Raw genomic sequence first — 41,545 nt, 5'->3', positions numbered from 1 at the left:
TACCTTGATCATAATCCTCTGAACATTTATCTAAATCAAATAAATCAGGATTAACTCCAAGGTGTTTAATGGAATCAAATTCCATAAAAAATATCCTCCTCTTAAATTAATGACTAGACATCAATATTATAAGGGGAGGATTCTTTTTATATATTAATATTTTTACTACAAATTGTTTATAGGTATGTACTACTTGAAATTTAGAATTAATTTTACTACTTTCGTTTATAGGTAGTATAGCTACTATTCGAAATTTAGATTATCACTTTTTGGTATTTTGAGCCTTTTTTTATTGTCTTAAAAATGAACTAGTCACTGCCAAAGTCTTGAAGAAATGTATGGGGATATAGGGGTAAATGACTAGATGAATGGCCCTAACCATGTCTTAGTGACTAGATCTGGACTAGATAGTGGCATCTAGTCATTAAATTCAAACACCTCTTGTGATGTCTCCATCACAGTATTAGATATAAATTTATTCACCTTTTGTTTTGCACTTTAAGATATAGGAATAAATACATATAAAGATTGATTATGTATTAAAAACATATTATAATTTATATGCTAGATAATTATTTTTAATTTACTATATGAGGAGAAATATAAATAATATGGATGGAAAAAAGCTAAAGAGTGAGAAAGTTATTATAAATAATAATCCTAGATTTATCATAGTTGATTCTGAAACTGGTGAAGTTTTAGATGATGCCCAAGGTTATGGATATAAAACGATTAAAGGTGCTTTTAAAGCTTATAAATTTAAAAGATTAACTAAAGACGAAAGGAAAGAAAGAGAAAACAAAATAGCTTTAGTTAAAAAATGGGTGAAACATAATAAAAAAATCATGAATTTTTTTGAGGAAATATCCTTTGAAATATGGAAAGGGTCATGGGGGCCTGATGATCGCTTCGATGAAAAATTAGTAAAAAAAATACTAATTGAAAATGGATATGATATAGATGAATTAGGTTTTACGATTAAAGATTTACTAAAATATGGTTTTAATTAAATATAAAATAATAAAGCAAAACGCTATTTAAAGTTGTTGCTAATGCTTTAGTTCACTGAACATGCTTTGGGTTAAATTGAAGTAGAGTAGTAAGAGAAATGATGGGATTATAATACATCAGAAAATAGTAATATTACGATTGGTAAGCCAATGGAAAAAATAATAAGTTCTATGATATAATTCATATGAAAGAAACAGATAAATAGTAATGTGTAGGTGAGATAAATGAGAAAGAATTTATCAGAAATGACATTGGAGGAATTGTGGCAGTTGTTTCCTATTGTTTTGGTAGAACACCAAGAATGTTGGAAAAACTGGTATTTGGAGGAAGAAACTCTTTTAAAAAATGCTCTTTCGAAAATGTGTAGAATCAGTCATATTGGAAGTACGGCAATACCTACTATATGGGCAAAACCAATTATTGATATTCTTGTAGAAATCCCAAGGGAAGGCAATTTGTTTGATTATAAAGATTTGGTTATAAAAAACGGCTATATTTGTATGTCACAAAGTGAGAATAGATTATCTTTCAATAAAGGATATACCGAAAACGGTTTTGCAGAACGTACATTTCATTTGCATTTAAGATATGCAGGCGATAATAATGAATTGTATTTTAGAGATTATCTTATCGAGTTTCCTGATGTTGCAAAAGAATATGAGAAATTAAAACTTTCGTTATGGAAAGAATACGAACATAATCGAGATGCTTATACAAATGCAAAAACTGAGTTCGTGAAGAAATATACAGAGCAAGCTAAACTGATATACGGCAATAGATATTGAAAAATTACCTATGAATCATTTGCAAAGCTTTTAAAAGATGAACTTGTAATGGATGATTATTGGATTTTGAATTGTATTTATGTAAAAAAACAATAGAAATAAATGAAAATAGAGGTTACTATATGACAAAGTTTTATTTTATCCGTCATGGAGAAACTGATTTTACTTTAGCAGATACAAAGATATATAAGAATTGGGGTTTTAATATGCTTCCACTTTCAAATAAGGGAGTAGAACAAATTAAAGCTACAGCAAAAGATAAAAGGTTAAAAAGTGCTAAAATCATTGTTACATCACCATATGGAAGGGCTATGCACTCAGCTGCGATTATATCTAAAGAATTAGGGATTGATTTAGTTGTTGAAACGAACCTTCATGAGTGGGTAGCGAATATAGATTATAATTATATACCTGATGATGAGGCTAAAGAAAACCTTAAAGAATTCTTTAAAAATGATGGAGAAAAATCAAATGATCCAAAATATAATTATGAGACAGCGAATTCTATGAAAGATAGAGTATATTTAGTTTTAGAAAAATATAAGAATTATGGTGAGGTTATTATTGTTTGTCATGGCTTGCTAATGGAACGTTTCTTAGACGTTTGTGAAGTATCTAATGGAGAAATAGTAGAATATATTTTAGAATAATTTTTATCCTTTGGTGGTTAAGAATAAGCTACATCTAATGAATATTTAACAACTATTGGTGATGTTGTTATGTTATTATTTGTTATTTATATTTCTTAACGTGTATTAAGGGTTGATGACGCATCCGACCGTCGAAGCGGTATGTTTGCTTGTAAAAAAATAGAAAAAAGGTCAGGAAGAAAATAATATGAGTAAAATTGCAATTCTAACTGGTGCAACCGGTGGTTTAGGTAAAGCTTTTATACAGGAATTATTAAAAGAAGATATAGATATAATCTGGGCAATTGGCAGAAATAGCGAAAAGCTTCAAGAATTATCTAATAAGTATTTAGATAAGATATTTCCAATACAATGTGATTTAGCTAGTGAAGAAGAAGCTAAAAAAATACGTAATTTATTAGAAGAACACAAGCCAGATGTTAAATATTTAATTAATAATGCAGGCATATCCAAAATGGATAAAATAGTAAATTTCACTCAAGAGGAAATATCTAAAACAATTGAAATTAACTGTAAGGTTCCAGCTATAATTTGTAATTATGCTATTCCTTATATGAATAAAGGTGCAAAAATATTAAATATATCTTCGGCATCATCATTTCAGCCTAATCCATATATTGCACTATATTCTGCAACCAAGGTTTTTTTAAGATCTTATACAAGAAGTTTAAATTATGAGCTAAAAGAAAAAGGTATAAGCGCTACTGCAGTATGCCCTGGATGGATTGACACAGATATGCTTAAAAAAGAACATAATGGTAAGAAAGTTAAGTACTATGGAATTGTACCCACAGAAAAAGTAGCACGTAAGGCTATGAAAGATTCAAAAAGAGGAAAGGATATGTCTGTTTGTTCCCTTTTTGTGAAGTATGAACATCTTTGGAGTAAATTATTACCTCAAAAATGGATTATGCATATTTGGGGGAAATCAGTAAAAAAATATGTTGATTAATTTTGATTAAAAACATGTGGATCATTTCCGAATCCGCATATCTATGAGTGAATCGCTGAATGTGTTGCTCATTTGTAAAAAAATACGTTGCACTTTCAATCTTTTGAAATCGACAAAAAGGTAGAATTCTACCAAAAAATCGAAAATATACTTTGCGTATTGTCAGTGAAATGTATTTAAATTACATTGCGTCTTATTATAAAAATCGAAAAAAGTGTGTATCCATACAAAAAAAGAGAAAGATTGTTTTGCATATCGTGCAAAAAGGTGCAATTTATGATGAAATGCTATCCTCTTAGTTGGATAATCCTATTGCCTATGGATACTTTGAAAAAGATTCCCTAAAAGGCTTTGTTGAGGGATTCTATGAGAAGTGGAATAGAAGGTTTAGAATATCGAATATTATAATATTTGATAATGATTTAAGAGGTAAAGGTATTGGTAAAATGCTTCTTGATCAAATTAAGATAGACGCTAAAAAAAGCGGTGCTAGAATGGTTGTTTTAGAAACTCAAAGTTATAATTATAAAGCTATTTCTTTTTATGAAAAGAATGGCTTTGAAATTATTGGATTTGATTTATTTGCTTATTCAAATAGTGATATAAAGAATCATAACATTCGAATTGAAATGGGATTAAGGATAGATGAATATGGAAAAAGATTATGTTAAATATATAAGAAGTAAAGTAGGTCATGATAAAATAATTATGAATGCTTCTGGTGCTATTATTGAAAGAGATAATAAAATATTATTACAAAGAAGAAGCGATAATGGAAAATGGGGACTTCCTGGTGGAATTATGGAAATGGGAGAGACATACCATGAAGGTGCTATAAGAGAAGTTAAAGAAGAAACTGGCTTAGATATAGAATTAGATTATTTAATAGGTATATATCATAATAAAGATATGGAATGGCCTAGTGGAGATATGGCACATGTGATATGTGCTGTATTTAAGGCACATATTACCTCTGGTACTTTATCTATAGATTCTGAATCTTTAGAATTGAAATTCTTTTCTAAAGAAGAATTACCCATTATAGCATCTTTGAATCATAAAAAAGCAATTGAAGATTATTATAATGGAATAAAGAATAATGTTTTATAGGAGGCTAATATGGGGATTTATGAAAAATTAATTCCTCTTGCTGATTTAAAATATAAGGATTTTCAAGCAAAGCTTGTACCAAATATTGCAAGTGATAAAATTTTAGGTGTAAGAAGCCCAAATTTAAGAAAATTAGCAAAAGAATTGAAAGATACAAAAGAAGGCTTAGGTTTTTTGAATGAGCTTCCTCATGAATATTATGAAGAGAATTTAGTTCATTTTTTTCTGATTTCTTTCATCAAAGATTTTGATACATGTATTAAAGAGATTAATAGATTTTTACCATATGTGGATTGTTGGCCTGTATCGGATCAATCAAGCCCAAAGGTATTTGCTAAGAATCATGATAAACTATTACCATATATTAAAGAATGGATTTCTTCTAGTCATGTTTATACTGCAAGATTTGGTATAAGGATTTTAATGAATGAATTTTTAGGGGATGATTTTAAAGAAGAATACTTAAATATAGTAGCAAATAAAAAAGGAGAAGACTATTATTTAAAAATGATGGTTGCTTGGTATTTTGCGACATCTCTTGCAAAACAATATGAAAAGACTATTCCTTATTTTGAGAAGCATATATTAGAGGATTGGGTACATAATAAAGCAATTCAAAAGGCCCTTGAATCCTTTAGAGTTTCTAAAGAGCATAAAGAATATTTAAAAACATTAAGATAAAGTTAGAGCTTTGAACTTCGGTTTAAAGCTCTTTTTTTAAACATTATTTTTAATTTTTGTCTTATCTTTTTTGAAATATCATATATTACTTTTATTCATATCATAACCTTGTTATAATTTATAGTATAGAGATAGCTATGAATGAATTCTATAAGAAGGAGGTATGTATGATTACTTTTTTTATTTCTTTATTTGTTTTAGTTGGAGGATATTTAATCTATAGTAGAGTTAGTGAAAAGATATTTAAGATAGATGATAGAAAAACTCCAGCAATTAAAAACCCTGATGGTGTAGATATAACACCTCTTCCAAAATGGAAGTCATTCTTAATTGAACTTTTGAATATAGCTGGTACAGGACCTATTTTTGGTGCAATTAGTGGAGCACTTTTTGGGCCAATTGTATTTATATGGATTGTTTTAGGCTGTATATTAGGTGGAGCAGTACATGATTATTTTTCTGGTATGATTTCATCTAGAAATAATGGAGAATCTATTGTTAAGCTTGCTGGAAAGTATTCAGGGAAAGCGATAGAAATTATTATGAGAGTGTTTTCCATTATATTATTAATTTTAGTTACTGCAGTATTTGTAGTATCTCCATCTACATTACTTGAATCCTTAACTAGCGGAAATGTTAAAGCCTGGATATGGATGATTATTATTCTAATATATTATTTTGTTAGTACAATAGTACCAATAGATAAGGTGATTGGTAAGCTATATCCTATTTTTGGTATTGTTCTTATTTCTATGGCTATTGCTGTAATTATTGGTATAATGTCAAATTCAAATGAATATCCAATGTTAGAATTATTTAATAATTTTAAAGATTTTTCTAAGGCAAATAATTCACTTCCTTGGTGGCCATTTATGATGACAACTGTGGCTTGTGGAGCTGTGAGTGGATTTCATGCAACCCAATCTCCAATGATAGCCAAATGTATTAAAAGTGAAAAGGAAGGAAGACAAATATTTTATGGTGCCATGGTAGCTGAAGGTATTATTGCATTAATTTGGGCTGCCGCTGCAATGGCATTCTTTAGAGTTAATACAGAAGAAGGATGGAATCTATTAAATACTATTGGTGGAAGCTCATCCTCTGTAAATGATATTTCTAAGGGAGTGCTTGGTACATTTGGAACAATCTTAGCTATAGTTGGTGTTGTTATATGCCCAATAACTAGTGGGGATACAGCCTTAAGAAGCTTAAGATTAATTGTTGGTGAGGCAATAAACGCAGATCCTAAAAAATTGAAAAATAGGTTATTATTAACCATTCCATTATTCGCTTGTGTAATAGGTATTAGTATATGGAATTTTACTAATCCATCGAATTTTAATATACTTTGGAGGTGGTTTGCTTGGTCAAACCAAGTGTTAGCCGCAATTTGCTTATGGGTAAGTAGTGGATACTTATATAAGACTAGGAAGAAAAAATACATATCCCTATTTACTGCTATACCTGCAATGTTTATGACCGCTGTCGTTACAACCTATATTTTGGCAGAGCCTAATTTGGCTTTAGGCAAGTGGATTTCTTATGTTACGGCAATTTATATTGGAATTGGATTAACCATAGTTATTTCTGGATTTTATTTATTTAAACTAATAACCAAAAAGGATTCGGATTTAATTTTAGAAGATGAAGAATAAAGACTAGGAAGTGCCTAAAAAATGGCACTTTCTTCTTTTTTATCTTTTTTCATTTTATAATTGATTTGGTAAAAAGCGATATAGATGTATCAAGCTATATTAATGAGGTAAGAAATATGGCAATGTTGGCCAAAAATAGTAATCTAAATATAGATTATTTCCCAACCAATTTTGTAGTTTCCAATGGATTATTATATTATGTAGATTATGAATGTAATTCATATATGGAAGAATGGAATTTTGAAAATTGGGGAATTAAATATTGGTCTAAAACAAAGGAATTCATAGATTATTTAAATAATCATAAGGAATAATCTTGTTATTTGAAAATATTATAAAATCTTTATACTTGAATTCTTTATCGTAAAGATATATACTTTAGAGGTAATTGAATAAGATAGTTCGTAATCCATCCTATCTTTAAATAAAACTAGGGAACAAAAGAGTGTTTTTTAGTTGCACTCTTTTTATTTTTTGTGAGGAGTGATAGTATGAATCCCTTAAAAAAGATTAAAATATGGTTTATAGATACACTTGAATGGTTCTTTGATTTTCATGATTGGAAGATGCTACTTAGAAGCATTCCTGGTGTAGTTACAATGCTATTTATAATGGCGACAATCACTATGAATTTAGCTGCAAATAAAATTGTTTGGAGTGGAATATATATTAATGACATTCCATTTGTGTCCATTACAGGAGGAATATTCCTATCATGGGCAGTTTTCTTAGTAATGGATATTGTAACAAAGACATATGGAACAAAGGCTGCAATTAAGCTAACGGTTTTAGGCGCTTTAGTGAATGCTATTGCGGTTATATTTTTAGCACTTATTGCTTTATTTCCAGCAAAATATCCATTTGAAGGTGCAAGTAATATTTTTGATACATTATTTGGCTTTGAGGCTAATGCTGCCCCACAGCCATGGCAAATACTAATATCATCTACAATTGCATATATTATATCTGGTATTATAAATGCGATTATTAATGGTCTATTTGGTAAAATCTTTAAGAAGAATCCAGATGGTAAGCTTGCTTTTTATTGCAGAAGCTATGTAAGTACCATATTTGGTCAGTTTGTTGATAATTTTATTTTTGGCGCTTTAGCATTCGCGGTTTTTGCAAAATTTTATACTTTCCCAACATTAATTGGTATTGCGCTTGTAGGTGCATTAATCGAACTATTCTTTGAGGTGTTCTTTAGTCCAATTGGCTATAGAATTTGTAAAAAATGGCAATCCGAAGGAGTAGGAAAGGATTATTTTGATTATTGTAAGGAAATGGAATTACGTAAGGATCCATCAAGATTTGAGTTTGATAAAGAGGTAAATCTATGAGTGAAATAAAATTAGAATATTTATCTGCACTTGAAATAGGTGAATTAGTGAATTCAAGGATAATCACACCAACAGAGGTGCTAAAGTATTTTGAAAAAAGAATAAAGAAAAGAAATAAATCCATTAACGCATTTACCTATACAAGATTTGATTTAGCCTATATAGAAGCAAAAAAATTAGAAGAAAGATTAGAACATGGGGAAAACTTAGGTGTTTTTGCGGGTGTTCCCTTTGGCTTAAAGGACTTCTTGCCAAGCAAAAAGGGCTGGACACGTTCCTATGGTGGAGTTAAATGCTTAGTAAGCATGGATGAATATGATAGCTTATTTTGTGAAGTGATGGAGCAAGAGGGTGGTATTGCCGTTGGTAAAACGAATGCCCCATCCTATGGCTTTAGTGGAACGACGGACAATAAGATGTATGGTGTAACATCTACACCATTTAATCCGTTATATAATGCTGGTGGATCCTCTGGTGGTAGTGCAGCTGCAGTAGCGGATGGCTTACTACCTATTTCAGAGGGTGGAGATGCCGGAGGGTCTATTCGAGTGCCTGCTTCTTGCTGTAATTTGGTAGGCTTTAAGGCAGGCTTTGGCTCTATTCCATTATTCAGTAGACCAGATGCATATTCTGCATCCCATCCCTATTGTGTTAGTGGTGGATTAGTCAAAACAGTAAGTGATGCGATTGCCTTATATAAGCTTATGGCAAAGGTAGAGCCTAAGGATCCATATAACAATATGGTATTAAGACAAAATGAAGATATCGATGGCTATATAAATAGTAATCAAGCCTTAAGAATTGGTTTTACCTATGATTTTGATTTATTTGAGGTAGATGAAGAAGTAAAGAAAATCGTTTATGATGCAGCAAAGCGCTTTATAGATAAGGGCTATATCGTTGAAGAGGTTCATTTTAATTTTAAGCATACAGCAAATGAATTTTCCTCTCTTTGGAGCAAGGGAATTACAATTGATTGTGCCTTAGATATTAATCACCAAAAGGAAAAGGGAATTGATTATTTTAAAGATCATTTAGAGGATTTCCCAGAGGAATTCATTTATTATAAGAATGTTTGCGATCATCTAGGAATTGAGGATTTATATGAGTTCAATTTAGCTCGAACGGATATTTTAGATAATTTTGAGGATGTATTTAAGAGATATGATTTAATTCTTTCACCGGTTACCTGCTGTCTTCCTGTAAAAAATAATCCAAAGGGCTTTACAAAGGGACCAGAAGAAATCAATGGTAAAAGTGTGGATTCCTTAATTGGCTGGTGCCAAACTTATTTGGTTAATTTTGTAAGCTATCCAGCGATTTCTATTCCTGCAGGATTGGCATCTCATAATTTACCTGTAGGTATGCAAATTATTGGTAAGAGATTTGAAGAAAAAATGGTCTTAAAGGCAGCTAAGGATTTTGAAGAAATTAAGCCTTGGAGAGATAATTATTCGATTCCATTCAATAGAGAGATAAAATAAGTAGTAAATTATGAAATAGAGTCCTTTTAAAAAGATGAAAACACTTTTAATACTTGATTTAATAAATACATAGTATTTAATGCTTTTTATCTTTGAAATTAAGTGTTATAATACATTTGGTTAAAAATTACATTTATTAAAGGAGAAATAAAATGAAGAATTTATCACCACTTCAAAAGGCAAGATACCAGTACACTCCAAAGCTACCTGGAATGTTAAGAAATGGTATTGCTGAAATTTGTGTTAAGGAAGGCTTACCTACTGAGTCTGTTGCAGATCAGGAAAAGATTAAGGCTTTATTCCCTAATACATATGGCGAAAAGGAAATTACATTTGAAAAGGGCAAGAATACATCTTTAGCTAAAAAGCAAGTTGTAGGTGTAATTCTATCTGGTGGACAGGCACCTGGTGGACACAATGTAATTTGTGGTTTATATGATGCACTTAAGGCTACAGATAAGAATAATGTTCTTTTAGGATTTAAGAATGGTCCTTCTGGACTTTTAGATGATGATTATATTGAATTCACTGATGAATATATAAATGAATACAGAAATACTGGTGGATTTGATATTATTGGTTCTGGTAGAACTAAGCTTGAAACTAAGGAGCAATTTAAGGTTGCAGCTGAAGTTGCAAAGAAGCATGGTATTACTGCAATTGTAATCATTGGTGGAGATGACTCCAATACTAATGCTGCAGTATTAGCTGAATATTTTGCTGCTAATAATACTGGCGTACAGGTTATTGGTTGTCCTAAGACTATCGATGGCGACTTAAAGAATGAGGATATCGAATGCTCCTTCGGCTTCGATACAGCTACTAAGACTTATTCTGAGGTTATCGGTAATATTGAAAGAGATGCTAACTCTGCAAAGAAGTATTGGCATTTCGTTAAGGTAATGGGCCGTAGTGCTTCTCACGTTGCACTTGAGTGTGCTCTTGAGACTCAGCCTAATATCTGCTTAATTTCTGAAGAGGTTGCTGCAAAGAAGATGAGCTTATCTCAAATTGCTGATTACATCGCTGATTCTGTTGCTGCAAGAGCTGCAAAGGGTATGAACTTCGGTGTTGCTATTATCCCAGAAGGTGTTGTTGAATTCGTTCCTGAATTCTCTGTATTAATTGCAGAAATTAATGAATTACTTGCTGGTGCTAAGGCTGATGCTTTCAATGCTTTAGCTACTTGGAAGGAAAAGTATGAATTCATTAAGAAGGGCTTAACAGCTGCTTCATTTGCTGTATTTGATATTTTACCTGAAACTATTCAGCAGCAGTTATTCTTAGAGCGTGACCCTCATGGTAACGTTCAGGTATCCTTAATTGAGTCTGAAAAGTTATTCAGTGCTTTAGTTAAGGCTAAGTTAGCTGAAAGAAAGAAGGCTGGTACTTACAATGGTAAGTTCAATGCCTTACATCATTTCTTTGGTTATGAAGGAAGATGTGCATTCCCATCTAACTTTGATGCAGATTACTGCTATTCTTTAGGTTACAATGCATTCATGCTAATTCAGTATGGCTTCAATGGTTACCTATCTAAGGTATCTAACCTATCTAGACCAGCTGAGGAATGGGTTGCAGGTGGTATGCCTATCACAAAGATGATGAATATGGAAAGACGTCATGGTGAAGACAAGCCAGTTATTAAGAAGGCTTTAGTTGAGCTTGATGGTGCTCCATTCAAGTATTTTGAGGCTCGTAGAGCTACTTGGGCTGTTGAAACAGCATATACTTATCCAGGTGCTATTCAGTACTTTGGACCAAGTGAGGTTTGCGACCGTACAACAGTTACTCTTGCTTTAGAAAAGGGTATGTTAAAGTAATAAGAAATTGCTCCTAAGTATATCTTAGGAGCTTTTTTATGTATTCGTATATAACCTTGTTATTGTAATTGTTATTTAAATAAATTATAATTTATTTAGGCGGTTCAAAAATAAAAATGGTAAATAGGAGGGTTATATTATTTATGAAACGATGGAAAGTAGTACTTTCTTTACCTATAGCTTGTTTCGCATTTAGTTCTATAGCAATTAGTGCTAATGCTCAATCAAGCTATTATTCTAGTATAACTAATACAACTAGTGGAACAACTCTAGCATCAAACTTACATAGCTTGATTAGTTCTAACACTAAAGCGATTAGTTATTCAAATCTTTACACCCAGGCATATCCTACAACAGATGTCTTACCAGGTACAAATGTGGTATGGGACATTTATTCAAATCAGATTTATGATTTAAAGAAGGATACTGGTTCATCTGCATCTAGTGAAGGAGCAGGATTTAATCGTGAGCATACCATTCCACAATCTTGGTTTGCCAAAGCAACTCCAATGGTTTCAGATATTTATCATATCTATCCTACAGATGTATATGTAAATAATCAAAGATCAAGCTATATGTATGATGATGTATCTAGTGCATCAAAAACATTTAGTAATGGCTCTAAGCTTGGCAATGGTACTATATATAGCTCTAAAACTACTTTTGAAATTGCGGATGAATATAAAGGAGATATCGCAAGAGGATATTTCTATATGGCAATTCGTTATTCTGATAAGATTTCTTCTTGGTCAGCAGGAGAAGTAAAGAATGTCTTTTCTTCAAGCTATCCTTATTTAACTCAAAATGCAATTAAGGTATTTACAAAGTGGGCTCATGAGGACCCAGTTTCTGATAAGGAAATGCTTAGAAATGAAGCAACCTATGCATTACAAAACAATCGTAATCCATTTATTGACCACCCAGAATGGGTAGATACAATATGGACAAATAATTATACAAATTCTAAAACAAAAACAGAATATTCCTTAAGCGATGTTAAATCTTCTATATCCAATTTATCATCATCTTCTAGTGAGGATACGGTATATAGTGCATACAATAAATATTGTAGATTAACTGTTGCAGATAAAGCTTTAGTTTCTAATGACACTACATTATTTAATTATGTAAAGGCAAAATCTGGAACCTCTACAAATTTAAAAACTTATTGGGATAATGTAATATCTACCTATAATTCTACTTATGGAGCATCTAGTGTAACTCCAACACCAGAAGAGAATAATTATAGCTTAGTTACAAGCACATCTAATTTAAAAGCAGGAGATAAAGTAATCTTATCCTATAAGGATGGAAATGTAGCATTAAGTAAAACTCAAAATACTTCCAATAGAGGATATACTAGTGTATCTATTTCAAATAATCAGATTTCATCTCCATCAAGTAGTGTAGAAGTAGTTACATTAGAAAATGGTTCAACTTCTGGCTCCTTTAGATTTAAAACATCTAGTGGAAGCTATTTAACTATTCCATCCGATGCTAATAAGCTTACATCAACAACATCTTTGTCAAATAAATGTGATTGGGTAATAAGTATTTCTTCTGGTAAAACAACAATTAAGAATGTATGTTATAGCCAAAGATATTTGGAATATAATACGACAAACAAGGTTTTTGCAGGCTATAAGGCTACGCAAAAGGATGTATCCTTATTTAGATTAGGTGGTACAGAAGCAACAGTAGATTTATCTACTTATACAAATCAGTTTAAGAATAATGATACAAAGGCTATTTTGAATTTGAGTTACAACAAAGAAGTAACACAAAATACATCCAATACAACATCTAAAACAGTATCCAAATCAAGCTTTACTTCTATATCAGGTTCTTTAGATAGTAATATTTCATATCTAGCAGCTAAGGGTAGTGCATCAACAAATCCAGGTGTATATTCTAATATTATCAGAGTATATCAAAATGGTGGTGTATTTACTGTATCTAGTAAAAATAATGCAACAATTACTAGTGTAACTATAGGCTCATCTATGGCAACCAAGGTTACTTATTCTATAGATAATGGTTCAGCAAGTCAAAATCAATCCATTACAGCTGGTGGAAAGCTTACAGTTAATAACATTCAAGCAAAGAATAAGGTATTATTTACATGTAAGGGTACATCCTCTAGTCAAAGATTATATGTAAATTATATTTCTGTTACATACTCTATCGGAGAGGTTCAAGAAGTAACTACATATACATATAGTAATGCTTCAATGGATTTTAAAGGCACAATCTCTAAAGATTTATATAACTCTTTAGGTAATAGTGCTTCATATGGAGTAAGAATTAAAAAGGGAAGTGGTTCTTATAGCTACTATAATATCACTCCAACATTGTCCAATAATTCTTATGTGATTTCTAAAAATATATCCGTAGGAAGTGATTATTCTACAGTTTATACTGCAGAAGTATATGTACTTATTAATGGTACTTATTATTATATGAATGCATCTTCCTATAGTTTTAAAGCATTAGTTACTTATTACATTAATAATGCTTCTGCATTAGGTGTTTCAAGTGATATGTTAGAGGCTTTAAAGGCATTTAAATAATCTATGGTGCATAGGCTTAACGCTTATGCATCTTTTTTTCTATTTTTTCTTGTGTTATAATGGGTTGAAATTAGTTAAATAAATTGGTGAGCTTATGGAAGAAAATGAAATTAAAGAAGAAAAAAAGAAGTCCTGGCTAGAAAAAATAGATGATAAGGCGGAAGCGAAGGGAAGCACAGTAAAAACATTATGGCAAATTGCAAAATTTACGATTATTTGTACTTTTACAACAGGTATTCAGCTTTTATTAGTAAATTTATTGTTACTATGGATGAAGGAATGGAAAGCCCCTCTTCCTAGCTTTTTAGAAGCTATATTTGATCCTAGATATGTAGGAGAGGGTAATGATAACTGGGGATATGTATTACCATTCTTTATTTCTAATGCTGTATCAAATACAATAGCCTACTTTTTAAATAAAAAGAAAACATTCAGAAGTGATGCCCCACTATGGCATTTTATAGTATATATTTCTGTAATTGCAGTTTTAGTTTTAGTGATGACTTGGTTCCAAGGTGTTATGGTATCTTGGATGGTAGGAAGCGCAATTGAGGCACTTGCCCCAACTATCGCATCTCTAACTGCAGGCTTTATACAAGCTTGTGTATTATTTCCACTACAGAAATTTGTATTATCTAAAGAAAGAAAAAAGATTGAAGAATAGAAAGAAGGGATATTATGCCTCATGTTGGTGGAGGGTCTTCTAGTCATGGTGGATTCCATTCTGGAGGAAGTCACTCTAGTGCTCCTAGAGCGCCAAGAAGGGATATATATGGAAAAGAGCACCATTCCTATTATATAAGACCGGGCTTTTATTTTAGTGGTATTTATGTACCATATTCTAGAGTACATAGAGGATATTATGCGATTCGTGGTATTATCGCATTAATATGTGTAGGTATATTTATTGTTGGCTTAGGAATTGGTACTCTTCATTTAAGAGGATCAGAAGATGCTTTAGAAAGCTATTCTTTAAATCGCTATAGTGAAGTTTATCAACAGGATTCCAATTATGAATATAATGTTTTAGTTGAAATAGTAGCTTATGATAATTTAAAGGAATTAGATTATATGCCTATTGTAGGTGATAATTTGGATTATTCTATAGATCAAATGTTTGGTAATCAAAATTCTTTCTTTGGAAATAAGCTATATAATAATCTAAATAAGTATGAATATCAGGTTTCATCCTTAGCAGAAGCCTTAAATACTTCCTTAATGGAATTAAATGAGCGTATTGATTTACTTTATTTCAATCCTTTATATAGTAATAATGTAAAAGATATCAAAATCATTAATAATACAACATATTCTATAGGTGATGATACTTCATTAAAGGAAGCTATGAATCATTTTTATGAATTAACTGGTTATAATATTTGTATTGATATTTCTACATATGATACTGCCTACCCTCAAGCCTATTATATGCTAATTGTATTATCTATTATTGGTGGTGGAGTTATCATATTTGGTTTTTATCGTTTGATTAAAACAATCATCGCTGTAGAAAAAATAAATGAAGCAGATAAAAATGATGATTTAGGTAAGTATTTTGAAGGCGATATAAAATACGATGAGTATAGAAAAAAGCATTCTATGGATGAACCATATACCTATAATCCAAATGAATATGAAGAACTTAAAAAAGAATTTGAAACAAATCCAAAGGATTTTGAAGTAAATAATGAGGATTTTAAAGAAGAGGATATAGAAAAATAATGGAAGCCATTCAAATGGCTTCTTTTTTTTACTTTCTTTTGTTATAATTACTAATAATTGAAGTATAGGAGGAGCACTATGAAGTTTTTAAAATCCTTATTTTTAAAAATAAAAGCGAAAAGTACGATGCAAACTTACCAAAAGCCTCTTTTGGTTACTTTGTTATCCCTTTTAATCATAAATTTTATTATTTTATTTATTGTGTCATTAATTGCGTTTGGAATAGATAATAATAAATATGAGGCTTATTTTTTTGAGGGCAGATTTGCGGCAGCATTTGTTACTGCAGTAAAATGGATGATTGCCCCAAACTCTATTTTGGAATATGATACAAATCATTTATCTATGATGGTTTTAGCTGCAGTTACCATTGTAGTTGAAATGGTATTATTTAGTGGTGCTATTGTAGCTATGGTTACAACAAGCCTAAGGAGCTATATTGATAAAAAGAGTAAGGCTAAGGGTAAAATTGTATTATCCAATCATTTTGTAATTCTAAATTGGAATTCTAAGGTTCCTGATATTATTTTTAATCTAATGCAAAAAGGCTTTAAAAATAATATTGTCATTTTATCCAATCAAACAAAGGAATATATTGAATCTGAAATTAAATCTTTATTTCTTGCGAATGACGTAACTCAAAAATATAAAGCAAATTTAATTATAAAAGAAGGAGATTCCCTTCTTAGAGGAAATCTAGATGATATATCTATTGAAAAGGCATCTGAAATTGTAGTTATGGCAAGAGAAGATATGGTAGATTATGATGACGATGATATATTAAATTCTGATTTATTAAATCTTAAGATTATTTTAAGATTAGGTTCCTTTGGTATTAAGAGTAATACTCAAATTGTTGTTGAAACAAATTCAGATGAAACTAGAAAGCAAATTGAAAATATTAGCTTTACAGTTAATTCATTAAAAAATAAAAGTATTATTCCAGTATCCTTTAATAAAAAGATTGGACAAATTATTGCCCAGTCCATTGTAGATCCAGAAATGGCTTTGGTTTATTTAGAATTATTCTCCTTTGAAGGTGCAGAATTCTATTCCTTAAATTCAAAAGAGAGTGTATCTGATTTTATGAAGATACATGACAATTCAATTCCTGTTGTTACATTAAATAAATTATTTGTTTTAGCAAATGATGAAAAGGAAATTCAAAAAAGAAGAAATGCTCCATATGAATCAAACGTTGTTTTAAAGCCAAGGGGTCCTGTAAGACATGATCCATGTAGTATCTTTGTAATTGGAGATAATCAAAAAAGAGAATTCATTTTAGATAATTTAAATAGAAGTGCTGAATCTCCTGAATTTAAATATACAATTAAGCATTATCATAAGGATGAAAATGATAAATTAATTCAAGATATTAAAGAAGCTACTGGAGAAAAGAAGGTTTTAATACTATCTGATGATTCTGTTGCAGAAGAATCCTATGATGCAAATGTCTTTGTTACATTGATTGCTTTATCTAAGGCATTCCCAAAAAGAGAAAACTTGACATATATTACAGAAATCCTAGATTCTAGAAATTTATCTTCTATAAGAGATTTTGATATTCATAATACAATTATTTCTAATAAGATGATGAGCTTGCTTATTACACAGCTTGCGATGAACCAGGATTCCAAGAAATTCTTTGATAAGCTACTTACAACAGACCATGCCTTTGATGCAAATGATTTTGATATCGCAGTAAATCCTGCATCATCTGTCATTGAAATGGATAAAGACTTAATCTTTAAATCTAAAGCAGAATTATTATCCTCTTTCTATAAATGCTTTAAGGGTGAAAATATCCTTTTAGGTATATGCAGAGGCGATAATGTAATATTCTTCCATGAGAATCAGGATGAGAAGAAGGATGTAGTTATTCATCCTACGGATTCATTAGTTTATGTTAAATTTTAGAGGTACTATATGGAAAATTTAAGTGAAATCATTAAAGAGGATGATTGTGTCTATATCAAGGATAAAGATGGCAATATGATTGCATATGTAACATTTCCTAAAGATTTAGATGGTGTTGTAAATATTAATAGAACCTTTGTAGATGGCACATTAAGAGGAATGGGTATTGCAAAAAAACTTATGGATGCTACATATGAGGTAATAAAAGAAAAAGGCTATAAGGTTAGAATTACTTGTAGCTATGCTGTGAAATACTTTAGTGAGAATCCAGAAAAAAAGGATGTTTTCTACGATGAAAAAATATAATGTCTATATTGAAGTAATCTACATTATTTTAGCTATTCCACTAATATTATTAGCAATTTCATTTTTATTGATGTCCATATTCAATGGTGGATATTATATATATGTTGTATTATTTGTATTATTCATAACTTTATCTATTGGACCTATATTTTTAGGACTACCTTCTACAATTAATTATTTAAATTGTAAAAAATCAAAGGATGTAATTAAGGCTACATTGGTAGATAAATTTCAAAAAAGCTCTAAGTTTGGTTTTAATAAAGATAAATATATAGCAGTCATTGAATACAAAGTAGAATCTATGACATTTAGAAGTGCAAATGTAGTATCAAAGGATTTCATAGAAAAAATCCAAATAAAATCAAAAGTAGAAGCGAAGCATTATAATGGGAAAGCTTTAATCATTCAAAAATGAGAAATGGCAATTTGTCATTTCTTTTATTTTTTATTAAAATGCTGTTGACATCTTATTTAAAATGAATATAATAATAAATGGTTAGTTAAGACTAACTATGGATTTAATCCAGTATACATCCCCTTTTTTAAAACGTTCTGGTGCTGCTCAGCCAGAACGTTTTTATATACTTTGAAATAAAGGTAGAATATGCTATAATATAAGATACTAATATTCGATTTTGAGGTGGAACAATGGTAGAAAAGTTTAACGTTTATATTACTCCTTTTGGACTATCTAGAAGAGTAGAGGTATATTTACCTCCAAACTATTATGAGTCAAATGAAAGGTATCCAGTAATATATATGTATGATGGACACAATCTATTCTTTAATCAGGATGCAACATATGGAAAGTCCTGGGGCTTACAAGAGTTTATGGATTTCTATAAAAAGAAAATGATTATTATAGGTGTGGATTGTAATCATGTTGGTAATGAGAGATACTATGAATATTTTCCTTATCATATGAAGCCCATGTATTTAATTGAAGAATATATAGATGGAAGAGGTAAGACCTATATGGATTGGCTTACTGGTGAGTTTAAAGAAGAAATGGATAAAAAATATAGAACCCTACCAGATAGAGCAAATACAATGATTGCAGGAGCATCTATGGGTGGCCTTATGAGTTTATATAGTATAGTTAAATATAATCATATCTTCAAATATGCTGCATGTCTATCTAGCGCAATAATGCTATGTCCTAATGAATTAAAAGAAGATATTAGAAATAGTAATATAAGTAAAGATACAAGAGTATATATGGATTATGGTGGAAGAGAATGGAATAGAGATTTAATTCAAAAATATCATTATGAGATTCAAGATGAGTTTGTAAAAAAGGATATTCCATTTATGTTTTATTTTGAGCCTAATGGTGAGCATTGCGAGGCCGATTGGGAGAAAAGAATTCCAATTTATATGAAATTTTTGTTTGAAAACTAATTTTTTTCAAAAAAAGAAAAATATAACTTTACAAAAAAAATACTATTTGATATAATGAAACACGGAGTTTTTCCCTGGAAGGAGGCTAGAGTTAACATGCCAAAAATTGTAGTTCGTGAAAAAGAAAGCATTGAAGATGCATTACGTAGATTTAAGCGCGATGTTTCAAGATCTGGTAACCTTCAGGAAGCTAAGAAGCGTCAGTACTATTTAAAGCCATCTGATGTTCGTAAGCAGAAGAGACAGGAAGCTCGTAAGAAATATAAGTAAGAATTAAGGGCAAAAGCCCTTTTTTTCTTTGTTAAAATTTTATATAATTCTTTAAAAGGGGATGATTTTATGACATTAGATTTCTTTTTAAAGAATTATGATTTTAATGAATATGAGGTTAAGAAAATCTATATAAAAAATAATAAGCTTTATTTTGATATTTTAATGCCAATTCATTTGGATTTAATAGCCAATGGATATCGTCCGGAATTAGATATGATTCAAGAGAAAACTTTTGTTTTTGCTTGTCTAGAAAAAAATCAGGTATTTCCTAAAAATACTAAGATTGAATTTAGTGAAAATTCCATTTTCTTAAATGAAAAAGAAATTAGGATTACGCTTTCACTTGTGGATATTTTAGAACAAAACTAATAATTCTTGTTTTTTCGTTATTATAATAATATAATAAACTCGCTTATGGGACCCGTATGGGCCTAAAAAGAAAGGAAATTTATATAATGAAAAACAGTTTATTAATTAAGAAGCTTGTAGGTTTAGCAACACTTACAGCTTTAGTAGTTGCTTTACAATTTTTAAGCAACTATGTTAAGTTTGGCGAGGTAGAAATTACTCTTGCTTTAATTCCTATTGTAGTGGGAGCCATTTTATATGGACCTCTAGCAGGCGGATTCTTAGGATTAGTTATGGGTGCAATTGTAATCACTGCACCTGGAACACAGGGTTTATTTATGCCAGTTAATCCAGCAGCAACTATTATCTTATGTTTATTAAAGACAGGAATTGCTGGTTTAGTTGCTGGTTTAGTATTCAATTTATTTAGCTTTATTGCTAGAAAGAATGAGAATAAGAAGACAAAGATTACATTATTTGGTGTTGGTGTGGTTTTAGCAACATTATTAGTTCCAGTTATTAACACTGGCTTATTCATGGTTGGTGCAGTATTATTCTTTAATTCATTACCATATTTTGCAGATTTTGCAGTAACATGGGCAACAGTTGTAACTGTTAACTTCGCAATTGAATTCACAGTTAGTGCAGTTGCATCTCCAGCATTAGTAGTATTAATTAAGGTATTAGCAAGAAATTATAATCTTGGCTTTGCACATAATTTTGACGAATTCCTTGAAGAAGAAGAGAATTCAGTATTAGAAGAAGAAATCATAGCAAGCATTTAAAAGGAGAATTATATGGTTTTATTAGTAGATATTGGTAATTCAAATATCGTGTTTGGTTTTTCAGATAAAAAATCCATAAGCAATACATTCAGATTAAAAACCTTCACAGATAAAACAAGTGATGAATATTATCTTTTAATTAGAACCATGCTTAATTCATATGAAATTGAGGATGTTATTATTTCCTCAGTAGTTCCTATTGTTACGAGTGCCTTAAAGAAGGTATTCCAATCTTACTATAATATAGAGGCTAAAATTATTGGTCCAGGAATTAAAACTGGAGTTTCTCTTAAGGTAGATGATCCAAAAACTGTAGGTGCCGACATGATTTGTGATTGTGCCGGTGCCTTAGAGGATTATCCTGAAGTAATATTGGTGGATTTAGGAACTGCAACAAAATATATTTATATGAAGAATGCAACCTTCTTGGGCTGTAGTATTGCCCCTGGAGTTTCCATTTCATTAAAATCCTTAGTATCTTCTGCAGCATTATTACCTAATGTTGAATTAGTTACTCCAAAGAAGGCAATTGGTACAAATACTATTGCGTGTATTCAATCTGGAGTAGTACTTGGAGCTGCTGCACAAGTGGATGGAATGATTGATAGAATCATGGAAGAAATCCATAATCCAAATATTCCAGTTATCGCAACTGGTGGATTATCTAGATTAATTGTTCCTTTATGTAAGCATAGTATTACACAAAAGGATAATTTAACCCTAGATGGTTTATTAGAGATTTATAAAAGAAATATGGCAGCATAACAGCTGCCATTTTTTAAAAAGGAGGATAAATATGCTTTGGTTATATATTATTTTGGGGATTTTGGCGTTTTTACTTATTTTTGCAATAGTTGCTTATGCCATTGCAAAAAAGCTTCATAAAGCCTTTTTTATTGGGCATTATTATGATGATACTAGAATAAATTATTATACTAAAGAAGAGTTCGGCCTTGATTTTTCACCTGTTGAAATTAATATGGAAGATTCTATATTAAAGGGTGGCTTATATAGTTATCCTAATTATGATAAAACAAAAATCTTTGTTGTGTTTCATGGCATGTGGAGTGGAGTAGCTGCATATGTACAGGATATTGAATATATTTGCCATAAGGGCTATCAGGTTTTAGCTATGAATTATGAAGGAACAAATGATTCTACCGGTAATTTAAGAGGCTTAGCAAATTCTTTAAGATGTGCAGATGCAATTATTAAATACGTAAAAGAGAATCCATTACTTAAAGAAAGAGAAATCTATGTATATGGACACTCTTGGGGTGGTTTTGCTGCAACAAATATTCCTTATTATCATAAAGATATTAAGGGTGTATTGGCACTTGCACCATTTATTAGTATATCCTCTTGTATGAAAGGAATGCTTCCTAAGGGATTATGGTTTATTATTCCTTTTTATAAAATCATTGAATACGGTAAAACAAAGAAGTATTCCAAAGCAAATGCTATTACCTCTTTAGCTGATTTTAAGGGAAATGTTGTGATTATTCATTCAACGAATGACAAAGTGGTTAAATTCAAGTATAATACTAATATGTTAAAAAAGAAGCTATCTAATTTAAACTACATCATAGTAGATGATAAGGACCATTGTCCTCAGTATTCTATTAATGCAGTAGCCGTTGGAAGAAAATTTATGGAAGAAACATCAAAGATGGGTGAAAAAGAAAAGACAGAATATATGAAGGGCTTTGATTTCCATTCTATGGGTGCTTTAGATAATAGCTTATTAGATAAGGCATTTGGGCTTCTTTTAAAGTAGGAGGATTACGATGGAAGATAATAAGGAAAAGGACCTTGAGGAAGAAAGTGTAGAAGAGACTACTCAAATTCCAGAAATGGCACAGCGCCAGATGGAAAACTATATCTATCTTAAGGAAATGGATCGAAAGACTAAAGAAGAGACTCATAGGGAAAATATGAAGGATCTTAACTATCGTAGATGGTATTATCAGGATAAAATTCAAAAGCATATGGATATGATTCCAAGAGAATACTATTATCAAGCAGAGTATGAGGAAATGGAAACTCTATCTGAAAAGTATATTAAAAAGATTGATTCCTTAGAGGATGAAAAGGATATGGAAGCATTACTTAAGGAGTTTAGAAGAAAAACAGGTAAAAAGCTAGATGCCAATAAGATTATTTCTATTTTATTGATTATATTCTTTACTGCATTTATTGGTTTAATAATTTATTTATTTAATCAATAATTCTATTCTTTATTGTATTGGTTTTAAATGAGGCTTATACTATATAGGTCTCATTTTTGAATTTAAGGGGATTTATATGACAGCACAAATAATATTACAGGTAATTCTTTTAGGCATAGCTTTATCTATGGATGCCTTTGCTGTATCGATAACCTTAGGGTTAACTGTTACAGATATTAATAAAAAAAGAATATTTTTTACTGCATTTCTCTTTGGCTTTATGCAGGCATTAATGCCTTTAATTGGATATTTCCTAGTAGAAGGAATTAGCACAATTGTAGGCGAAGCCGGAGGTAATAGTGCAGGAGATGTAATGGCTACTATCGTATCCTGGATGGCTTTTGCCTTACTTGTATTCATTGGTGGGAAGATGTTTATTGAAGGAATACTTAAGTTAAAAGGTAAAAGGGATGCCGAAGAGGAAAAGCTATTTTCCTATAAGGAGGTATTCTATTTAGGATTTGCAACCGCAATTGATGCGCTTGGTACAGGTGTTGCGATGCATGCAGGAATTTCATCCAATCAAACCATTTGGTTACATGTAGTTATCATTATGTGCATTACATTTATGCTATCCTTAGTAGGATTATTCTTGGGTAAGCAAATTCTAAAGCTTTTAAGAGGCAAGGTAATGATTTCAGAAATTATTGGCGGAATCATTTTAGTTGGCTTAGGTATTTGGATTATTGTTAGTCATTATTGTGCAATTTAACAGGTATTTGAAATTAGGCTTAAAATAAGCCTTTTTTTCTTGTTAAAGATGAATATTTAGTATAAAATTAAATAAAGGATGTGATATCTATGAAAAAGACATTAATGCTAGTATTTATGGGACTTGCATCCCTTATGGGGCTAGCTTCATGTAGCTTTGATACACCAGCTCCTACAATTAAGCCGCCTTGTACTCATAGCTATGAAGAAACAATAGTAGAGGCAACCTGTACTACAGATGGATATACAATATACAAATGTAAAAAATGTGGTGAAGAAAAATATGGCAATTCCGTTCAAAAACTAGGACATAAGGTAGCAAAACTTTTAGGTAAGGCTAAAACTTGTACCACGGATGGATTAACGGAAGGGTCATACTGCGAAAGATGTGGTGAAATCCTAGTTAAACAAGAGGTTATCCCTGCATCACATGAATGGATATATAATACAGAAGGAGATTCAACTCCTGCAACCTGTACCACTCCTGGTGTTGCCAATGGTATGTTTTGTAGAGTATGTAGAGAAAAGACAGAGGGTGCAGTAGTTATTCCTGCACTAGGTCATGATTATAAACATACCAAGATAACAAATTCTTATGGTGGATCATATACATTGCATAAATGCTCTAGATGTGATGACACTTTGGCAGATACGGTAGTTTTGGATTATCATAAGAATTATGATTATGTTCAATTTACAGAAAATCCTATATATGAAGAGCATAGAGCTACATATAAGGCTTTATATGAAACATTATATGAAGGCTGTATGTCATTCTTTGACTCAACTGAAAATTATGTTGCCGATAAGACTAAGGATTATGCATTAGTTTATAATGGAAATCAAATATCAGTAAGAGTTACATCTTATGAATTTAATGATGGTGATATTTCTTCTGATGAAGCATATGCAATTACAAATTCCTTCTTAGGTAATAATCCACAATTCTATTTCTTATCATCCTCTATGATTATATCCACTTCACAAACATTACTTGGAAAAAAGCATACCATTTCAGTAACCTTAGCAGAAGAATATTTTAATTATTCTCAAAGACAAGAAGCAATGGAAAATATAAAGAAGATGGAGCATGAAGTATATGATTTATACCTAGCTGATACTACAATCAAGGAAAAACAAAAAGCTCTATTAATCCATGATTATATTATTGAAAAAATAGATTATGCATGGGAGAATAAGAGTGAACAAATTGCTTCTAAAGAGCATTATGCCCACAGCATAATGGGCGTTGCAGATCAAAACCCATTAACTGGTGGAGTTTGTGAATGCTATGCAAAAACATATTTATATTTATGTAAGTTCTTAGGTGTAAATACAATTATGGTATCTGGTATTGGTAATGGTGGTCCTCATGGTTGGAATTATACTAATATAGATGGCAAATGGTATGGTGTAGATGTAACATGGGATGACCAAGAAAGTGGAAAGATTACTAAATTCTTCTTAGCGTCCAAGAGTGTTATGGCTGAAGATCATACTCCAGGAAATTCCTCACCTTATGTGAATATTAGTATGGATAGCTTCCAAGTGGAATTGCCAGAATTATCTACAGAAGCAGACTATTAAAATAATAATTAAAAAAATAGAAATAAAAAAATTGCTGGGAGCCAAATTCCAGCAATTTTTATTATAGGGCAATTTTTTTAGAATACACCTTCAGCAATCATAGCGTTACATACTTTTTCGAAACCAGCAATATTAGCACCAGTTAATAGGTCATTTTCCTTAACACCATATTTTACTGCAGTATCATGTGCATTGTGGAAGATTCCTTCCATAATACCTTTAAGCTTTGCATCAACCTCTTCGAATGTCCAAGAAAGTCTAGCAGAGTTTTGGCACATTTCAAGACCAGAAGTAGCAACACCACCAGCATTAGCTGCCTTACCAGGACCATAGATAATACCATTGTCGATGAAGTAGTGTGCAGCTTCAAGAGTAGTAGGCATGTTTGCACCTTCACAAACGATTTGTACACCATTCTTAACTAAAGCCTTAGCGTCATCAAGATTTAATTCATTCTGAGTAGCACAAGGTAATGCGATATCTACCTTGTAGTTCCATACGCCGTGCTCACCATTTTTCTTTTCATGGTATTCAGCACTCTTGCGTTCTTTTGCATATTCAGTTAAACGAGCACGCTTAACTTCCTTAACTTCCTTAAGTAATTCAACATCGATTCCTTCAGGATCATAAATCCAACCATTAGAATCAGAGCATGTAACAACCTTTGCACCTAGCTGCTGTGCCTTTTCAATTGCATAAATTGCAACATTACCAGCACCAGAAACTGCAACAGTCTTACCCTGGAAAGTTTCACCCTTCATTGTCTTTAATGCTTCCTGAGTGAAGTAGCATACACCATAACCTGTAGCCTGAGTACGAGCTAAGGAACCACCAAATGCTAATCCCTTACCAGTTAATGTACCAGTGAATTCATCACGGATTCTCTTATACTGACCAAATAGGTAACCAACCTCACGTCCACCAACACCAATATCACCAGCAGGAACATCAGTATCAGGACCAATATGACGATATAACTCAGTCATGAAAGCTTGGCAGAATCTCATAATTTCTGCATCACTCTTTCCCTTAGGGTCGAAGTTTGATCCACCCTTACCACCACCCATAGGTAATGTTGTAAGAGAATTCTTTAAAATCTGTTCAAGTCCTAAGAACTTGATAATTGAAGCATTTACAGATGGATGGAAACGAATACCACCCTTGTAAGGTCCAATTGCACTATTGTACTGTACACGGTAACCACGGTTAACCTGTACTTCGTTTTTGTCATTTAACCAAGCAACTCTGAACTGAATGAATCTTTCAGGCTCTAAGAAACGCTCTAAGATACGATTCTGTTCAATATCAGGTCTCTTTTCAACGATTAATTCTAGAGATTCAAGAATCTCCTGTGCTGCCTGTAGGAACTCTGGCTCGTTCGCATTGTTCTTTTGTAAGTCAGCATAAACTTTCTTTACATATTCTGTTCTAAACATATATTTATACCTTCCTTTTTTATAATCCCTTCCGTTAGGACTTATTTGTATTCTAGCACAATTATTTATTAAATCAACTCTATTTCTGTATTTTATTCAATGAAAGCCTTTTTAATAAGTATTTTATTTATAAGTGAATTTTGTCACTGAATATTATTCAAAAAAGACACTTGTACGCAGTGAAAAAATGCATAAAATTTATGTGGAAATTCTTTATTCTTAGTTTTATAATAGGCTTGCATATAAACGAGGTATATTTAATCATTAGATATTTATATATTTAATAAGGATGAAATATGTGGTGTTTGTTTTAGGTTAAAGGAGAAGAAAAATGGATATTACTACCTTAGATATGGAGCTTTTAAATACCATTTTATTAATAATAGCAGTAATAGGTACAGTAGCTTATGCCATTTCTGGTGCTTTAACCGGAATAGAGAATAAGCTTGATGCGTTTGGCGTTGTTGTTTTATCTGTAATTACAGCAACAGGAGGAGGCTTCTTAAGAGACTTGATTATGGGAGAAAAGAAATTTGTCATTTTTGATGAATGGTGGTACCCATTAATCGCGTTTGCTGTTGCATGTTTAGTTTTTGCAGTTATGTGGTTTATAAGAGATCTTTCTTGGGAAGATTCTAAAGCATATAGATTAACTTTCTTAATTATTGATTCAATTGGTCTTGGTGCATTCGTAATCGTAGGTGTCCTAAGAGCACAGGGGTGTGGAGTTACAAATGAGGGACAGTTAATTTTCTATTCCCTATTAACCTGTGTTGGTGGATCTATGCTAAGAGATATATTGGTTATGAGAATTCCTGCAATTTTTAGAAAGCATATTTATGCGGTAGCTGCAATTATTGGTGCTGTATATTTTGTGTTCTTATCTAAATTTGTGGATAATATTTGGCTTACATCTATCACTACAGTTTTGATTGTAGTTACAATAAGATTCTTTGCCGCAAGATATAAATGGAATTTCCCTAAGATTCATTTAAAAAATGAAGAGGAGAAAAAGTAGTCTAGCAAGTTTTATGCTAGGCTTTTTCTTTACATTGATTTTTTAATTTGGTATAATGCTAAAGGTGATAAAATTATGCAGGAAGTAAAAATGGACAACCTGGAGCTTTTTTATGACATATTGGATGAATCCAATAATTTCTTATACGAAGCATTCCATAAGCCTTATTTTGAATTACTAGAAATGACTGTAAAGAATTTACTTGCAGGTGAGGTTTTATGCGAATTTGAGGATGAAGAAAAAGAAGAAGAGCTTCAAAAAATTTATGACAAAATTAAAGATGTGGATTTTTCTGTTGAAGATGTCCGCAAGGCTATGCAATCCATTGTACTAAGAGGCTTTAAGGAGATGAGAATTCCTAATGGAAATACTACTCCGGATACCTTAGGTATTTTAGCTGCATATTTAATTACAAAGGTTCATAAGGAAAAAGAAATATCTATTTTGGATCCTTTATGTGGTACTGGTAATTTATTATTTACAGTTGCCAATTATTTAGAAAAGGACACAAAGCTTTATGCAGTAGATGATAATGAGTGGATGACAAAAATCACTGCATTAACTGCGGATTTATTAGATTATCCTGTTGAAGTATTCTATCAAGATACGATGAGCTTATCCTTAAGCAATATGGATTCTATTATCTTTGATATGCCTCATCAGGAATATCAAAATGAAAAGTATTTCCCTTATGATGCTATCTTGCATTTTGCAGATGAATTAAAGATGGATGGTTCTATGATTGCGATTGTAGAAAATGATTTCTTTGATTATGATTCTAAGCAAGAATTTAAAAAGGAATTGTTTAAAACAATGTCTATTTTAGGAATTATTGAACTTCCAGATTCAATGTTTAATGCAGGAAGACCAAAGCTTGTTCTTGTTTTACAGAAGAGGCTATTAAAGGATGCCAAGTGCTTCATGGTAAAGCTACCTAATTTTGATGATGTAGAAGACTTTAATAATGCATTAAGGGATATTGAAGCTTGGTTTGAAAAAAATAATTATAATAAAAAGAGAAATTAAGGAGAAAAAAGAAAATGGCTAAGATTATGGCAGTAAATGCTGGCTCATCCTCTATTAAGTTCCAGTTATTAGAGATGCCAGAGGAAAAGGTTATCGCATCAGGAACTGTTGAAAAGATTGGTTCTGTTGATGGTAGTGGTAAGCCTCTAAACGGTATTGTTACTTTAAAGTATAATGGAAAGAAGGAAGAAACTACACCAGTTATTCCTACTCATGCTGAGGGTGTACAGTTAGTATTAGATGCATTAATTGATAAACAGATTTTAAAGAGCCTTGATGAAATTAACGGTGTAGGTCATCGTATTGTCCAGGGTGGAGAATATTTTAAGGATTCAACTTTAGTTGATGGTCCTGATGGAGTTGTTGTTAATAAGATTGCTGATTTAGCAGATTTAGCTCCACTTCATAACCCAGCTCATATTGTTGGTATTAAAGCATTCTATAAGGCATTACCAAAGGTTCCTGAGGTAGTAGTATTTGATACTGTATTCCATCAGACAATGCCTGAAGAGGCATATATGTATGCAATTCCTTATGAATGGTATACAAAGTATGGTATTCGTAAGTATGGTGCTCATGGTACATCTCACAAGTATGTATCTCAAAGAGCAGCAGAATTAATTGGTAAGCCATTAAATGAGACAAATGTAATTGTTTGCCACTTAGGTAATGGTGCATCTATTAGTGCTGTTGAAGGTGGTAAATGTAAGGATACATCTATGGGTTTAACACCACTTGAAGGTATTCCAATGGGTACTCGTACAGGTAATATTGACCCAACAGTAGTTTCTTATATTTGCAATAAGGAAGGCAAGACTGCTGATGAAGTTGTTAATATCTTAAATAAGAAGTCTGGTTACTTAGGATTATCTGGTAGATCTAATGATGCTAGAGACGTAACTGAAGGTATGAACAATGGAGATCATAGATGTAAATTAACATTCGATGTTCAGGCTAAGAGAGTTGCAGATTATATTGCTTCTTATTGGTTATATTTAGGTGGTAAGGTTGATGTAATTGCCTTCACTGCTGGTATGGGTGAAAACTTAAAGCATTTAAGACAGAAGATTGTTGCTCGTTTAGCTCCACTTGGTGTTAAGCTTGATGAAAAGCTAAATGATACATTCTCTGATGAAAGAATTATTTCTACACCTGATTCAAAGATTCAGGTATGGATTATTCCTACAAACGAAGAGGTTATGATTGCAAGAGACACTGTACGTGTTGCAAACATTAAGTAATAAAAAATACAGGAAGGCTAGTTGGCCTTCCTGTTATTTTTTTATCCATTATTCTTATTTATTTTTTCTATAATCTTTGGTAATTCTAAATCTACCTTATCATTATCTAATTGGCAGGTTCCGGCATTTTTATGTCCTCCACCACCATAAGATAAACATAGCATACCAATATCAAAATCTGAGTTACGATTAATAATACTCTTACCAATCATAACTGCAGTATTTTGCTTTTTAAATCCCCACGCAACATGAATAGATATTTCACATTCAGGGTATAATGCATAAACGAAGAATCTATTACCTGCATAGATGACATCTTCATTTCTTAAATCTATCAATATTACTTTATCATGTACTTTAACAATTCTTCTTAATTGTGCTTCAAATAGCTTTGCTTGTTCAAAGTATAAATCTACTCTTTCTTTTACATCAGGAAGAAGTAGAATTTCTTCAATTGTATGATTTGGACAATAATCAATTAATTCCATCATTAAATCATAATTAGAGATTCTAAAATCATGGAATCTACCAAGACCAGTTCTTGCATCCATAATGAAGTTTAATAGGCTCCATCTTGTAGGATTTAATATTTCATCCTTTGTGAAATCTGCTGAATCACCCTTATCTACAGCTTCCATTAATTCTTTAGAAATTTTCTTCAAAACCTTTTCGCCACCATAGTATTCATATACTACTCTAGCTGCAGATTTCGCATTTGGATCAATGATTAGCTTATCCTTAGTATTTAAAGCTTTTGTACGATCCATTTCACTTTCATGATGGTCAAAGGATAATCCTACTCTTGGGTCAAAAGGTAAATTGGTTGTGATATCATTTTCTGATAATTCAATTTTTCCATCTTGAACATCCTTAGGATGTACAAACTTAATTTCATCAATAAGATTTAATTCTTTCAAAATCATGGCACATACAAGTCCATCAAAATCACTTCTAGTAACTAATCTTTTCATAATCTTATTCCTTTCTTTCTATTAGAATAATTATAACATGATTATCCTTTCGTTTCTATATCTTTGGAGAAGAAGATAATAAAAACTGACAATCGTCAGTTTCCATTAACAAGTATTTTCTTTAATTTTGCAAAGCGAGGAAGACCATCCTCCAAAGGAGCTTTCATATCTCCTTGAATTAGAGGCAAGCAATAAGAAATGAAATCATCACTTATATTGGATTCTTCCTTTAAAATCCATTCCAAAGGAAGCTTTTTTTCTGCATTCGCAACATCCTCTAGTGGTATTTTTATATATTCTATAGAATATATTTCTTTAGGCTTTCTTTTAAATCCTACCATATAATCGGTTTCTTGATTTAAAGCTAATTTTACTGCAAATCTACCAGCCTCATAGGCTTCTATAACATCTACCTTAGATGCAAGATGAGCGGCTGATCTTTGGATTAATGATGGCTCTAGGCTTCTGACTTTAATTTTCGTTTTGCTTCTTAAGAAGCTTGCTAAAACAGAAGCAGTACCACCCATTTGAGCATGACCAAAGGAGTCCTTTTCTCCTCTAGATTCATTTAATTCAGATACGTATCTTCCATCCTCTATTTTAATTCCTTCTGAGGCAACTATAATAACCTTACCATTGTTTTCTTTAATCTTTTTTTCGACATCCTGCCAAAATTTGTCAAAGCTAAAGGTGATTTCTGGCACATAAATTAAATCAGCTCCTAAGCCTTTATATTCTGCAAGCTTTGCAGAAGCAGCACACCATCCAGCATTTCTTCCCATAGCCTCAAATATGATAATCATTGGAGTATCATAAACGGTGGCATCTAGTTTAGCTTCCATAATGGTTGTTGCAATATATTTTGCAACACTTGCAAACCCTGGAGTATGGTCTGTAAATGCTAAATCGTTATCGATGGTTTTAGGAATTCCTATGCAATAGCATTCATAGCTATTTTCTTTAAAGAATTTAGATATTTTATTACAAGTATCCATAGAATCATTTCCACCATTATAAAGGAAATAGCGGATATCATATTTTTTGAATACCTCTAGAATTCTTAAGTATTCACTAGGATCTTCCTTGTAATCCTTTAATTTATATCTGACAGAACCAATAGAAGAGGATGGAGTTGTTTTTAACAATTCTAATTCTTTTATATCTTCTTGGTTGATATCAAATATTTCTTCATTTAATATTCCTTTAATTCCATGACTTGCAGCATAGACATGAGTTATATTTTCATTATTTAATGCTTCTATAAAAACACCAGCGGCACTAGCATTTATAACAGAAGTAGGTCCACCGGATTGACCTAGTATCATAGCACCCTTACAAATTTTCATTTTTATCACACACCTTGTATAAACATTTTACCAAAGTGGCGGTAAAATGTCATTTATTATAGAAAAATAGTGCTTTATTTTCACTTTCATAATTACTAATTATGTTTGTAAAAAGAAAAACCCTTGAAGGCTGACAAAAATGTGATATAATGCTATGTGGTAGTAAATATTTTCATAAGGAGCTGAAAATATGAGAATTGGTGTTTTAACATCTGGAGGAGACTCTCCTGGTATGAACGCAGCTATCCGTGCGGTTGTGCGTGCAGCACTATCTAACGGAGATAAAGTATTCGGTGTTTCGGATGGATACCGTGGTCTTGTTGAAGGAAGATTTAAGGAATTTACTAGAAGCGATGTTTCTGAAATTCTAAATCGTGGAGGTACTATTTTAGGTACAGCTAGACTTCCTGAATTCAAGTATGAGGCTGTAAGACAGCTTGCCGTAAAGCAATTACAAAAGAATGATATCGAGGCTTTAATCTGTATTGGTGGCGATGGTACTTATGCTGGTGCATTAGCACTTCACCATATGGGAATTAAAACAATTGGTATTCCTGGTACAATTGATAATGATATTGCATCTAGTGATTATACTATTGGGTTTTCAACTGCCTTAAATACAGCTTGTGATGCAATCGATAAGCTTAAGGATACCTCATCATCTCATCAAAGATGCTCTATTATTGAGGTAATGGGTAGACACTGTGGTGATTTAGCATTATATTCTGGATTATGCACAGGTGCCGAGTATATATTTACAAATGAGACTGGCCTTGACAAGGAAAAGCTTTTAAAGGATTTAAAGGAAAATAGACTTGCCGGTCGTCGTCATGCAATCGTTGTTATATCTGAAAATATGACAGACGTTTACCAGTTAGCTAAAGAAGTAGAGGACTATTCTGGATATGAATGTCGTGCTACGGTTTTAGGATATGTTCAGCGTGGTGGAACTCCTACACCTGAAGACCGTTTACTTGCTGCTAGATTAGGTGGGTTTGCGGTTGACCTTCTTAAGCAGGGGGTATCAGGAGTCTGCGTAGGTGTAATTGACAATGAACTCCGCAGTACACCTATTGAAGAGGCTTTGAATATGAAGAATATTCCAAGCGAGGAGTTACACAATTTAGTTCAAAAATTAAAATAATATTTAAGGAGAAAAGAAATGAAAAAGACTAAGGTTGTTTGTACAATTGGACCTGCTTCTGAAAAGAAGGAATCTCTTGAGAGATTAATCGGAATTGCAGGAATGAACGTTATGAGAATGAACTTCTCTCATGGTGATTATGAAGAGCAGGGATTCCGTATTAAGAACGTTAAGGAATTAAATAAGGAGCATGGTTGGTTCACAGGTATCGCACTAGATACTAAGGGTCCAGAAATTCGTACTGGTTATTTACAGAATGATGAGCCAGTTATGTTACACAAGGGTGATATTATCCGTGTAACTATGGATTATTCTTATTTAGGAAATAAGGATAAGATTGCTATTTCTTATGCTGGTTTATATGATGATATCTCTGTTGGTGGAAGAATCTTAATTGAAGATGGTAACTTAACACTTAAGGTATTAGAGAAGGATGAGGCTAATCATGAATTAGTTTGTGAGGCTCAGAACGATCGTAAGATCAAGAATAAGAGAAACTGTAATGTTCCAGGCGTTATCTTAAATATGCCTTATGTTTCTCCAAAGGATAAGGCAGATATGGAATTCGCTTGTGATCAGGGATTAGATTTCATCTTTGCTTCATTCGTTCGTCGTCCTGATGATATTCGTCAGATTCGTGAAATTTTAGCTGCTAAGGGCAACACTCATATTAAGGTTATCTCTAAGATTGAGAACCAAGAGGGTGTATCTAACATGGAAGAAATCGTTAAGCTTTCTGATGGTGTAATGGTTGCTCGTGGTGACTTAGGTGTTGACGTTGATGCTTGGGATTTACCTGAAATCCAGAAGCAGATGATTTTCTTAGCTCAGTCTACTGGTAAGATTGTTATTACAGCTACTCAGATGTTAGACTCTATGCAGCAGAACCCAAGACCTACTCGTGCAGAGGTTTCTGACGTTCACAATGCAGTATTAGATGGTACATCTGCAACAATGCTTTCTGGTGAGTCTGCTCAGGGTGATTATCCATTCGAAGCAGTATCTTACATGGCTAAGATTGATGAGAGAGCGGAAGACTCTATCGATTATGAATTAATGATTAGAAATGTAGTTGAAATGAAGGAAAACCAGAATGAGGCAGATGCTTTAGGTTTAGCTGCAGCTACATTAGCTAACAACTTCGAAGTTCCAGCAATCGCTGTTGAGGGCGACATTGAATTAGCTTTAGCTATTTCTCAGTTCCGTCCTGCTGCTGACGTATTCTTCGCATTTGACAATGCTGATGATGCTCGTACAGCTTCTATCTTATTCGGTATTCAGCCACTTGTTGGTAAGCTTGCAGATGCAGTTGCAAAGGCAAAGGCTTCATTAGAGCTTGAAGCTGATGATACAATCATCACTATCGTTGGCAAGAAGTTAGAATTAGTTGACGTTAAGTAATAACTATATAACTTTTAGAGTCCATTTCAAAATGGACTCTTTTTTTCTCTCTTTATTATTGTTATAATCTCATTAAGACGAGGTATTTTATGTTTCAAATAGGATGTCATTTATCTATCGTAGATGGATATTATAAAACTGCTAAAAATATTATATCGATTGGTGGAAATACTTACCAATATTTTTCTAGAAATCCACAAGGTGGTAAGGCTAGAGCCTTTAACCAAAAGGATTTAGATGATTTTCTTTTATTTGCTAAAGAAAACAATATTAAAGGGTTACTATGTCATGCACCATATACTCTAAATCCTGCATCAGAAAAAGAAAATGTTAGGGAATTTGCATTAATTTGCTTTAAAGAGGATTTAGTTATATTAGAAAAATTTGGTAATGCTTTATATAATTTTCACCCTGGTTCTTGTGGTAAACAAGAAAGAAGTGTTGGTATAAAAGAAATAATCGATGTATTAAATCAAGTAATGACAAAGGATATGACAACAACTATCCTTTTAGAAACGATGAGTGGTAAGGGTAGTGAGCTTGGTATTACATTTGAGGAAATAAAAGAAATAATTGATGGAGTAATATATAAGGAGCATATAGGTGTAACTATAGATACATGCCATATATATTCTGCAGGATATGATATTGTAAATGATTTAGATGGTGTTTTAAAGCATTTTGATGAAGTAATTGGTTTAGATAGATTAAAGGCTATTCATTTAAATGATTCCAAGGTTCCCTTTAATTCCCATAAGGATCAGCATGCAAAGCTTGGAGAAGGAACTATTGGATTGGATACATTAGTACGTATCATCAATCATCCTTTACTAAAGGCTATTCCATTCTATTTAGAAACACCGAATGATTTAGATGGCTTTATGCAAGAAATAAAATATCTAAAATCAAAAAGAGAAGAATGTTAATTGAAATTGTGATATACTTTATGTGTTAGGTGGTGATACTTTGAAAACAAAGGTAATCGTATCCTCAGATTGTGGTGTTGAAGCTATTCCAGAACCATCTATTCTTGGAATTTTACCAGATGAAATTCACTTTTCTCCTGTGGAGATATATAAAAATGCTTCGGAGATGGATTTTTACGCTTTTGATTTAAGATTGAAATATGACAGTAACGCAAATCCAGAAATAAAGGGATGTAGTGAAGAAGTATTAAGGGATATTTTAGAGGATTTTGTATTAGATGGTCATGATAGATTTTATTTTATATTATCGAGTAAAAAGCTAGAATATTATAAGCCATTAATAGAAAAATATGTAAAAGAAAATCATAATGTTCAATACTTTTATTACATCGTAAAATCCGAAGGCTTACCAGTAGCTTATATGGCTAAGGAAGCTCAAAAGATGTTTTTTGATAATAAATCTATTCCGGAAATAGAAAAAGCATTAGCTTTTTATGATTCTAAAAATGCAATCTTTTTATATTCTCCTTTAGAGGATAAAACCGATAGAATTGAAAAGTATTCTTCCGAGGATGAAGGATTTGAAATAAGTGGTAATAATTCTATAATGTATTTTATTAGAAAAAGTGATTCCTCCTTCCTCCGCTTAAAGGAAAAAAATAAGACAATAAATCCATATATAGATGTATTATTATTGGAAATGGATGGCAAGAAGGTAGTTCCATTTGTTTTATATACAAATGAGAGGTCCTTATATACAAAAGCATTTGTAAAAGAGCTTGAAAAAAGCTTTCCAGATTTGAAAATACCATGTTTTGAAATGCCACCACAGATGGTATTAAAATATGGTAAATATTCTATTGCGATGGGATATATAGAGAAGTATGACAAAGAGGCATAAGCCTCTTTTTTCTATTTGTTCAGTTTTGTGCATTTTCTTGCAAAGTGTTGGATTATATGCTAAAATCCTATATTATGGTGTAGTATATTTATACTACAGATAGGAAGATGATTATGAAAGTTTTAATTGTAGGTTTAGGCTTAATGGGTGGTGCTTATGCATACCGCTTGTCCAATAAAGGATATACAGTTTATGGATCGGATATCAATATGGATTCTATTGATTATGCATTAGAAAAGAAATATATTTCTAATGGTTCTGTTCATCCAGAGGAATTTATTATGGAATCCGATTTAATTGTTTTAGCGATATATCCTAAGGCAATTGTATCCTTCGTTGAAAGATATAAAGAATATTTCCATGAGGGTCAAGTAATTACAGATATTTGTGGAGTAAAGAGTGATTTTATATATGAAGCAACAAAATTATCAAAACCTGCAACGTATTGTTCTCATCATCCTATGGCAGGTAGAGAAAAAATTGGTATTGCTTATTCTACAGAATGTGTTTTTGGTGGTGCAAATTATCTTATTACACCAACAAAAGATACAAAGGAAGAAGCAATTGAATTATTAAAACAAATTGGTACAGATTTAGGATTTAAAAGAATATCTGTAATGGATATTGAAAAGCACAATCGAATGATTGGCTTTACCTCTCAGCTTACTCATGCAATTGCAGTTTCTTTGGTTAACTCTGACCATGATAGTGATACGAAATACTATATTGGAGATTCCTATAGAGATTTAACTAGAATTGCAATGATTAATGAGAATCTATGGAGTGAGCTTTTTTTAGAGAATAGAAAATATTTACTTGAGCATATTGCCTCCTTTGAATTTGAATTAGATTTATTAAAAATGGCACTATACCGTGAGGATAAGGATGCTTTATGTGAATTATTCCGTTCTTCAACAAAGATTAGGAAAGAGATGGAAAAATAATTATGAAGGAACTTGAAATAAATTTAACACACACCTCTTATAGAATCATTATTGAAGATGGACTATTTGATCATATAGGGGATTATATTAAACAAATATATAAGAATAATAAAGTATTTATTGTCACAGATGATAATGTTGCAAAGCTTTATTTAAAAAAGGTTACTACTGTATTAGAAAAGGATTTTACAGTAGAATCTGTAGTTATTCCTCATGGGGAAGCATCAAAATGCTTAACAGAATATTCCCATATTTGTGAGGAATTATTAAAAAAAGATATAAGAAGAAATCATTTATTATTAGCCCTAGGTGGTGGAGTAATTGGGGATTTAACTGGCTTTGTGGCATCCACTTTATATAGAGGTATTCCATATATTGGTATACCTACATCCTTATTATCTCAAATGGATTCATCCATTGGAGGTAAAACAGGAATTGATTTCTTTGGAAGAAAGAATATCTTAGGAGCATTTAAGCAGCCATCTATGGTTTTAATTGACCCTAAAGTATTAAATACACTAGAGCCTAGTGAATATATCAGCGGTATGGGTGAATTAATTAAGCATGGTGCGATTGGTAATAAAAAGCTATTTGATTTATTAGATACTAGACCAGGGGTTGATGAGGAAATAATTAAAGAATCTTTATCTGTAAAGAAAAAGGTTGTTGAAATTGATGAATTTGATACTGGCGAGAGAATGAAGCTAAACTTTGGTCATACTTTCGGTCATGCCATTGAATTAAAATATGGCTATAAGCATGGTGTTGCGGTAGGAATTGGTATGAGAATGGCACTTACTATGGGTGTGGATTTAGGTGTAACAGATCCTTTAGCTAAAGACACTATAAATCGTATATTAGATAAATATGGATTCCCACAGGTAGAGTATGATTATAAGGAATATTTAGCTGATGTTGTTTATGATAAAAAGAATATAGCAGGAACTATTAATTTTATTTTTATTACAAAGCTAGGTGAGGCTGTAATATATCCAATTCGTGAGGATGATTTAAAGGAGAAGGAAAATGAATGTAACAATTAAGCCATCCAAACTAGAAGGAAGTATAATGATTCCACCTTCTAAAAGCTTATCTCATAGAGCAATTATTGCTGCATCCTTAGCTTTAGGAAAAAGTGTTATTTCCAATGTTTTATATTCTAAAGATATTAAAGCAACTATAGAGGCTATGAGGGCTTGTGGAGCAATTATAGAAGAATATGATGATTATTTAGTGATATATGGTTCTAAAGTAAAAAGAGTAAAATCTATGATTAACGCAAATGAATCAGGCTCTACTATTCGTTTTATGATTCCAATTGCGTTAGTATGTGATGCTCCTATGGAATTTAGAGGAGAAAATCATTTAGTAAAAAGACCTCTAGATACATTCTTAGAAATATTTGATTTACAAGGTATTTCTTATGAAAGAGGAGAGGACTATCTTCCTTTAAAGGTAAAGAGTGGAATTAAAAGTGGTGTATATAAGGTAAGAGGAGATATATCTAGCCAGTTTATTACAGGGCTTCTTTATGCCCTACCTATCTTAGATGGGGATTCTAAAATAGAAATTACAACCACCTTAGAGTCTAAAGGATATATTGATTTAACCTTAGATATGCTAAAGAAATTTGGTATCCAAATTGAAAATAGGGATTATAAGGAATTCTATATTAAAGGAAATCAAAGCTATACTCCATGTGATTATACAATTGAAGGAGATTTCTCCCAATCTGCATTCTTTTTAGTTGCAGATTGCTTAGGGGCAAATATTAAGCTTAAAGCTATGAATATGGATTCTCATCAAGGAGATAAGAAAATATTAAAGGATATTGAAGATTTTTCTTCTAAAATCCATTATGAAAATGATGAATTATATGCAGATTCTATAAAAACAAAGGGCGCTATTATTGATTTTAGTCAAAGCCCTGATTTGGGACCAGCACTTACTGTGCTTGCATCCTTAAGTGAAGGTAAATCGGAATTTATCAATGCTGGAAGATTAAGAATTAAAGAATGCGATAGAATCACTTGTATGAAAGAAGAGCTTGAAAAGCTTGGTGCGAATATCATTGAGCATGAGGATGGAATGGAAATTTTTGGAGTAGATTCATTCACTGGTGGCGTTATTGATAGCCATAATGATCATAGAGTAGCTATGTCATTTGCGATGGCATCTATTAAGGCTAAAGGCGATATTAAAATATTAAATGCTGGTTGTGTTTCAAAATCCTACCCTAACTTTTGGGAAGTATTTGAAAGACTAGGAGGAAAGATAGAATATGAAGAATAAGCTAGAGGAAGCAAGAGAGATTATTAATGAAGTAGATAATGAAATGATTTATCTATTCATTAAAAGAATGGCTGCGATTTCCATGGTTGCAGAATATAAAATGGAAAATGATATTCCTGTATTGGATTCCATTCGTGAAGATACTATTAAATCTAGAAATCTTGAAACTCTATCCAATAAGCAACTTGAGAAGTATTATCTTACCTTCTTTGAGGGTGTTTTAAATGCATCTAAGGAGTATCAAAAGGATTTAATAAATAAAAATAACAAGTAGGAGGATAGAATATGAATCATATCGGAAGATTGTTTCAAATTAATATCTATGGCGAATCCCATGGTGGTGGCGTTGGTATTTTACTTGATGGAGTAAAGCCTGGAATTCCTTTAACAGAAGAGGATTTTCTTTTAGACTTATCTAGAAGAAAGGCAGGAGGATTAGGCACTACTCCAAGAATTGAGGCAGATGAGGTACATATTATCAGTGGCGTATTTAATGGCTATACTACAGGTGCTCCAATTCTTTTATCCTTTGTAAATACAAATACTAAAAGTAAAGATTATTCTAATTTGATAGATCAGCCAAGACCAAGCCATGCAGATTACACAGCACATATAAAATATGATGGCTATAATGATTATAGAGGTGGTGGCCATTTTTCTGGAAGATTAACCTTAGGTTTAGTTTCTGCAGGTGTTGTAGCTAAAAAGATGTTAAAGGGAGTTACATTCCATACGAGCCTAACAAATTTAAATGGTTGCGAGGACCAATCTAAATTTCAATCTATTTTAAAAGAAGCAGTAGAGAATAAGGATTCTGTTGGTGGTATTGTTACTTTAACAGCTACAGGATTACCTGTAGGATTAGGTGAACCTTATTTTGATTCATTAGAATCTACAATTGCTCACTTGATGTTTTCTGTAGGTGGAGTAAAAGGAATTGAATTTGGTATTGGATTTGATGGCGTTGGATTAAAGGGTTCTGAATTTAATGATAAGATTATAGATTCTAAAGGTACTACACTTTCTAATAACAATGGTGGTATTAATGGTGGTATTTCTAATGGAAATCCTATTGTTGTTAAAGTCTTTGTAAAGCCTACTCCATCCATTGGATTAAAGCAAGAGACATATAATTTTAGAGACGATAAGGTAAAATCCTTAGAAATCGAAGGAAGACATGATGCTGCAATTATCCTAAGAGCAATGGTAGTTTTAGAAGCATGTCTAGCTATTGCGTTATGTGATGCGAATTTAATTCGTAATGCATACAAAAAATAGATTTATAAAAACGTATTTATTCGTAAAATACGTTTTTTTATATACATATAAAGAATGTTTATGATATAACCCGAGTTTGCCAGTTGATATATAAAGAAATCCAGTAACATTTGGCTTGGTTACTGGATTTTTTGCCTGTTGAGGCCATTTTTTATTTTGTTTTTTTATGTACCTACATTTGTACCTACAATCACAATTTTATGCTTACTTTAAGCTTTCTAAGTTCAGCTGGTTTATATAATTTTGCCGGAATATTGATATTGAAGGCATTAAGGATAATAG

General features: G+C 31.8%; 42 protein-coding genes. 39 read left to right on the top strand and 3 right to left on the bottom strand.

Annotated elements, in window-relative coordinates; genetic code table 11:
- Positions 1-611: 611 nt before the first annotated feature.
- The 27 genes from EI71_RS06715 to EI71_RS06580 all read left to right on the top strand — a co-directional run bounded on the left by EI71_RS06715 (position 612) and on the right by EI71_RS06580 (position 25,339).
- Complete coding sequence (locus EI71_RS06715; protein ID WP_119016490.1) at positions 612-1,010, top strand: hypothetical protein; 399 nt, start codon at positions 612-614, stop codon at positions 1,008-1,010.
- A 225-nt stretch (positions 1,011-1,235) separates the two neighbouring features.
- Positions 1,236-1,796: a GrpB family protein gene (locus EI71_RS06710; RefSeq protein ID WP_162849847.1), complete on the top strand. Its 561-nt coding sequence runs from the start codon at positions 1,236-1,238 to the stop codon at positions 1,794-1,796.
- A 122-nt stretch (positions 1,797-1,918) separates the two neighbouring features.
- On the top strand, positions 1,919-2,446 hold the full coding sequence (locus EI71_RS06705; protein WP_147387570.1) for a histidine phosphatase family protein: 528 nt from the start codon (positions 1,919-1,921) through the stop codon (positions 2,444-2,446).
- A 187-nt stretch (positions 2,447-2,633) separates the two neighbouring features.
- Entirely contained in the window at positions 2,634-3,398 is a 765-nt protein-coding gene (locus EI71_RS06700; RefSeq protein WP_119016487.1) for an SDR family NAD(P)-dependent oxidoreductase, read from the top strand.
- Between the two features lie 299 nt (positions 3,399-3,697).
- Complete coding sequence (locus EI71_RS06690; RefSeq protein ID WP_119016485.1) at positions 3,698-4,069, top strand: GNAT family N-acetyltransferase; 372 nt, start codon at positions 3,698-3,700, stop codon at positions 4,067-4,069.
- Positions 4,050-4,508, top strand: a complete 459-nt coding sequence (locus tag EI71_RS06685) for an NUDIX hydrolase (protein WP_119016484.1) — start codon at positions 4,050-4,052, stop codon at positions 4,506-4,508. Before EI71_RS06690 ends, EI71_RS06685 begins: the two co-directional genes overlap by 20 nt.
- Before the next feature lie 9 nt (positions 4,509-4,517).
- Complete coding sequence (locus tag EI71_RS06680; RefSeq protein WP_119016483.1) at positions 4,518-5,189, top strand: DNA alkylation repair protein; 672 nt, start codon at positions 4,518-4,520, stop codon at positions 5,187-5,189.
- Positions 5,190-5,356: 167 nt separating this feature from the next.
- The gene (locus EI71_RS06675) at positions 5,357-6,844 is read left to right on the top strand and encodes a carbon starvation CstA family protein (protein WP_119016482.1); all 1,488 of its coding nucleotides are present in this window, start codon (positions 5,357-5,359) and stop codon (positions 6,842-6,844) included.
- A gap of 65 nt (positions 6,845-6,909) precedes the next feature.
- Positions 6,910-7,158 carry a hypothetical protein gene (locus tag EI71_RS06670; RefSeq protein WP_211321065.1) on the top strand — a complete coding sequence of 83 codons (249 nt, stop codon included), beginning with the start codon at positions 6,910-6,912 and terminating at the stop codon, positions 7,156-7,158.
- A 177-nt stretch (positions 7,159-7,335) separates the two neighbouring features.
- Positions 7,336-8,184, top strand: a complete 849-nt coding sequence (locus tag EI71_RS06665) for a queuosine precursor transporter (RefSeq protein WP_162849846.1) — start codon at positions 7,336-7,338, stop codon at positions 8,182-8,184.
- The gene (locus tag EI71_RS06660; protein WP_119016480.1) at positions 8,181-9,668 is read left to right on the top strand and encodes an amidase; all 1,488 of its coding nucleotides are present in this window, start codon (positions 8,181-8,183) and stop codon (positions 9,666-9,668) included. Before EI71_RS06665 ends, EI71_RS06660 begins: the two co-directional genes overlap by 4 nt.
- Before the next feature lie 152 nt (positions 9,669-9,820).
- Positions 9,821-11,491 carry a diphosphate--fructose-6-phosphate 1-phosphotransferase gene (locus tag EI71_RS06655; RefSeq protein ID WP_119016479.1) on the top strand — a complete coding sequence of 557 codons (1,671 nt, stop codon included), beginning with the start codon at positions 9,821-9,823 and terminating at the stop codon, positions 11,489-11,491.
- Between the two features lie 143 nt (positions 11,492-11,634).
- Positions 11,635-14,061 (top strand): endonuclease I family protein, encoded by a 2,427-nt coding sequence (locus tag EI71_RS06650; RefSeq protein WP_162849845.1) that lies wholly within the window; start codon positions 11,635-11,637, stop codon positions 14,059-14,061.
- Positions 14,062-14,155: 94 nt separating this feature from the next.
- Entirely contained in the window at positions 14,156-14,725 is a 570-nt protein-coding gene (locus tag EI71_RS06645) for a GtrA domain-containing protein (protein WP_119016477.1), read from the top strand.
- A 14-nt stretch (positions 14,726-14,739) separates the two neighbouring features.
- Positions 14,740-15,783, top strand: a complete 1,044-nt coding sequence (locus EI71_RS06640) for a hypothetical protein (RefSeq protein ID WP_119016476.1) — start codon at positions 14,740-14,742, stop codon at positions 15,781-15,783.
- Positions 15,784-15,861: 78 nt separating this feature from the next.
- Complete coding sequence (locus tag EI71_RS06635) at positions 15,862-17,700, top strand: hypothetical protein (RefSeq protein WP_119016475.1); 1,839 nt, start codon at positions 15,862-15,864, stop codon at positions 17,698-17,700.
- 9 nt (positions 17,701-17,709) lie between these two features.
- The gene (locus EI71_RS06630) at positions 17,710-18,006 is read left to right on the top strand and encodes a GNAT family N-acetyltransferase (RefSeq protein WP_119016474.1); all 297 of its coding nucleotides are present in this window, start codon (positions 17,710-17,712) and stop codon (positions 18,004-18,006) included.
- Entirely contained in the window at positions 17,993-18,421 is a 429-nt protein-coding gene (locus tag EI71_RS06625; RefSeq protein WP_162849844.1) for a hypothetical protein, read from the top strand. The genes EI71_RS06630 and EI71_RS06625 overlap by 14 nt, the downstream gene beginning before the upstream one ends.
- A 233-nt stretch (positions 18,422-18,654) precedes the next feature.
- Complete coding sequence (locus EI71_RS06620) at positions 18,655-19,407, top strand: alpha/beta hydrolase (protein WP_119016472.1); 753 nt, start codon at positions 18,655-18,657, stop codon at positions 19,405-19,407.
- A gap of 96 nt (positions 19,408-19,503) precedes the next feature.
- On the top strand, positions 19,504-19,677 hold the full coding sequence (gene rpsU, locus EI71_RS06615; protein ID WP_119016471.1) for a 30S ribosomal protein S21: 174 nt from the start codon (positions 19,504-19,506) through the stop codon (positions 19,675-19,677).
- A gap of 69 nt (positions 19,678-19,746) precedes the next feature.
- Complete coding sequence (locus tag EI71_RS06610; RefSeq protein WP_119016470.1) at positions 19,747-20,049, top strand: hypothetical protein; 303 nt, start codon at positions 19,747-19,749, stop codon at positions 20,047-20,049.
- Between the two features lie 86 nt (positions 20,050-20,135).
- Entirely contained in the window at positions 20,136-20,813 is a 678-nt protein-coding gene (locus EI71_RS06605; RefSeq protein ID WP_162849843.1) for an ECF transporter S component, read from the top strand.
- 12 nt (positions 20,814-20,825) lie between these two features.
- Positions 20,826-21,578, top strand: coding sequence for a type III pantothenate kinase (locus EI71_RS06600; RefSeq protein ID WP_119016468.1), 753 nt, complete (start codon positions 20,826-20,828; stop codon positions 21,576-21,578).
- 31 nt (positions 21,579-21,609) lie between these two features.
- On the top strand, positions 21,610-22,590 hold the full coding sequence (locus EI71_RS06595; protein ID WP_119016467.1) for an alpha/beta hydrolase family protein: 981 nt from the start codon (positions 21,610-21,612) through the stop codon (positions 22,588-22,590).
- A 10-nt stretch (positions 22,591-22,600) separates the two neighbouring features.
- Positions 22,601-23,041, top strand: a complete 441-nt coding sequence (locus EI71_RS06590) for a hypothetical protein (RefSeq protein WP_119016466.1) — start codon at positions 22,601-22,603, stop codon at positions 23,039-23,041.
- Between the two features lie 76 nt (positions 23,042-23,117).
- Positions 23,118-23,753, top strand: coding sequence for a manganese efflux pump MntP (locus EI71_RS06585; RefSeq protein ID WP_119016465.1), 636 nt, complete (start codon positions 23,118-23,120; stop codon positions 23,751-23,753).
- An 89-nt stretch (positions 23,754-23,842) separates the two neighbouring features.
- Positions 23,843-25,339 carry a transglutaminase domain-containing protein gene (locus EI71_RS06580; protein WP_119016464.1) on the top strand — a complete coding sequence of 499 codons (1,497 nt, stop codon included), beginning with the start codon at positions 23,843-23,845 and terminating at the stop codon, positions 25,337-25,339.
- Positions 25,340-25,416: 77 nt separating this feature from the next.
- Here EI71_RS06580 and gdhA read toward each other — a convergent pair whose 3' ends face one another.
- Positions 25,417-26,775, bottom strand: coding sequence for an NADP-specific glutamate dehydrogenase (gene gdhA / locus EI71_RS06575; protein ID WP_119016463.1), 1,359 nt, complete (start codon positions 26,773-26,775; stop codon positions 25,417-25,419).
- Positions 26,776-27,106: 331 nt separating this feature from the next.
- Here gdhA and EI71_RS06570 point away from each other — a divergent pair, with 331 nt between their 5' ends.
- From EI71_RS06570 to EI71_RS06560, 3 genes are all read left to right on the top strand, one after another.
- A complete protein-coding gene (locus EI71_RS06570; RefSeq protein ID WP_119016462.1) occupies positions 27,107-27,793 on the top strand; it encodes a trimeric intracellular cation channel family protein in 687 nt (228 codons plus the stop codon).
- A 75-nt stretch (positions 27,794-27,868) separates the two neighbouring features.
- Positions 27,869-28,819 (top strand): N-6 DNA methylase, encoded by a 951-nt coding sequence (locus EI71_RS06565; RefSeq protein WP_119016461.1) that lies wholly within the window; start codon positions 27,869-27,871, stop codon positions 28,817-28,819.
- 14 nt (positions 28,820-28,833) lie between these two features.
- Positions 28,834-30,060, top strand: coding sequence for an acetate kinase (locus tag EI71_RS06560; protein WP_119016460.1), 1,227 nt, complete (start codon positions 28,834-28,836; stop codon positions 30,058-30,060).
- A gap of 41 nt (positions 30,061-30,101) precedes the next feature.
- Here the strand turns inward: EI71_RS06560 and EI71_RS06555 are convergent, their stop codons facing one another.
- Together EI71_RS06555 and EI71_RS06550 are read right to left on the bottom strand one after the other, a co-directional pair.
- On the bottom strand, positions 30,102-31,031 hold the full coding sequence (locus EI71_RS06555) for a DHH family phosphoesterase (RefSeq protein ID WP_119016459.1): 930 nt from the start codon (positions 31,029-31,031) through the stop codon (positions 30,102-30,104).
- 95 nt (positions 31,032-31,126) lie between these two features.
- A complete protein-coding gene (locus EI71_RS06550; RefSeq protein ID WP_162849842.1) occupies positions 31,127-32,377 on the bottom strand; it encodes a 6-phosphofructokinase in 1,251 nt (416 codons plus the stop codon).
- Between the two features lie 190 nt (positions 32,378-32,567).
- Here EI71_RS06550 and pfkA point away from each other — a divergent pair, with 190 nt between their 5' ends.
- The 9 genes from pfkA to EI71_RS06505 all read left to right on the top strand — a co-directional run bounded on the left by pfkA (position 32,568) and on the right by EI71_RS06505 (position 41,263).
- On the top strand, positions 32,568-33,521 hold the full coding sequence (gene pfkA / locus EI71_RS06545) for a 6-phosphofructokinase (protein ID WP_119016457.1): 954 nt from the start codon (positions 32,568-32,570) through the stop codon (positions 33,519-33,521).
- 18 nt (positions 33,522-33,539) lie between these two features.
- Positions 33,540-34,922 carry a pyruvate kinase gene (pyk, locus tag EI71_RS06540; RefSeq protein ID WP_119016456.1) on the top strand — a complete coding sequence of 461 codons (1,383 nt, stop codon included), beginning with the start codon at positions 33,540-33,542 and terminating at the stop codon, positions 34,920-34,922.
- A gap of 89 nt (positions 34,923-35,011) precedes the next feature.
- Complete coding sequence (locus tag EI71_RS06535; protein ID WP_119016455.1) at positions 35,012-35,848, top strand: deoxyribonuclease IV; 837 nt, start codon at positions 35,012-35,014, stop codon at positions 35,846-35,848.
- A gap of 40 nt (positions 35,849-35,888) precedes the next feature.
- Positions 35,889-36,749, top strand: coding sequence for a hypothetical protein (locus EI71_RS06530; RefSeq protein WP_119016454.1), 861 nt, complete (start codon positions 35,889-35,891; stop codon positions 36,747-36,749).
- 113 nt (positions 36,750-36,862) lie between these two features.
- Positions 36,863-37,693, top strand: a complete 831-nt coding sequence (locus EI71_RS06525) for a prephenate dehydrogenase (protein WP_119016453.1) — start codon at positions 36,863-36,865, stop codon at positions 37,691-37,693.
- Positions 37,694-37,695: 2 nt separating this feature from the next.
- On the top strand, positions 37,696-38,736 hold the full coding sequence (gene aroB, locus EI71_RS06520; protein WP_119016452.1) for a 3-dehydroquinate synthase: 1,041 nt from the start codon (positions 37,696-37,698) through the stop codon (positions 38,734-38,736).
- Entirely contained in the window at positions 38,720-39,985 is a 1,266-nt protein-coding gene (aroA, locus tag EI71_RS06515) for a 3-phosphoshikimate 1-carboxyvinyltransferase (protein WP_119016451.1), read from the top strand. The genes aroB and aroA overlap by 17 nt, the downstream gene beginning before the upstream one ends.
- Entirely contained in the window at positions 39,975-40,259 is a 285-nt protein-coding gene (locus tag EI71_RS06510) for a chorismate mutase (RefSeq protein ID WP_119016450.1), read from the top strand. Before aroA ends, EI71_RS06510 begins: the two co-directional genes overlap by 11 nt.
- Positions 40,260-40,270: 11 nt before the next feature.
- The gene (locus EI71_RS06505; RefSeq protein ID WP_119016449.1) at positions 40,271-41,263 is read left to right on the top strand and encodes a chorismate synthase; all 993 of its coding nucleotides are present in this window, start codon (positions 40,271-40,273) and stop codon (positions 41,261-41,263) included.
- The last annotated feature ends 282 nt before the right edge of the window (positions 41,264-41,545 follow it).

The sequence above is a fragment of the Anaeroplasma bactoclasticum genome (assembly GCF_003550015.1).
In the GTDB taxonomy this organism is placed as follows: Bacteria; Bacillota_I; Bacilli_A; order Acholeplasmatales; family Anaeroplasmataceae; genus Anaeroplasma; species Anaeroplasma bactoclasticum.
Note: the sequence above shows the minus strand (reverse complement) of the source record. Positions and strands in the feature narration are given on the sequence as shown.

What these genes read in the sequence shown, in the direction of transcription:
- EI71_RS06665 (WP_162849846.1), top strand. Translation starts at nt 7,336, where the DNA reads ATGAATCCCTTAAAAAAGATTAAAATATGGTTTATAGATACACTTGAA.
- EI71_RS06505 (WP_119016449.1), top strand. Translation starts at nt 40,271, where the DNA reads ATGAATCATATCGGAAGATTGTTTCAAATTAATATCTATGGCGAATCC.
- EI71_RS06655 (WP_119016479.1), top strand. Translation starts at nt 9,821, where the DNA reads ATGAAGAATTTATCACCACTTCAAAAGGCAAGATACCAGTACACTCCA.
- EI71_RS06565 (WP_119016461.1), top strand. Translation starts at nt 27,869, where the DNA reads ATGCAGGAAGTAAAAATGGACAACCTGGAGCTTTTTTATGACATATTG.
- EI71_RS06510 (WP_119016450.1), top strand. Translation starts at nt 39,975, where the DNA reads ATGAAGAATAAGCTAGAGGAAGCAAGAGAGATTATTAATGAAGTAGAT.
- EI71_RS06555 (WP_119016459.1), bottom strand. Translation starts at nt 31,031, where the DNA reads ATGAAAAGATTAGTTACTAGAAGTGATTTTGATGGACTTGTATGTGCC.
- EI71_RS06585 (WP_119016465.1), top strand. Translation starts at nt 23,118, where the DNA reads ATGACAGCACAAATAATATTACAGGTAATTCTTTTAGGCATAGCTTTA.
- EI71_RS06535 (WP_119016455.1), top strand. Translation starts at nt 35,012, where the DNA reads ATGTTTCAAATAGGATGTCATTTATCTATCGTAGATGGATATTATAAA.
- EI71_RS06560 (WP_119016460.1), top strand. Translation starts at nt 28,834, where the DNA reads ATGGCTAAGATTATGGCAGTAAATGCTGGCTCATCCTCTATTAAGTTC.
- EI71_RS06605 (WP_162849843.1), top strand. Translation starts at nt 20,136, where the DNA reads ATGAAAAACAGTTTATTAATTAAGAAGCTTGTAGGTTTAGCAACACTT.
- EI71_RS06625 (WP_162849844.1), top strand. Translation starts at nt 17,993, where the DNA reads ATGAAAAAATATAATGTCTATATTGAAGTAATCTACATTATTTTAGCT.
- EI71_RS06705 (WP_147387570.1), top strand. Translation starts at nt 1,919, where the DNA reads ATGACAAAGTTTTATTTTATCCGTCATGGAGAAACTGATTTTACTTTA.
- pfkA (WP_119016457.1), top strand. Translation starts at nt 32,568, where the DNA reads ATGAGAATTGGTGTTTTAACATCTGGAGGAGACTCTCCTGGTATGAAC.
- EI71_RS06660 (WP_119016480.1), top strand. Translation starts at nt 8,181, where the DNA reads ATGAGTGAAATAAAATTAGAATATTTATCTGCACTTGAAATAGGTGAA.
- pyk (WP_119016456.1), top strand. Translation starts at nt 33,540, where the DNA reads ATGAAAAAGACTAAGGTTGTTTGTACAATTGGACCTGCTTCTGAAAAG.
- EI71_RS06620 (WP_119016472.1), top strand. Translation starts at nt 18,655, where the DNA reads ATGGTAGAAAAGTTTAACGTTTATATTACTCCTTTTGGACTATCTAGA.
- EI71_RS06680 (WP_119016483.1), top strand. Translation starts at nt 4,518, where the DNA reads ATGGGGATTTATGAAAAATTAATTCCTCTTGCTGATTTAAAATATAAG.
- aroA (WP_119016451.1), top strand. Translation starts at nt 38,720, where the DNA reads ATGAATGTAACAATTAAGCCATCCAAACTAGAAGGAAGTATAATGATT.
- EI71_RS06700 (WP_119016487.1), top strand. Translation starts at nt 2,634, where the DNA reads ATGAGTAAAATTGCAATTCTAACTGGTGCAACCGGTGGTTTAGGTAAA.
- EI71_RS06715 (WP_119016490.1), top strand. Translation starts at nt 612, where the DNA reads ATGGATGGAAAAAAGCTAAAGAGTGAGAAAGTTATTATAAATAATAAT.
- EI71_RS06630 (WP_119016474.1), top strand. Translation starts at nt 17,710, where the DNA reads ATGGAAAATTTAAGTGAAATCATTAAAGAGGATGATTGTGTCTATATC.
- EI71_RS06590 (WP_119016466.1), top strand. Translation starts at nt 22,601, where the DNA reads ATGGAAGATAATAAGGAAAAGGACCTTGAGGAAGAAAGTGTAGAAGAG.
- EI71_RS06570 (WP_119016462.1), top strand. Translation starts at nt 27,107, where the DNA reads ATGGATATTACTACCTTAGATATGGAGCTTTTAAATACCATTTTATTA.
- gdhA (WP_119016463.1), bottom strand. Translation starts at nt 26,775, where the DNA reads ATGTTTAGAACAGAATATGTAAAGAAAGTTTATGCTGACTTACAAAAG.
- EI71_RS06635 (WP_119016475.1), top strand. Translation starts at nt 15,862, where the DNA reads ATGAAGTTTTTAAAATCCTTATTTTTAAAAATAAAAGCGAAAAGTACG.
- EI71_RS06610 (WP_119016470.1), top strand. Translation starts at nt 19,747, where the DNA reads ATGACATTAGATTTCTTTTTAAAGAATTATGATTTTAATGAATATGAG.
- EI71_RS06600 (WP_119016468.1), top strand. Translation starts at nt 20,826, where the DNA reads ATGGTTTTATTAGTAGATATTGGTAATTCAAATATCGTGTTTGGTTTT.
- EI71_RS06525 (WP_119016453.1), top strand. Translation starts at nt 36,863, where the DNA reads ATGAAAGTTTTAATTGTAGGTTTAGGCTTAATGGGTGGTGCTTATGCA.
- aroB (WP_119016452.1), top strand. Translation starts at nt 37,696, where the DNA reads ATGAAGGAACTTGAAATAAATTTAACACACACCTCTTATAGAATCATT.
- EI71_RS06550 (WP_162849842.1), bottom strand. Translation starts at nt 32,377, where the DNA reads ATGAAAATTTGTAAGGGTGCTATGATACTAGGTCAATCCGGTGGACCT.
- EI71_RS06675 (WP_119016482.1), top strand. Translation starts at nt 5,357, where the DNA reads ATGATTACTTTTTTTATTTCTTTATTTGTTTTAGTTGGAGGATATTTA.
- EI71_RS06595 (WP_119016467.1), top strand. Translation starts at nt 21,610, where the DNA reads ATGCTTTGGTTATATATTATTTTGGGGATTTTGGCGTTTTTACTTATT.
- rpsU (WP_119016471.1), top strand. Translation starts at nt 19,504, where the DNA reads ATGCCAAAAATTGTAGTTCGTGAAAAAGAAAGCATTGAAGATGCATTA.
- EI71_RS06640 (WP_119016476.1), top strand. Translation starts at nt 14,740, where the DNA reads ATGCCTCATGTTGGTGGAGGGTCTTCTAGTCATGGTGGATTCCATTCT.
- EI71_RS06685 (WP_119016484.1), top strand. Translation starts at nt 4,050, where the DNA reads ATGGAAAAAGATTATGTTAAATATATAAGAAGTAAAGTAGGTCATGAT.
- EI71_RS06645 (WP_119016477.1), top strand. Translation starts at nt 14,156, where the DNA reads ATGGAAGAAAATGAAATTAAAGAAGAAAAAAAGAAGTCCTGGCTAGAA.
- EI71_RS06650 (WP_162849845.1), top strand. Translation starts at nt 11,635, where the DNA reads ATGAAACGATGGAAAGTAGTACTTTCTTTACCTATAGCTTGTTTCGCA.
- EI71_RS06710 (WP_162849847.1), top strand. Translation starts at nt 1,236, where the DNA reads ATGAGAAAGAATTTATCAGAAATGACATTGGAGGAATTGTGGCAGTTG.
- EI71_RS06580 (WP_119016464.1), top strand. Translation starts at nt 23,843, where the DNA reads ATGAAAAAGACATTAATGCTAGTATTTATGGGACTTGCATCCCTTATG.